The sequence below is a fragment of the Streptococcus dentapri genome (genome assembly GCF_042649885.1).
Lineage (GTDB): Bacteria > Bacillota > Bacilli > Lactobacillales > Streptococcaceae > Streptococcus > Streptococcus dentapri.
Genome location: NZ_JBHSAC010000056.1, coordinates 1 through 47,905, shown reverse-complemented (window position 1 = coordinate 47,905; position 47,905 = coordinate 1). Strand labels below are relative to the sequence as shown.

Below are 47,905 nucleotides of genomic sequence, written 5' to 3'. Positions count from 1 at the left end.
AAGGTCTTTTCTACTGTCTCCTCCAGAAGACAGCTTATTTATTCTATCAAACTCAGAAAGCCTTGTCAATAGATTTATCATTATTTTAATACTTTTATTCTCTAGTAATTACTTCCCAAAAATAAAAAGCACCTAAGTAAATTTAGGTACTAATTCTTATGCTTTTTTAATTATCTTTTATGATGGAATTTTTATAACCGTATAGATAGTAGATTAAAATTCCTAATAACAGAGCAATACCAAACGCTATCCAGGTAATCATCTTGAATTGACTCATCAAAAATAAACTAATAATAATTGATATGATAGGTAGAATTGGTACCAAAGGAGTTTTAAATTGATCTTCCTCAGAACTTGCTTTGTCTTTACGTAATTTTATAAGAGCAATAGCTAAAACAATTAAATAGGCTAAAGTACAGATATTTACAAATTCTGCTAGACTTGCAAGTGGTATAATCCCTGTAAAGACAATCGCAAATATACCTACTAGGAAGGTAGCACTATTGGGTGTTTTTGTCTTTTCAGAAATAGCACTCAGCTCTTTTGGTAACAGTCCATCTCGACTAATACTATAAACTGTCCGTGATAAGGCAAAGGTCATTGAAATACAGACAGTTATCAAAGTTAAAATAGCAACCGTTGACACATAGTTGGCTGCCCACGCTAAGCCAACATGACGTAAAGCGAATGCTACTGCATCATCCACACCAAGTTTTGTATAATGTACCATTCCGGTTAAAACAAGAGTCACCAATATATAGAGAATTGTAACTACAATCAAGGATAAAATTATGCCACGTGGAACTGTTTTCTGCGGTTCTTTCACTTCATCTACAGTCATAGAAAGCGATTCAAATCCTAAGAAAGCAAAAAACATAATAGAGGCACCAGCCAATATTCCTTTACCGCCATGAGGTTGAATAAATCCAAAAGGTGCAAAATTTGTCCAATTATCTGTATTGATAAAGAAGATACCAGCGATAATAAACAGTGCCAAAGCTGAGAATTTTAAGATTACTAAAAAACTATTAAATCGTAAAATAGATTTTGAATTCAGCAAAACCAAAGCGGTAACAGCTACCATAACTAAAACAGGCAGCAAGTCAATATAGTGACCTTGGTTAGGATCAAAAGTTCCACTGAGCGCCTTTGGTAGAGTGATTCCAAAACTTGCTAATAGCCCTTTTAAATAAGAACCCCAACCTGAAGCTACGCTTGATATTGCTGTTAAAAACTCCATGATGATCATCCAACCAACTAGCCAGGCTGGGAATTCTCCTAATGTAGCATAAACATAACTATAGGCACCACCATTGGCTGGTAGGCGGGAAGCAAACTCTGCATAAAAAAGTGCAGAAATACCAACTGCTATGGCAGCCAGAATAATGGAAATCATTAAGGATGGACCTGCATATTCAGCAGCGCCAATACCTGTAATTGTAAAAATACCTGTCCCTACCATTGATCCTAGGCCTAAGAAAACTAAATCAATAGTACGCAAATTACGTACCATCTCCGTTTTGGTCTGTCTTGGATCTTTTTTACGAAAAATATTCACTTTTTTCTCCCTGAATTTTCTACTGTAAGTTTATCATAGACCCAAATGAAAGTAAATTCTTTTAACTAGTAATTCTCATATCAGATAAAGTCTAAAAAAAGTCCTTTCGGACTTTTTAATTAATTGGTTTCAGAATTAAAATCGGACTCAGATAATTCAGTTTCAGACTCAGACATTTTTTCTTTCACTTCATCATAAGAAAGTGCATGGTTATCTTCTGAATCGTTTGAAATTTCATCAGGCATTTTACCTGTTTCATAAATTGATTTAATCTGCGCAGCATCAAGCGTTTCGTACTTAAGAAGAGCTTCAGCAATCAATTTATGGGTTTCACGATTAGCGTTGATAACATCAGCGGCTTTATTACGTGCTTCATTAAGAAGGTCTCTAACTTCTTCATCAATAATTAGAGCAGTCTGTCCTGAGTAAGATTTTTCTGGAGCCATTTGACCAGGACTCATAGCATGATTACCTTCATACTGCACAGGACCTAATTTGTCGCTCATACCATATTCAGTAACCATGGCACGCGCCATTGCTGTTGCTTGTTCAAAGTCGTTTGAAGCGCCTGAAGTCTGAGTGTTGAAGATAATTTCCTCAGCAACACGACCCCCCATCAGACCTGCTAGCTGCTCTTTCATTTCATCCTTAGATGATAGAGATTGATCTTCTTTTGGTAAGGATATCATATAGCCACCTGCACGCCCACGCGGTACAATTGTAACTTTATGAACATCACGAGCACTAGAGAGAACTAAACCAACAATGGTGTGTCCAGCTTCATGATAGGCAACAATTTGACGTTCTCTTTCAGAAATCTTTTTATCTTTTTTAGCCGGACCTGCAATGACACGATCTTCTGCTTCGTCAATATCACTTGCATCGATCTTCGTTTTATTACGACGAGCAGCAACCAAAGCAGCTTCATTTAGAACATTTTCAAGATCGGCACCAACAAAACCTGGAGTTTGTTGAGCTATAACTTTAAGATCAACATCATCCTTAAGCGGTTTGTTTTTAGAATGAACCTTGAGAATCGCTTCACGTCCTTTAACATCTGGACTTCCAACTAAGACCTTACGATCAAACCGTCCAGGACGTAAAAGTGCTGGGTCAAGGACATCACTACGGTTAGTAGCAGCGATAACAATGATACTTTCATTCCCTTCAAAACCGTCCATTTCAACCAATAGTTGGTTAAGGGTTTGTTCGCGTTCGTCGTTTCCACCACCCATACCGGCACCACGACGACGACCAACAGCATCAATTTCATCGATAAAAATCAAAGCTCTTTCAGCCTTTTTAGCATCTTCAAAAAGAGAGCGTACACGACTAGCCCCGACACCAACAAACATTTCAACAAAATCAGAACCTGAGATACTAAAGAAAGGAACTCCAGCTTCACCAGCGACAGCCTTAGCCAAAAGAGTCTTACCAGTCCCTGGAGGGCCCTCAAGTAAGACACCAGTCGGAATGCGGGCACCTAAAGCACGGTATTTTTTGGGATTTTTTAGAAAATCAACAACTTCAACCAGTTCTTGTTTTTCTTCTTCAGCACCAGCAACATCAGAAAAACGGACTTTAATATCTCCTTGGTTAGCCGATTTAGCCTTGTTACGGCCAAAACTCATAGCTCCACGAGCTCCGCCTCCACCACCTTGGCTCATCATGAAATAGAATAAGAGGCCCATAATAACTAAAGGAACAAAGAGGCTAAACACATAAGACATAATAGCTCCACTTGAACTTTCTGGAACAACTTTTATACTCGTATCTGATGATTTAGCCGCATTCTCTATTTCTTGAAGAGAAGAGTCACTTGGTAAGATGACTGAGGTGAATTTAGTAGCTTTTGTAGTGTTATCTGTTGAGAAGAAATTGAAATTAGAATTATTTGATTCAACCTTCTTCGCCTTAGCATAATTTCCCGTTACTTTAACAACACTCCCACTAGGTTGATAGGTAACGGATTTAACATCTCCACTTTTTATTTCCTTAACTAAAGTAGAATAACCAACTTCTCGGGTTTGATCAGTACTTCCTCCAAAATAGAAGTTAAGGGCTGTCACTCCTACAATAATCGCTAAAAGATAAATATAGGCATTTTTTACTAGGCCATTTTTATTTTTATTATTATTCATGTATTAACGAAATCTTTCTAATTACTAATCTGTATAGATTTCTTCCTTAAGTACACCAACATAAGGAAGGTTACGGTATTTTTCTGCATAATCCAAACCAAATCCCACAATAAACTCATTTGGAACATCATAGCAGACATAATCTGCATCAATATCTACGACTCGTCCCTCTAGCTTATCAAATAAGGTTGCAATTCTTACAGAATTAGCTTTACGGTACTTAAACATATCTCTTAAGTAGAGCAAGGTACGTCCTGTATCAATAATATCTTCAACAAAGATGACATCTCGTCCCTCAATATTGGTGTCAACATCTTTTAGAATTTTAACCTCACCACTGCTTTGAGTACCACCGTGATAACTTGAAACAACCATGAAGTCAATCTCAATATGAGTATCGATGTGCTTGATCAATTCCGCCATAAAAGGCACTGCTCCTTTTAAAACACCAACAAGAAGAGGGTTTTTACCTTCATAATCTTTCGTCAGTTGTTTTCCGAGTTCCTCGGTTTTAGCAGTAATCTCTTCAGCCGAATACAGTATTTTTTTAATATCGTTATTCAGGGTCATAAGTCACCAGTTTCTTTACTTCTTACACACAATTTGGCTCTTATTGTAACACATTGGGAAGCTTTTCTCAAATATAAGTTCCCACTAACTAATACAAAGATAACCACCCCATCTTGCTCACCAATGATAGCCTTTTGTCGCTCTTTAACAGGAATTTTTTCATCAATAAATAATCGACGAAGCTTCTTGTGAAAATTACCAAAATCTATTTGGTCCCCTGCTTGTCTAGGACGTAAGGTAATAGGAGATTGACTATCCAATTCGATATCCCCAGTTTGGCCAAACTCGAAACTATTATTATTGAGATTAACGATATCACCATATTTTAGTATTTTGGTTGAAAACTGGCTATCCGTCTCGGGACCGATTTTATCAATGCTAAATCTAGTTTTATTTTTATGAAGATAGTATCCTGCTTTAAGATACCAATCCTCTTCATCTGGATACCTTAATTTTACAAGTAACTGATCAAATTGAGGCTTAGATAAATGTAATTCTGGAAACTTATCTAGGTAAGTTTGTAAAAGAAAATATTGAACTGCTTCCGTTTGATTTATAAAATTTTTAAGCTGGGTGATATCTAACCCACTAGTCAAGTCTGATAAAGCTGACAACAATAATTCTGTTTCTTGACCTAGCTCACTTAGGTATTTAGAAAAATTTGGATTTTCCTTTGACAAGCTGGGGATATAATTATTACGAATACGATTACGAAGATATTGATTACTGTTATTACTTTCATCTTCAAAATGGAAAATATCTGGTAAATCAGCTTTATTTAATGTTAAAAACGGACGAATCAATTGTCCCTGACCAAAAGCCTGAATAGCTTTTATTCCCTTTAAATATTTTAGACGACTACCACGGACCAAGCGCATAAAGATTGTCTCCGCATGATCATCGGCATGATGAGCCGTCACTAAAGCTGTATAACCTTCTTTGGCCATGATATCTTTAAAGAAATCATATCTAAAATAACGCGCAGTTTTTTCTGAAAAATTTCCTGAAAATTGTTTCACAAAAATAGGAACATTATGTTTTTTTGCCCATTCTTTTAAATAAGTCTCTTCCTCATCAGATTGAGGACGTTGTCTGTGATTAACGTGAGCAATACCGATTTTTATTTTTAACTCTTCTTGATAGCAATGTAAAAAATAGAGTAAATTCATTGAGTCTACTCCACCTGATACAGCTATTAAAACATTTTGATGAGGTTTAAAATAAGAATTCTTTTGAACCTCTTTGAGAATTTTTTGATACATTATTTTAAAATTTTATAAACATCGTCAGCAATAACAGTTATATCATCATAGGAAGCATTTTCTGTAAAAACAGAAATAATAAAAGGTGAATCAGCATAAACAATGGCCACATCGTGGCGATAATCATAAGCATCACCAATTTTATGGGCTACCTTTACAGGAATATTCTTAGCAATCCGTTGGTTATCAAATTCAGTTGAAGAAAGGTAATTGGTTATATCTCCATTTTGCTGATAAATAGCTTCCATCATTAAACCAGCTGTTTTAGCAGAGACCTTACGTTCTTTCATATCCCAATTACTACCAATAGCATCTTTAATAGACTTTTGAAAGTTACTATCATACTGATTAGCTACATAATAGCCTAAAATATTAGTGGCTACATTATCTGAATGTTGAGCGACAGCCTGGACTAACTCCCCAACACTATACTTTTGATTATTGGAGGTTTTACTGATGTCACCACTACCTTCAGGTTTATAAGCTCTTTTAAAATTATTAACAGCCGATGCATAGGTAAAAGTTTTTGATGTCTCGATTTTTCCTTCATCTAATTGTTCTTGAACATAGTAGAGCAAAGGAAGTTTGCTGACACTAGCTGAATACATGACTTTATCACCGTTGATTTCAGCTGTCTTTTCTGTATCTAGTTGTTTAACATAGATACTATATTTATCGGCATCATTATACTTTTGGTTTAAGATATTTTGGACCTTATTAATTCGTTCATCCTTATCTGATAAAGTTTTAGCATCAATCCATCCCTGCCCTTTAACCAAAAAATAGGTTCCGTGATTTGTTGTAGCTTTTTCAGTTACCTGAATTTTGCTATAGGTTGTCACTGCTGATTTTTTAGGTTTAACCCCTACAACATAAGGGCGATCAAAAACGGTAACTTTCTCAGAAGTCCAATAATTTTTAGCCTTACTGAGTTTCTGTCTACTCAGTTGTTTATCATCATAGAATTGTTTATGACTAGCCTTAGCATAAAAACCATTAGTAAATTTAAAAACAGGAATACCTTTATCATTAGTTTCTATTTTTTGGATAGAAATTTTAGAATCAGGCTTAATCTCATCTGAGGCCTTTGTTAAATTACGATCTGAATAAGTAGTAACTTCATCATAAACATTGGGGTTAGATGGAATCTTCGCAAAATAAGAATTATTGGCAGCTGCTTGTGACATCTGCCCATTGGAATTAGAATTTCTATCTCCTTTAACAAGTATAAAAGGAGACATAAAAATTGGAAATAAAACCAAGAAGGCAAGGAAGATAGTATTTCCATTGCTTATTTTAATCTTCATGGTTTTCCTCCTTTTGTTTTAATGACTGATTTTTTTCACTGAGTTCTTCTAATTTTTCCTCAGAATGAGCTAAAAATTTTTCAATTGTGTCAATCAACTTTTTCATAATTATTGTGGAACAAGCTCCGGAATGATAAAGGTAACTTCGTCTGAATCAGAATAATGATACTTAGCGCGTGCATATTTTTCAACAAAACCATTATCTTTTAACTGATTAGCTAAAGTTTCCTCTTTGGTAGTTTCTTCTTTGGTGGTCTGATACTCTTTTTTTAATTTTACAATCTGGGCTTTTTTACTTTGCAAGTCTCGATAACTTGAAACCAAATTATAAGTTGGCAAAACAAAGAGTAAAATAACAAAAATTAAGGTCCAACCCATGAAACGATGACGTTTACGAGTTTCCTCTTCCTCATAACGTTTGTAGAGATTATTTTCCTTAATATAATCATTATTTAATTGAACGACCTTATCCTTGTTGCTCATCGGCTTCTATCCTTTTTTCACTGAGAATTTCATACATTTTTTCTGCATCTTCTTTTTTGGTGCTGTCTTTCATTTCCAGCACACGGACAGTCAATAATTTATTGCCAAAGCGAATTTCTATCTCATCATTGAATTTCAAATCGGTTGATGACTTAGCCAAAACACCATTAACTTTTATGCGTCCCTTATCTGCCACTTCTTTAGCTACTGGTCGACGCTTAATAAGTCGAGATACTTTTAAATATTTATCTAATCGCATAATTTACCCCACAATCCTCCATATTCTACCATTTTTTTAAAGAAATAACAGTCCTCAAACCTATTTATCAAATAGAATGTAACGAGTCTGAGAAAAAATCGCTAAATTGTGATAAAATCGCAATTTCGATTTTATCATCCTGACTTTTTTTCTGCACCAGTTGATCAGGGGCCGCTATCACTTACCCAGCAAGGAATAAGGACTGCCAATCAATCCTTTGTTAATCTGGTAAAGCTAGAGCAAAACAAAAAGGCAGGACTTTTGTCCCTGCCTCGTTCTAAAATCTGTAATAAAACTATCTCTTCACTGTTCTTTTTTTAATTTCAGTCAATGAGGTACTGAATTTTATCAATTCTTCCAAAATTTCATAGTCTTTTTTCTGACGAACATCAAAAATAATTTCGATTTTTCCTTGATGTTCACTAATACGAGCTTTTAAATTAGTTTTTGAAAGAGCTTTAAAATAGTCTTGTGTTAAGAACAAATTTTGAGCAATTTTTTCAAAACTGACTGTAAGCTGTTGATTTTTCTTTTCAACTATCTCAACGAAAGCATTATCAAGATAGGATTTTAAAAGACCAATTTCAATCAAATAAGCTACCTGATCGGGATAATCTCCAAATCGGTCAACAATATCGCTTTGCAGAGTTTCATAATCTTCACGTGATCCAATCTCTCGTATACGCTTATAAAATTCAATTTTCTGACGCTCATCCTTAATATAATCTTCAGGGAGGTAGGCATCAATTTGCAAATTAATTTCAGCACTACCCTTTTGACGTACTTTTGTTTGTCCTTGTTTATGCTGGAGAGCTTCTTCTAACATCTGAGAATACAATTCAAATCCCACTGAATCAATAAAACCACTTTGAGAGGCTCCCAAAATATTACCAGCTCCTCGAATAGACAAATCACGCATAGCAATTTTAAAACCTGATCCTAACTCGGTAAATCCTTTAATAGCTTCCAAACGTTTCTCTGATACTTCAGATAAGATCTTATTCGGTTGATGCATAAGATAAGCATAGGCAATGCGATTACTACGACCTACACGCCCACGAAGTTGATAGAGCGTTGACAGACCGATATGATCAGCGTTTTCAACAAATAGAGTATTAACATTTGCAATATCAACACCTGTTTCAATGATAGTGGTAGCTACCAAAACATCATAGGCTCCTTCTATAAAATCAAAGAGGGTATTTTCTAACTGAACTTCACTCATTTGACCATGAATAAAGCCAATACTAGCTTCGGGGACCAATTCTTGTAGCATAAAAACTTTTTGTTCAATCTCTTCTACCCGATTATAAACATAAAAAATTTGTCCACCTCGTTCAATTTCTCGCATGATAGCTTCACGGATGATGCTAGAATTATGTTCCAAAACATAAGTTTGAACCGGGTAACGATTGGTCGGAGGAGTTTCAATTACAGATAAATCTCTAATTCCCAACATGGATATGTGTAGAGTCCGGGGAATAGGGGTGGCTGTTAAAGTTAAAACGTCCGATTTTTTCTTTAATTCCTTGAGTTTTTCCTTATGTTTCACGCCAAAGCGTTGTTCTTCATCAATAACAATCAAACCCAGATCCATAAATTCAAGATCATTTGAAAGCAGGCGATGGGTTCCTATGATAATATCAATTTGGCCTTTACTTAATCTAGTAAGCGTCTGTTCCTGTTCTTTTTTAGTTTGAAAGCGACTAAGTACACCGATTTCCACAGCATAATTTTCAAAACGCTCTCTAAAATTATTATAATGCTGCTGAGCCAAAACAGTTGTCGGTACTAAAACAGCAACCTGCTTGCTATCATTAACCGCCTTAAAGGCAGCTCTCATAGCGACCTCAGTTTTACCAAAACCAACATCTCCAACTAACAAGCGATCCATGGGTTTATCAGATTCCATATCAGCCTTAACTTCTTTAATTGAACGCAGTTGATCATCTGTTTCAACATAAGCAAAGTCTTCTTCAAATTCTCTTTGATTATCATCATCAGGTGAAAAGGCAAAGCCTTTGAGTTGACTGCGTTCAGCATAAAGATTAAGCAATTCATCTGCAATATCCTCAACTTGTTTAGAAACTTTTTGTTTGGTCCTTTGGAAACGGCCATCATTTAATTTATTTATCTTAGGTTCTTTGCCATCACTAGCCATATATTTGGACAGGAGATCGATTTGTTCAACCGGAATGGAGATGGTATCAGAATTTTGATATTGAACCGTTAAATAATCCCTGTGGACACCTGAAATTTCAATCGTTTCAATTCCCAGAAAACGACCAATCCCATGCACATTGTGGACAACATAATCGCCTTTTTCCAATTCATTGTAGTCTTTCAGACGCTCAGCATTACTAGCATGTTGACGGCGAATTTTTCTTTTAGGGGTCTTATGAAAAATTTCCTTTTCAGTAATCAGGACTAATTTTTCATCAGCTAGGTAAAAGCCATTGCCGAGATTAGATTTCACTAGTTGTGCTTTTCCTACTTTTAAACTATTTTCATCTACAATGGCTAAATCTAAACCATACTCTCTCAGTAGCTCTTGGAGTTTTTCCAGTTTAGAAGAAGAATCTGCTTGTAGAATAATAGTAGCACCCGATTTAAGATAGCGACTAATTTCATCAGCTAAAAGTGGAATTTGATTAAAAAATTCCTGCATGGCATATTGGGTAAAGTTATAAATTTGATTAAACCTAATACTTCCTAAACCCTTATGAAAATTAGAAAAGAAAGATGCTGGCTGATACTGGCGCAAACTTTTATAAATATTAGCAAAATAAACCTGATTAGGAACCGCCTTCTGCTGTTGTAACCCTTCCGTCAGATAATTTGCAATTTCTAGATCTAACTTGGCATTGCGATCCATTAACTTTTGGAAATCTTCAAAGAAGATTGGAGTATTTTTAGGGAGATAGTCTAATAAAGTATAAGTTCTGTCGTAAAAGTAGGATAAAAATTTTTTATAATCTTGATGTTGATAACCATCTGAAATAGTCGCAAAAATATCTTCTAAGTAAGCTTTAAGGGTACTATCTTGGGTTCTTGCAATTTCTATTTCTAAATGGGCTAATGCTTTTTCTCGACTAGTATCAGTCACGATAAATTCTTCTACCGGACTAAGTGTTAAAGAAGAAATTGTTTCAATTGACTTTTGATTTTCAGGATTGAAAATGCGGATACCATCAATTTCATCTCCAAAGAATTCTAAACGATAAGCTTGATCCGTTTTGCCATCATAAATATCTAAAATATCACCACGTCGACTAAATTCTCCTGGTGATAAAACTTGACTTGTCTTTTTATAACCGATATTTGACAAACTTTTAACAAGCTCATCAAGTTGATAATCTTTCCCCAATTCAAAATACAAGACAAAATCAGCATAGTCTTGTGGTTTTGGTAAAAGAATTCGGCTTCCTAATAAGCTGGTAATCACAAGACCGCTGGCTGTATCGTCCAAAAGAAAGTTTAAAGTTTCAACTCGAGAAAGTGATTTTTCCTGAGAGGCAATGACAAACTCAGCTTCAATAATATCATCCGCAAAAAATTGATGAACCAAATCTTCCCCTAGCAGGCTTATCAAGTCACTAGTCAAATTTTCAGCTTCGTTTTGCGTTGCTGTTATAATTAAAAGTTTTCCTTTATTGGCTAAGAAATTCGAGGCGATAGCTAAACTCTTACTAGTTCCTGTCAATCCCATTATCAGTTGGCGCCCTAGCAAAGCAGTTTTATCTTGCCATTCTTGAATTTGTTTATTTCGTCCAAATAGACTCAGTAAATTATTATCCATTGTATTTCCGCATCGTCTGTTCAAAATCCCCAGACACTAAATAAAAATTAATAGCATCCTTAACTTTATCAATCGCCTTTAAAATGATTAGGTGGTTCTCCTCATCAAATTTACTGAGAACATGATTGACTACTGTCATACCTGATTTAGGTCGGCCGATACCAATTTTTATACGGTCAAATTCTTGAGTCCCAATATGTTTGATAATACTTTTAATCCCATTATGACCACCAGCAGATCCTTTTTGGCGAAAGCGAATCTTACCAACTTCCATATCTAAATCATCATAAATGATTATCATATCTTCAATCTTAATATTATAGTAAGTTAAAAGGGTGTGGACTGCCTGACCACTTTCGTTCATAAAGGTAATGGGCTTCACAAAATAGATTTTCTCACCATTCAAAAAAGTAGAGGCGATCAAAGCCTTAAAGTGCTTTTCCTCCGAAAAAGAGAGAGAAAGATCCTTTACAAGGCTATCAATAGCCATAAAACCAACATTATGCTTTGTTTCATGGTATTTAGATCCTGGATTCCCTAATCCAATAAGTAATTTCGTCATTATTTATCCTTTAATTGTTTCCTAACACAAGTTATTGAGGTGTGAACGATACAAAATGAGGCAGGACTTATCCAACCTCTCTTGTCATTTTAAGTTAATTATACGTTGAAACGGAATTCTATAATGTCACCATCTTGAACAACATAATCTTTTCCTTCTTCACGTAAGCGACCAGCTTCTTTGACAGATTTCTCAGAACCGTATTTAATTAAGTCATCATAAGACATAGTAACAGCACGAATAAAACCTTTTTCAAAGTCCGAATGGATGATACCAGCCGCCTGTGGAGCCTTGATTCCACGCTTGAAAGTCCAAGCACGAACTTCTTTTTCACCAGCTGTAAAGTAGGTACCTAGACCAAGTAAATGATAGGCTGCGCGTGTCAACTTATTCACACCAGATTCTGTCAACCCAAGATCTTCTAAAAAGAGGTTCTTATCTTCTTCATCTAAATCGGAAATCTCCTCTTCTACACGCGCTGAGATGACAACAACCTCAGCATTTTCGGTAGCTGCAAAATCACGGATTTGCTTAACGTAATCAATTTCATCTGGATTGACTACCCTATCTTCATCCACATTAGCAACATAAAGAACTGGTTTGGTTGTCAATAAAAATAGCTGTTTAACTACTTTTTCTTCTTCATCAGTAAAGGAAATTGTTCGAGCAGATTTTCCATCTTCAAGGACTGGTTTAATTTTTTCAAGCACCTTAAGTTCAGCTACCGAATCCTTGTCTTTTTGTGTACGGGCAATTTTTTCCACACGTACATAACGCTTATTAACAGATTCAAGATCAGCTACAATCAATTCTAAATTGATTGTATCAATATCTGCAACAGGATCTACAAAATCATCTTCTCGTCCTTGTTCACGCATAACATTTTCATCATCAAAAGCACGTACAACATGGACAATAGCATCAACCTCACGGATGTTAGCTAAAAATTTATTCCCCAGACCTTCACCTTTTGAAGCTCCTTTTACAATACCAGCAATATCGGTAAATTCAAAAGTTGTAGGTACTGTTTTTTTAGGAGTAATCAGTTCTGTTAATTTGGTCAAACGCTCATCAGGCACCTCTACCATACCAACATTTGGATCAATAGTAGCAAAGGGATAATTGGCAGATTCTGCCCCTGCTTTTGTAATTGCATTAAAAAGAGTTGATTTACCAACGTTGGGCAAACCAACAATACCTGCTGTTAAAGCCATATTTGTTTCTCCGTAAAATTTATTCAATCGTATTTATTATAACAAAAAAGCTTGTCATTAAACAAGCTTTTCTAATTCAACACTTTCTTAAATTTTCTCTCAAAATCATGACGGCTCATCATAACCACATGTTCACAATTCGTACAGCGAATTTTTATGTCCGCTCCGACACGCACTACTTCCCATTTATTAGCCTTTTTACCGGTTTCTTTAATTGTGCAGGCATGAGGCTTTTTCATTTCCACTAATGATCCAACTTGGTACATAGATTCCTCCTTGTTAATATCTGAGTTTATTATAAACAAATTTTTAATACTGACGCTGCAAAAGAAAGAGCCCAACTCAAGGTTGGACTCTTTCAGGAGATTATGAAAAAGAAAAGTTTATTTAGGATTAGCTACAGTATAATATCTACCACTTAAATTATCCTTAAAAATTATTTGTTTAATTTGTGCGAACTGGAGTAATCAGTTGGATAAAGTTTTCATTATCATCTCCTGGAGTTAGAGTAAATGGTCGTATCGCTGAAATAAATCTGATGCGTACAGTTTTACTCTTCAAGGCCTTCAGCGCTTCGATCAGATAAGTTGGATTAAAGCTAATCGTTAAATCACTACCACTGGCTTCAAGTGTATCAATTTCTTCATTCACCTTACCAACTTCTGGTGAATTGACATGAGCTGAAACGGCTTGATTAATAATTTCTAATTTTACTGTCCCATTCTGAGTAGCGTTAGATATCAAATGAGCGCGTTCCATAGCTGATCGGAGATTATTAGTATCAAATAAAATTTCTGTCTCAAAATCATTAACCAACAAACGATCAGTATCTGGGTAAGCACCTTCTAACATACGAGCGTAAAAACTTAGATTTTCACTTCTAAAAAGAACCTGACTGTTAGAAAGGAAAATTTCTACTGTCTCAATATCATCTGTAAAAACTGCTGAAAGTTCACGAAGAGAACGACTTGGTAGAACGACATCAAAGTTATCCCCAGAATTAGAATTATCTAATTTGACTTGACGCTGGCTCATACGATGAGAATCTGTAGCAACAGCTTTGAAGTTTTGGTAGTCAGTAAGAACAAGATGGACTCCTGTTAAAATAGGACGGCTTTCTTGTGTACTTGCTGCAAAAGCTGTTTCTGAAATCAATGTCTTTAATAATTTAGTATCAAAAATTAAAGGATTACTTGTTGAAACTTCTTGTAAACGAGGATATTGCTCAATATCTTTTCCCTTAAGAGTGATTTCTGATTTTCCACTAGTTAATAAAACCTGATGATGTTCAATTTCTTTGAAGTCAAGACTAATATCAGGAAGACTTGAAACAACATTGATGAAAAAGTTGGCTTCCAATAAGATACTGCCTGTTTCTGTTACTAAGAGACCTGCATTTTCATTATTGGTAGCAATGAAATTTTCAATAGAGATTTGCCCATTAGAACCAGTTAAAGTAATACCTGAGTTGCTAATTTCAATTTTTATGCTAGATAAAATTGGAATAGCATTTTTATTACTGATAGCGCGTTTAGTAGCATTTAAAGCATGTAGGAAAAAATTTTTATTGATAGAAAAATTAATCATAAGGACTCCTTTATATAATAAATATTAGTTTAGTAGTAGTAGTAGGCCTTGTGTATAACGTGGAAAAAGTAAGGAAAGCTAGGTTTAATAAGAAAAAGTCCTGTGAAATATCATGTGGATAATCGTGACAAAAATCAGCCAGTCTTCCACAGTTTATTTTATCTTATTTTTTATTGTTTCAATTTCAATTCGTAAGCTGTCGTCCTGAGCGATAATGTTTTTAATTTTATTGTAAGCATGGAGGACTGTAGAATGATCACGACCACCGAATTCTTTACCGATTTTAGGAAGACTATTGTCTGTCATTTCACGCGCTAGATACATAGCCACTTGTCTTGCTAAAACAATATCCTGATTACGCTTAGTTGACTTGATTTCTTTAGTTGTTACCCCGTAAAACTTGCCAACCTGTGTTTGAATTTCTTCAATAGAGATAATATTAATAACAGGAGCATCCTGCTTACGAGCCCGGATAGCTTCAGCTGCTAGATCAACAGTGATAACATTGGCCTGTTTAAAGGTTGCAACTAAATTGATGTCTTTAAGAGCTCCTTCAAGATCACGAACGTTAGAATCAAATTGACCAGCTAAATATTCGATTGTATCCTGAGAGAAGGTGTAAGGATAACCTTGCTCGAGAATCTTATTTGTTAAGATGGCGATTCGTGTTTCATAATCTGGTGGTGTGATATCAACAGTTAGGCCCCATTTAAATCTGGTAACCAGACGTTCTTCTAAATTGTTAAGATGATCAGGTGTTCGATCACTCGTTAAGACAATCTGCTTATTATTAGCATGTAAAGCATTGAAGGTGTTAAAGAATTCCTCTTGTGTTCCCTCCAAGGTTTTTTTAGCTAGTGATTGAATATCATCAATCAATAAGACGTCTAAATTACGAAAATTTTCTTTGAGTTCTTCCATGGATTCCAGTCGAATATGAGTAACAAACTCATTAATGAAATTTTCAGTCGTAATATAACGAACACGCGCATTTGGATTGTTTTCTAATACGGTATTGCCGATAGCATTTAATAAGTGGGTTTTTCCAAGACCAGGCCCTCCCCAAATAAAGAGAGGGTTATAGGTTGTACCTGGACTATTAGCAACAGCGATAGAAGCTGCTTTAGCCCATTTATTTTCATCTCCTTGAATAAAATTATCAAATTGATATTTTGGATTCAGATTGGATTGGACAGTAGGTAATGGCTCTTTTGAAGTTGGATTTTGTTGCGCAAAACTATTTATTTGTTGAGTGCTATTATTAGCAGTCACATTATTTATCTCAGCACTTTCAAAAACATATTGAGCGTTAATTTGGCTATTAAAAATTTCAAAGCCAGCAGTGATAATCACTTGCTGGAGGTTTTTCTCCCAAAAAAGCTCCTTCATCCTATCAATATAGATGAAGGCAATATTATTTTCAACTTTTATTAGCTGAGCATCAAGAACAAAAAACTCAAAAGTTGCTTGTGTAAGATGATCTTGTGCTAATTCTAGCACCCTATTCCAAAAAATCTGTTCATTTTCTGTCATAGTTTTCTCCTAAATCTATATTATACTGTATTCTAACATAAAAAAATAAAGTTTTCCACAGGTGTGAATAAAAAGATACACATTGTTGAATAAAGTTTTCCACAAGTTGTGGATTTGATATTTTCCCCAATAAATTAAGGATATTTGAGTATTTTTTATGTGGAAAGATAGGTTTTGAAGTAGATAAAATTCACATCCTATTTTAGCTTGTTGACAATTCTGTTTAAATCTTCCTGAGAAGAAAAATGAATAGATAGTTTTCCTGTTTGGTTTTTAGCCATTGAAATACTGACAGGAGTTCCTAAAAATTGTGTTAATTCCTGTTCAAGATTCTTTTTAAAAATGTCTTTTGTTTTTTTTGTTGTTTGAGGTTTATTTTTAGGAGATAATAGCTTTTCTAATTCTCTAACAGATAGTTTTTGGTCTTTAATGGTGGCTAGCCAATTTTCTTGCTCTGTCTCACTTAAACCTAATAGGAGTCTGGCATGCCCTGAGGATAGACTACCATCTTCTAAAGCAGCTTGAATGTTTTCGGATAAATTCAGTAATCGTAAAAAATTGGTGATATAAGGACGAGATTTTCCCATATATTGAGCAATTTCTTCGTGGGTCATCTGACTGGTTTCAATCAATTTTTGATAAGCCTGTGCTTCTTCAATAGGATTGAGGTCAGAACGTTGTAAGTTTTCAATAATGGCTTGAATGCGGCTATCTTTATCAGATAAATCTTTAACGATAGCTGGGATGGTTTTCAAATTCGCTAATTGACTAGCTCTAAAACGTCTTTCACCTGCAATGAGTTCATAACCAAATACTTGTGATTTTCGGACAATAATAGGTTGAATAAGTCCATTTTCTTTGATAGATTTTGCTAACTCTTCCAACTCTTCTTCTTTAAAAGTTAATCGAGGTTGAAAAGGGTTAGGTGAGATATCTTTTAGTCTTATTTGTTTTAATTCTTCTGCCATAATTTTCCTCTTAAAAAATGAGACTGGGACAAAAAGTCCAGTCTCGTTTTGATAGGTTTACAAATATTCGTAATAGCATACTTTTGATAACGAAATTATCAGCCATTAAGATTCAAGTTCACTAGTTTTTGATAATTTAATATTTTCAGTTTTCTTATTACCATCACGGTAGAAAGTGATTTTGACTGTGTCGCCAATTTCATGTTTGTAAAGTTCTTCTTGGAGTTCTGCAACTGAACCGACTTCTTTATCATCAATAGCTGTAATAACATCATATTCTTCTAATTTACCATCAGATGGCATATCTGACTGAACTGATCCAACTACTACCCCCTTAGTAATATTGTCAGGAACATCTACATTAGAGCGTACAGACTCGCTAGCACTACTTAAATCTCCCATAGTAATACCAAGAGCAGGACGAACAACCTTACCATCTTCGACTAGTTGGTTAATAATAGTGACGGCATCGTTGGTTGGAATAGCGAAGCCCATACCTTCAAACCCTTCCATAGAAATTTTACTTGAGCTAATTCCTATAACCTGTCCCTCAATGTTGATAAGAGCACCACCAGAGTTACCAGGGTTAATGGCTGCATCGGTTTGAATAGCCTTTGTTTGAATAGTAGAACCATCTTCTGCTGCTAGGGTAACAGTACGGTCCAGTCCAGAAACAATACCTTCTGTTACGGTATTAGCAAAACTAGTGTCAAAAGGACTACCAATGGCAATAGCAGCTTCTCCAACTTTAACGGAAGAGGAATCTGCAAATTCAGCTACCGTGGAGATATCTTTAGATTTAATCTTGATAACAGCTAAATCGGAATAGGTGTCTGAACCAACAACCTCTCCTTTGATCGCATCTTTTGCCTCTTTAACTTTATTTGTCATGATGCTTACTTTTTTGGCCCCTTCAACAACATGGGCATTAGTAACAATGTAAACTTCATCACTATCTTTATCTTTTTGGTAGATAACGCCTGAACCGCTTGCATACTGAACAAGGCCATCTTCATCCTTTTCAACATCAGCGCCTTCAGGAATTTGAGAATCAGAAATCTCTTGATAATTTAGAACAGTTACTACTGAGTCTTTTACCTTATCAACAGCTTTTGTGACATCAGAAGAGTTATTGTATTTTACATTACTGACAGTTGTTTTACCTTCAGTGGTAGTGATACCACTAGCTTTTAAGACGATAAAAGTCGCAACCAGACCACCTAAAAATCCAGCTAAAACAACTAAAATGGGCACAAATAATTTTTTCCAAGGTACAGATTTTTTCTTTTTCAATAGTCGATCCTCCTAAAAAATTTTTCTTATATTATAAAACACCACTTAACTATACCTTAAAGATAAGGAAAATGCAAGTAATCCACAGGTTGTGGATTACTTGCTGAAATTGTTAGCAAAACCTTATTAAATCAAGGAAATAAGGAAATGAATCTTTGTGAATAAAAATCAAATAGTAGGATGTGGTATAATCATTCTATGAAAATAAAACTTATTGTAGTAGGAAAACTCAAAGAAAAATATCTTAAAATAGGTATTGAGGAATATGTCAAAAGACTGGGTCGCTTTACTAAATTTGAATTGATTGAACTAGTTGATGAAAAAACACCAAACAATGCTAGTCAGGCAGAGAATCAGCAAATTCTGGAAAAAGAAGCCAATCGTATAATGGCTAAAATAGCCGATCGTGATTTTGTTATTGCGCTTGCCATTGAAGGACAAGAATGGTCCTCAGAAGAATTTTCTAAAAAAATAGAGGAAACTATCCTAAGAGGTTTTTCCGATATAACTTTCATCATTGGAGGCAGTCTTGGATTGGCTCCCCAAGTCAAACAACGTGCCCATTTTTTGATGAGTTTTGGTAAACTGACCCTTCCTCATCAGCTAATGCGCCTTGTTTTGGTAGAACAAGTTTATCGAGCTTTTATGATTCAGGAGGGGAGCCCTTATCACAAATAAAAAACTCGACTAGTTGAATAGTCGAGTGGTAATGATTCCAGCAGGATTCGAACCTGCGACCGTTCGCTTAGAAGGCGAATGCTCTATCCAGCTGAGCTATGGAACCACAATTTTCTCTATTCTATCAAAATAAGTTTATGACTGTCAATATATGGTAACTTATGAGGTTAGCTTAAAAAAATTAAAAATATTATAGACAAAATAAAATTATCTGCTATAATAGTAAAAGTACTGCAAAAAAGCATCTACTTGGTCCGTTGGTCAAGGGGTTAAGACACCGCCTTTTCACGGCGGTAACACGGGTTCGAATCCCGTACGGACTATGATAAGACAAAAGGTTGCGAAAGCAGCCTTTATTTTTGCACAGAAAGAAAGCTTCCAAAGTTAAACTTTAGAAGCTTTTATTTCTTTTTGAAAAGATGATGACAAGAATAGGTGTAAGAGACAAAGAGGAGTAAGCCACTAAGTGATATTAGGCTAGCAACTTTAAAACCTTTAGGAACAAAATCTAATTGGACAGTTCCTTTTCCTGCTGGAACATCAACAACTAAGAACCCTTTTTGTCCTTTACGAATTTTGACTTTTTCCCCGTTGACACTAGCCTTCCAACCCTTATCATAAGGGATGGTAAAGAAAAGGGAGCCATCTTTTTCAGCAGAATAATTAGCTGTGACCTTATTGTGTCTTGTTGTAACTGTTACTTTTTTATTGTTAATAACATCCATTGCTTTTTGATAGGCTTCAGTATTTAGACCATAAAAGGTTGGTCTATCAAAAGAAACTTGATTGTTTTCAGGAAAAGTTAGAGTTACAGAGGCAGTGGTGTCTTTGTCAAAGTATCCTAAATTAAAAAGACTGTAGGCATTGTCAGTAGTATAATTGTAGGTTTTGTGATCTGCGATTACCATAATATTGGATGAAGCACCATCATTTAGTGAAAGATCTGGCACACTCATATAAACCTGCTGATTGGCTGGGACTTTGACAGGATAAGAAACAGTATTGTTTGTATTGTTAGAGGTGTTGAGAGTCATTCTATTATTTATGGTATCAAGGTTATTGTTGCTATAACTTGACAATTTTGTAAAGTATTGTTGGTGAAGACCAGCTAAATTGTTTAGTAGGGCAGTTTGGTTGTCAAGAGTGTTGACAGTAAAGTTAACATCTTTGTAAACTTCATCAGTGAGAATAGCTAACTGACTCGCGTTTGAATTGTGATAGAGTGACAAAAGATTAGCTGTATCAACCTGCTCAAAGCCATACTTACCAATATCCTCGTTTGAAATATTATAGGCAAGGCCGAAAAGGCTGTCAGCAATAATCGTATTATTTTGATAACGTAGATTCAAATTTGTTCCTGTTGATTGGAAGCCCAGACGATCTAGCATACTACTTGATGCTGTATTACGAATAGATGAAAACTGGGAAATGCCGTTATAATTATATTTCATACTGTCATTTCCTGTTTGAGGGAGCATTTGCTCAGTACGGAAGAATGTTTTATTGTGGGCTTTAGCATAGTCAACTAATTTTGTGATATCAATCTGATCACGTTGATAACCTTCACGAGATGGAAAGACCCACTCATTATCTAAACTGGTCACTTGATAATAAGAGTTGAGACCTAATTCAAAGATTGAAAAAATGAGGGTAAAAATAATGAAGGCGGATTTACTGAGCTGGTTTTTTCTGAAAGATAGGAAAATTACGAAATAAGCTAGAAGGAAGGATAGTGTTAAAATAAGATTGATAGGTTTCAGGAAATCGTAGTGGTTGGTGTAAATAAAGGTAATGATAAAACCAGTGGCTAACAGACCAAAACAAAAAATTAGAAGTTCCACGTGAAACTTTTTCAAATGAGATAAGCTTTCCGCTGCCATAAAAACAATTAGTGTGGATAATAGCCAAGCGTAGCGATGTAGAAACATATTAGGAGAGTGCATACCCTGCCACAGTAAATCCAGTGGGTTGAGATAAAAGCTAGCGATAAAGATAATCAGTAGTAAAGCATAAGCTAATTTGACTTGATATTTTATTTCTTTAATAGTAAAGAAAATGAGTGCCAAAACTAGTGGCAATAATCCAACATATATCATTGGGATAGCACCGAATTTTGTTGTATCATAAGAACCAACAAAGTTTTTAGCAAGAATATCAAAAAACCAAGAGTTTTCGGTTAGAAGTGTATTAAATTTTGAAAATTCTTCCCCATGGGTTGATAAGTCTAAGTAAGAAGGCAACAGCATTATTGCTGCGGTTAAACCTGATGAAATTGACACAATTGTAAAGTCAAAAAATTTCTTTAAAGCCAGTTTCCATTTAAAATCACGAGTAAGTTGGGCTAGAAAATAGAGGACCAAAAAGATGGCTGTCATAAATCCAAAATAATAATTTTGGATAAAGAGTAGACTTAGGGTTAAATAATAGAGCCAAAACTTACGAAACTCTAATAAACGGTGTAAGCCGAGAATAATTAAAGGAACTAAAATAAAGACATCTAACCAGGTGTTGATTTCCAGTTGACTGACCGCAAAACTCATAAGTGCATAGGAGGTAGATAAACTGATAATTAAAGACTTCCGTACCTTTGGATGAATATGACCTAGAGAAAGAGCAGCAGATAAGCCCATTAAGCCAAATTTAATTAAAGTGAAAAGATAAACGGCATCGGCCATTGATTTTAGGGAAAAAAAGTAATAAAAAGGTGTTAATAAGGACCCTAAATAATAACTAATAAGAGCATAGAAATTGAGCCCTAAACCGCTTGTAAAAGTGTAAAAGAGACTATCATTGCCATGCAGAATATTGCGAAATTGAGTAGCGAAAATCACATATTGATGAAAACCATCGCTAGCAAGAATTGTTGTTTTACTTCCCCAATAGATATCTTTTGACCAAAGAACTACCAACATGATTAAGGCTGGTGTCAAAAAGGCAAAAGCATAAAAGCAAAAATGGGTTTGATGTTTTTTTAAAAAATTTTTCATAATAGTTTGTGAAAAAAAGTCTGAGACAAATGCAGCAGACTCTTTGGTTATTTTAATCTTATACAGTTAAGAATACATCGAGTAGCCTATTTCCAAAGTTCTTGTATCTTAGCCTGAACCTCTTCGTTTTCAAGGAAGTCATCGTAAGTTTCATCAATACGATCAATAACACCATTTTTTGAAATAACCACAATATGATTGGCTAATGTTTGGATAAATTCATGGTCATGGCTAGCAAAGATAATGGATTCTTTAAAATCTTTGAGACCGTCATTAAGACTAGAAATAGATTCCAAATCGAGGTGGTTTGTTGGATCATCAAGAATAAGGACATTAGATTTGAGGAGCATAAGTTTAGATAACATCACGCGTACTTTTTCTCCTCCCGACAAGACGTTGACAGATTTGTTAACGTCATCACCAGAGAAGAGCATACGACCCAGAAATCCACGCAAGAAAGTATTGTCATCTTCCTCTTTGGAAGCAAATTGACGCAACCATTCTAGAATAGATTCCTCAGAGGCAAAATCTTTTGAATTGTCCTTAGGAAGGTAAGATTGAGAAGTTGTCACCCCCCATTTTATCGTTCCTTCATACTCAATATCTCCCATGAGTGCACGGATAAGGGCAGTGGTTTGAATGTCATTTTCTCCAATAAGAGCAGTCTTATCACCTGGTCTTAGGATAAAACTGATATTATCAAGAATTTTTTCACCATCAATAGTAACAGATAAGTTTTCCACACTGAGCAAATCATTACCAATTTCACGCTCTGACTTAAAGTTGATAAAGGGATATTTACGACTTGATGGAACGATTTCTTCCAATTCAATTTTATCAAGCATCTTTTTACGAGAGGTAGCTTGTTTTGACTTTGAGGCATTGGCAGAAAAACGTGCAACAAAGTCTTGCAATTCTTTGATTTTTTCTTCAGCCTTGGCATTGCGATCAGCTTGTAAACGAGCTGCCAACTCTGAGGATTCTTTCCAAAAATCATAGTTACCAACATAGAGTTTGATTTTACCAAAGTCTAAGTCAGCCATATGGGTACAAACCTTATTTAAAAAGTGACGGTCATGGGATACAACGATGACCGTGTTTTCAAAATCAATGAGGAAATCCTCCAGCCAGGAGATTGATTGGATATCAAGACCGTTGGTTGGTTCATCAAGTAGAAGAACATCTGGTTTGCCAAAAAGAGCTTTAGCGAGGAGAACCTTGACTTTGTCACTGTTGGCTAATTCCGCCATGTTTTGGTAATGGAGATCTTCTGGAATATTAAGGTTTTGTAGGAGTTGCGAAGCTTCGCTTTCAGCTTCCCAGCCGCCCAATTCAGCGAATATGCCTTCAAGTTCAGCTGCACGCACACCATCTTCTTCAGAAAAATCAGATTTCATATAAATGGCATCTTTTTCCTTCATGACCTTATAAAGTTTTTCATTTCCCATGATGACAACGTCAATGACGCGATCTTCTTCATAGTCGAAATGATTCTGTCTAAGAACAGATAGACGTTCGTCAGGACCTAAAGATACATGGCCTGTTGTTGGTTCAATGTCACCGGCTAAAATTTTCAAAAATGTTGATTTTCCAGCACCATTAGCACCAATCAAGCCGTAGGTATTCCCAGCTGTAAAATTAATATTGACATCGTCAAAAAGTTTACGATCACTAAAGCGCAGTGATATGTCTGATACTGTGAGCAATGAAATTACCTCTTTATCTCTAATAATATGTCCTTTCATTCTACTAGAAATAGGGATTTTTTTCAATATAAAGCCATTTAGTCCCCCTTGAAAAAACGCTCCCTGTGGACACTGATTTATGATATAATTTAATAAATTATTTGAAAGTGAAAAAACATATAGAGGTAAACTTATGACAAAACCTATTATTTTGACAGGAGATCGTCCAACAGGGAAACTCCACATTGGTCATTATGTTGGAAGTCTACAAAATCGGGTGCGTTTACAAAATGAAGATAAATATAAAATGTTTGTCTTTCTGGCTGATCAGCAAGCTTTGACTGACCACGCTAAAGATCCAGCTACCATTGTGGAGTCCGTCGGTAATGTGGCATTGGACTATCTATCGGCAGGACTTGATCCTGAAAAATCAACAATTTTTATTCAGAGTCAGATTCCTGAATTGGCTGAGTTGTCAATGTATTACATGAACTTGGTTTCTCTAGCACGTTTGGAACGCAATCCTACTGTTAAGACAGAAATTGCACAAAAAGGTTTTGGTGAGTCCATTCCAGCTGGCTTTTTGGTTTATCCAATTGCTCAAGCAGCTGACATTACAGCTTTCAAGGCCAATCTGGTCCCTGTAGGAAATGATCAAAAACCCATGATTGAACAAACACGTGAAATTGTACGTAGTTTCAATCATGCTTATAATACGGATGTTTTAGTGGAACCTGAAGGTCTCTATCCGGATAGAGAGGAAGCAGGTCGTCTCCCAGGTCTAGATGGAAACGCGAAAATGTCCAAATCTTTGGGGAATGGGATCTATCTTGCTGATGATGCAGATACCCTACAAAAAAAAGTCATGAGCATGTATACTGACCCTAATCATATTAAACTTGAAGATCCAGGCCAAATTGAAGGAAACATGGTCTTCCATTATCTGGATGTTTTTGGTAAGGAAGAAGATAAGGCTGAAATCCAAGCGATGAAAGAACATTATCAGCGTGGTGGCTTGGGTGATGTTAAGACCAAACGTTATCTCTTAGAGATCCTTGAGCGTGAGTTGGGGCCTATTCGTGAACGTCGTTTAGAATTTGCTAAAGATATGGGACAGGTCTATCAAATGTTGGAAAAAGGTAGTCAAGCAGCGCAACAGGTTGCTGCTACAACCTTGGATGAAGTTAAATCAGCCATGGGAATTAACTATTTTTAATAATAAAACGGATTAGTGTATAATGACACCAATCCGTTTTATTATTGGTGAAATTTTAAGTAATATTTTATTGACAAAAATTTTTTGCGTGATATGATAATATACTAATAACATGAGCTTTATAAGCTAAATACTTTATAGAAAAGAGGATGGATTTAATGTCAAATTGGGACACTAAATTTTTAAAAAAAGGCTACACTTTCGATGATGTTTTGCTTATTCCAGCAGAAAGTCATGTACTTCCAAATGAAGTAAACATGCAAACCAAACTTGCTAAGAATTTGACATTAAACATCCCTATTATTACTGCAGCTATGGACACTGTCACCGAAAGTGGTATGGCTATTGCAATGGCACGTGCTGGTGGCCTAGGTGTTATCCATAAAAATATGTCGGTTGTAGCGCAGGCAGAAGAAGTACGTAAGGTAAAACGTTCAGAAAATGGTGTTATCATTGATCCTTTCTTTTTAACACCTGAACATACAGTCAAGGAAGCAGATGAATTGATGGGACGTTATCGCATTTCAGGTGTGCCGGTTGTAGAAACTCTCGAAAATCGTAAGTTGGTCGGGATTCTCACCAATCGAGATATGCGTTTCATTTCAGATTACAGTCAACCAATCAAGACCTATATGACTAGTGAAAATCTTGTCACAGCACCTGTTGGGACAGATTTAAAAACGGCTGAAAGTATCCTACAAGAGCACCGTATTGAAAAGCTACCGTTAGTTGATGGTGCTGGTTGTTTATCAGGTCTTATCACTATTAAGGATATTGAGAAAGTTATCGAATTTCCTAATGCTGCCAAAGATGAGTTTGGTCGTCTTTTAGTAGCAGCAGCGGTTGGGGTGACTTCCGATACGTTTGAGCGTGCAGCTGCCCTTTTTGAGGCTGGTGCTGATGCTATTGTTATTGATACAGCTCACGGACACTCAGCTGGTGTTCTTCGTAAGATTGCTGAAATTCGTTCAACTTTCCCTGATAAGACCTTAATTGCAGGTAATATTGCGACTGCAGAAGGTGCGCGTGCTCTCTATGATGCAGGTGTAGATGTCGTTAAAGTTGGTATCGGACCGGGATCAATCTGTACAACACGTGTTGTAGCCGGTGTTGGTGTTCCTCAAATTACAGCTGTCTATGATGCAGCTGGTGTTGCTCGTGAATATGGAAAAACTATTATTGCAGATGGTGGAATTAAATATTCGGGTGACATTGTAAAAGCTCTTGCTGCTGGTGGAGATGCGGTAATGCTTGGTTCTATGTTGGCAGGTACCGACGAAGCTCCTGGAGAAACCGAAATTTTCCAAGGTCGTAAATTCAAAACTTATCGTGGTATGGGATCTGTTGCAGCTATGAAGAAAGGGTCAAGCGACCGTTATTTCCAAGGATCTGTCAATGAGGCTAACAAATTGGTTCCAGAGGGGATTGAAGGTCGTGTAGCTTATAAAGGAACTGCCTCTGATATTGTTTTCCAATTGGTTGGAGGTATCAAGTCAGGTATGGGCTATACTGGAGCTGAAAACATTGATGCTCTTCACAATAAATCTCAGTTCATTGAAATGTCTGGAGCTGGTTTAATTGAAAGCCATCCTCATGATGTTCAAATTACTAATGAGGCTCCAAACTATTCTGTGCAATAATAAAGAAAAATTAGATTTTGTACTCCCCTTTAAAACGTTGGACAGACAATATTAATGAAAGGATTTAGTCCTGTATTGGACAGGGCTAAGTCTTTTTTGTTTTAATACATGTGTTATTGTAACAAAAAAATAATCTGTAATAGCTTGTTCCAGCTCATCAAGTGTTTTGTAAGCCTTGTCGCAGCCATAGAATATCTCGAATTTGAGTATATCATCCCATCCCATTATTGGCTATTCCCCTAGAACTTTTAGATTGTAAAAACTGATGATAAGAATGACACTGATATACTGTCAGTCTTGGTCGCAGTTAAGAATAGTGTTCTGATAGTCTTCCGATGGAAAATCCTTTTCAAGCATGTTCTTTACCTGCAAAAGATTAGGCGAGTGAGACAAGGCAAAGTCAATAATCTCACCGGTGTACCCTCAAAAATTGGCGACAGATAGAGTTTCTCCTGACAGTTGGTAGGGCAAATTCAGCGATGTCTGTATAGCACTTCTCATAAGATTTAGATCTTTCAAGCTGGTGTTTGTTCAGCTTATCAGCCCTTCAGGTTAACAGCATCTTTACAAAAAACACCCCAAAAGTTAGACTTTTTTCTATCTAACTTTTGGGGCTAATTCATTTGAAGTCTAGCTTTAAAAAAAGAAATTATCTTTACAACCTTGTCAATCCATCAAAACCTATAAAGTAAAAAAGTCAGTAAAATTTATTGGCTCTTTAACTTTCCCTGTTCTATTGTAAAAATTTTTAAGTTGTCAGGAAATTGATACAGGTGGTCTAAACTTGTTGTTGTAATAAAGGTTTGGATATTTTCCTTAATTCCTTCTAACAATCGAAGTTGACGATGATTGTCAAGTTCGCTCATAACATCGTCAAGGAGGAGGATGGGGTAATCTCCTGTTGCAGTTTTTATTAACTCGATTTCTGCTAATTTCAAGGACAGAATGAGACTGCGCTGCTGTCCTTGGCTCCCAAAAGTAGCATTCATATCATTGATAAAAAAAGCAAGGTCATCACGATGAGGACCAACACCAGTATTCTTTTTTAACCTATCACGATTAAAACTTTTAGCCAACTGTTCTAAAAAATTCTGCTTGATGGTATTTCTGTCCTGAAATTTGATGGATGATAGATAAGTAATTTTGAGGTTTTCTAGCTGATTAGAAATCGTATGATGGTGTTTGTCAGCATTTTTTTCAAGATCTTGAATAAATTGACTGCGATGTTCAATAACTCGACTACCATAGTCAGCTAATTGTTCATCAATGACAGCTAGATAATTTTTATCAATAGTTTCAGTCGATTTTAGATAAGCGTTTCGTTGCTTAAGAACATGATTGTAATTGGATAAATCTGATAGATAGACCGGTTTTATTTGTCCTAAATCAATATCTAAAAATTTACGCCGTAGACTTGGTGCACCTTTTACTAACTGCAAATCCTCTGGAGCGAACAAAACAACTGTCATATGTCCAATATAGTCAGATAGTTTAGTTTGTTTGAGATAATTAACTTTAGTGATGCGCCCTTTATCAGATAGAATAATTTCAAGAGGAATTTTTCCACTGCTACGTTTCAATTCCCCAGCGACTCTCAGCTCACTTGCCTGAAAATTAATCAGTTCCTTGTCAGAGCGGGTTCTGTGGCTTCGTGTCAGGGCTAAGAAATAAATAGCTTCAAGAAAATTAGTTTTTCCCTGAGCATTTTGACCAAGAAAAACATTAAGACCGTTAGAAAATTCAGCTGACAATTCAGAATAATTTCTAAAGTTTTTTAATGAAATTGATTCTAACCACATCTTAAGTACCTGGGAATTTAACGGGAGGACGTTTGCCTGTTCTACCTTTAGCTTGTTTCTCTTTTTTATTATTTTGACTGAGTTTTTTAACCATGGCAGTTACTCGTTTTTTTTCAACTTCTTCTTGAACATGAAGTTTGAGTTCATCTGAACTTGGTGCGACAAGAATAATACTTATATCTTGTTTAGGGAGTTCAATTTGATCTCCAAGGCGAAGTTTTTTTCCGCGACGCTTTTCATCCTGACCGTTAAAGAGTACAGTATTCTCGGATAAGAATGCTTTCACAGCACCTCCACTTTGGATAATACGTAAATCTTTTAGTAAAGCTTGCAGAGTAATAAAGTCTTCAAAGAGTTTGTATTCCATAGTTTCCTCAACTTTCTAATGAGAATATTATAGCATAAAATGATATAATTTAAGCCAATAACTAATTAGAGGACCTTCCATGAAAATTGTTGATGGTGTCAACCTACATGTCATAAAAACGGCCAAATTTAAAACCAATCATATCACCTTACGTTTTACTGGTAATCAAAGTAAGGAAACAGTTGCCAAGCGCGTTTTAACTGCACAGATGTTAGCTACTGCTAACGCAGACTATCCCACCCATAGACTATTTCAGCAAAAGTTAGCCAGCCTTTATGGAACAAGGTTGTCAACCAAGGTGTCAACCAAGGGTAAAGCTCATCTTGTTGATATCGACATTGACTTCCTTAGGGATGATTTTACACTAAAAGAAGAAAATCTTTTAGAAGAAGTTTTTGATATTCTTTACGGTATTCTTTACAGACCTTTGATTTCCTTAGAGCAGTTTCAGTCAAAAACTTTTGATATTGAAAAGGCTAATTTATTATCCTATCTAAAAGTAGATGAGGAAGACTCTTTTTATTATAGTGGATTGAAACTTCACAGTCTCTATCATCAAGATGAGGATTTACAGATTTCTGAGTATGCTGAAATAAAGTTGATTGAAAAAGAAAATTCTTATACAGCTTACCAAGAATTCCAAAAGATGCTTAAAGAAGATCAAATTGATATCTTTGTTTTAGGAGATATTGATGGCTATTCTGTGATAGAGCAACTTAATCACTTTCCTTTTGAAAAGAGGCAGGTTTACAAGTTTGTCAATCACCAACAAAATATTGTCAATATTGTTAAAGAAGAAATTGAGCATCGTCAAAATAGTCAATCAGTATTGCAAATTGCCTATCATCTACCAATAGCAAACTATCAACGAGATCTTTGTCTCGCTCAACTCTTAAATGGTATGTTGGGATGTTTTGGTCATTCCCGCCTTTTTACGGAAGTCAGAGAAAAGGCGGGCTTAGCTTATACAATTTCAAGCGAATTAGATAGATACACAGGTTTACTACAGATTTACGCAGGGATAGATAAATCTAATAGAGAAAAAACACTACACTTAATCAACAAACAGTGGCATGATTTCAAGTTGGGGCGTTTTTCGAGTCAGTTGATGAATCAAACAAAGCAACTTTTAATCAGCAATGCACAGTTAGTTCAGGATTGTCCTAAAGTTTTGATAGAGAGACTTTATAATAGTAAGGTCATTCAGAGAAAGTCGTTTAAGCTAGAAGACTGGATTAAAACGATAGATAGCCTCACTAAATCAGATATTATTTGCCTAGCTAAAGCCAGCCGTTTACAAGCTGTTTATTTTTTAGAAGGGGAGTAATTATGCTCAATGAAATAGAATATTGTCATCTAAATGAATGTTTGTATTCCACTACTCTTCAAAATGGATTAAAGATTTACCTACTACCTAAGCCGGATTTTAAAGAAATGTCAGCTTTACTTGAAGTTGAGTTTGGTTCTATTGACACTATCTTTACAGATAATCAGGAGGTAGTGAAAGATCCTCCTTCAGGAATTGCTCATTTTTTAGAGCATAAATTATTTGAGATGTCTGATGGACAGGATGCTGTTTTAAAATTTTCAAGCTACTCAGCAGATGTTAATGCTTTTACTGGCTTTGAAAAAACAGCTTTTTATTTTTCTAGTCTGGGTGGGAACAAAGAAGCATTAGATCTACTTCAATGTTTTGTTATGTCTGCTGACTTTAACCATGAGTCCATTATGCGTGAGAAAAAAATTATCGCTCAAGAACTTGACATGTATCTTGACGATCCTGACTACCGACTTTACAATGAGATTTTGAAAAATTTGTATCCAAATACTAAGTTATCTGATGATGTTGCTGGAGATCAGGATAGTCTATCACGAATCACTTCAAAACAGCTATATGACAACCACCAGTATTATTATAAAACCAATAATATGACTCTTTTTCTTGTTGGAGATTTCAATGTTGAGGAAGTCCTGATACAAATAGAAAAATCGCAAACTGGGTTTACAAAAAAATTGACAAAGGTTTACAAAAATGACCTGAAATTAACCAAAGTTGTCAAGCGAAAATCCCTCAATTTTGATGTTGTTCAACCAAAATTGGCATTGGGTTTTCGCCTACCAAGTTTTAAAGGACAGTCATTATTGAGGCAAAAGATTTGTCTTCGCCTCTTTTTATCACTGCTTTTCGGTTGGACAAGTCGGCGTTATCAGAAATGGTATGATCGGCAGTTGATCGATGATTCTTTTGGTATAGAAGTAGAAGTATCCAGACGCTTTCAATTTGTCATTCTAAGTATGGATTCTCAGCAGCCTATAAAGTTGGCTAACCAAGTTAGACAGGTTTTAAAAGATTTTACTAAGTCGACAGATTTTACATCAGAACATTTGGAGCTTTTGAAGCGCGAGCTTTATGGGGATTTCATAAGGAGTTTAGATTCTATTGAAGACCTCATTTTTCAATTAGCTTCTTATCAATCCGATAATGAATCCTACCTTGATTTCCCTAAAATATTAGAGGGGATTACTTTAGAGACCATTCAAAAAGTTGGTCAAACTTTTATCGAACAGATGGAAACTTCTGAATTTACGATATTTCCAAATTAGTTATAATTTAAATCTGAAATCTGTTATAATAGAGGTTGAATTATTGTCTTAGAGGTATTAAAAATGAAGAAAAAGAGCATTGGTGAGTACTTGCGTGATACTCGCCTTGCTAAGGGATTGACAGTCGAACATATTGCTGATGAATTAGACATTCCTTTACAGTATATAACGGTTATGGAACTTAACCAATTCCGCTTTGCCAGGGAAGGCAAAATTAATACCTACTTAGAAAGCTATGGCAATTTTCTTGGTTTGGATAGTGACCTCCTACTAGAAGGTTATAAAAACCCAAATTTTGAAATTGAAGTGGGAGAAGTTGAAGAAGATGAGAGTGCTGATGAATCATCTTCTGAAGAAAAAGAAAGAAAATCTGATAAAGCAAAAATTAAGCGTAAAAAGTGGTCTCGTTCAGATCGTTTCGATCATAATGAAGTTCCCAGTCGTCTTCCTTTGGCTATTCTATCTTTATTAAGTATAGGCATTATTGGTATTATCGGATTTATCATTTACATCCAAATAACTGATGAAAATAAGGTTGCTGCACTTCCTAGCTCATCATTAAGTCAAAGGCAAGTCAATCCTAATTCTTCAGGGTCTTCCTCATCAAATGAATCTAAACTAACGACCAAGGCTAATGGCTCTAATATGAGTGTTAAACTTTCTGATGACAATAATAGTGAGACCGTTGTTGAAATTTCACAAACATCAGAGCTAGAAAACATGATATCTGTGACAAACTCTAATTTAGATAAGAAAGGCTATACCTTGAATGGTTCAAGTCAATCTGTTACAGCAACTTTAAACTCTGAGGCAGATATTTCTGTTATTACCCTGAGCACTACTAATGACATGACAGTTAAGATTAACGGTGAAAATGTAGATCTCTCGGGTTTAAACAGGGATAAGCCGGCCTATATTACGCTATCTATTAAATAAAAGGAACAAAATTATGACTAAAAAAGAAAATATTCCTAATTTATTGACCCTTATTCGTATTGTGATGATTCCTGTTTTTCTACTTCTAACCTCTATTAGTAAGGAACCTATTTGGCATATTGCGGCTGCAGTCGTGTTCGCTATTGCTAGCTTTACAGATTATCTTGATGGCTATTTGGCACGTAAATGGCAGGTTGTCACTAATTTTGGAAAGTTTGCTGATCCTTTGGCTGATAAAATGTTAGTTATGTCAGCTTTTATCATGATTGTCGGAATGGAATTGGCACCGGCATGGGTATCGGCTATCATCATTTGTCGTGAATTGGCTGTCACTGGCTTACGGTTGCTTTTAGTGGAAAATGGTGGTCAGGTTTTGGCAGCGGCTATGCCCGGTAAGATTAAAACAGTAACACAGATGCTAACAATTATTCTTTTGTTGTGTCATTTAACTTTATTTGGTACAATCATGCTTTATATCGCTCTATTCTTTACTCTTTACTCCGGCTTTGATTATTTTAAAGGGGCTGGCTATCTCTTTAAAGATACATTTCAATAAGTTATGGAAGCAATTATTTTTGTTGATAAATTAAAATTTAGATACGATCAAGAAGACAATTATATTCTAAACGATGTAACGTTTCACGTGAAACATGGTGAATGGTTATCCATTGTTGGTCACAATGGATCGGGCAAATCAACTCTGGTTCGCTTGATAGATGGTCTATTGAAAGCTGAGTCTGGCCACATCTTGATAGACGGTCAGGAATTGACTGAAAATAATGTTTGGGATATGCGCCGCAAAGTTGGCATGGTTTTTCAAAATCCCGATAATCAATTCGTTGGAGCCACAGTTGAAGATGATGTTGCTTTCGGACTTGAAAATAATGGTCTTCCTTATGAAGAAATGAAGCAACGGGTTCAGGAAACTTTAGACTTGGTCAGTATGTCAGAATTTGCTAATCGGGAGCCAGCTCGTTTGTCTGGCGGTCAAAAGCAGCGAGTAGCTATTGCTGGTATTATTGCAATGAGACCGGAAGTTATCATCTTAGATGAGGCTACCAGTATGCTGGATCCCGAGGGTCGATTAGAATTGATGAAAACTATTAAGGAGGTTCGCAACCAGTATAACTTGACAGTTATTTCGATTACCCATGACCTTGATGAGGTTGCTATGAGTGATCGGGTTTTGGTTATGAAGTCGGGTAAGGTAGAGTCTAGTTCAAGTCCAGCTGAATTTTTAGGCAGAGGAGAAGATTTAAAGCATTTGGGTATGGACATTCCTTTTACCTCACAAGTTCTAAAGAGATTACAAAAAACAGATTTCGCAATTTCCAAAAGGTATGTCAGTGAAAACGAATTAGGAGATGAGTTATGGGCGTTACTCTCGAAAAAGTGAGCTTTACCTACCAAGCGGGAACGCCATTTGAAGGGCGTGCTCTTTTTGATATTAGTTTAACGATAGAGGATGGTTCTTATACAGCCTTTATAGGACATACCGGTAGCGGCAAATCGACTATTATGCAGCTGCTCAATGGCCTCATTCTACCTAGTGAAGGACGTGTCCTAGTAGATGATCTCGCTATCAGATCAGACTCCAAAAATAAGGATATTAAATCCGTCAGACAGAAGATAGGGTTAGTATTTCAATTTCCAGAAAGTCAATTATTTGATGAAACAGTTCTAAAAGATGTGGCTTTTGGCCCACAAAATTTTGGTGTTTCTAAGGAAGAGGCTGAAAAGATTGCTTGTGCCAGTTTAAAACAAGTTGGTATTTCTGAGGAATTGTTTGATAAGAACCCGTTTGATTTATCGGGAGGTCAGATGCGGCGCGTAGCTATTGCAGGTATTTTGGCTATGAAACCTCAAATCTTAGTTTTAGATGAACCGACAGCTGGTTTGGATCCTAAAGGACGCCGTGAACTGATGGAACTTTTTGCTTCCCTTCATCAACAAGGACAAACTATTGTACTTGTAACGCACATAATGGATGATGTGGCTAATTATGCTGATTTTGTTTATGTTCTTGAAAAGGGACATTTGGTAGAGTCAGGTCTTCCCAAAGATGTTTTTCAAAGGGTTGATTTTTTAGAAAATAAACAATTAGGCGTGCCCAAGATTACTAAGTTTGCCTATAATCTTGTTAAGCGTGGCTTAGAGTTGGAATCCCTCCCCATCACAATAGAAGAGTTTGTGGAGGAACTGCATGGATAAACTAATTTTGGGGCGCTATATTCCAGGGAGTTCAATCATTCATCGGCTGGATCCTCGTAGTAAGCTCATAGCGATGTTTTCTTTCATAGTCATCGTCTTTTGGGCCAATAATTTGCTGACCAATACCATCATGGCAGTTTTTACCTTGACAGTGATTCTTTTATCAAAAGTAAAACTATCCTTCTTTTTAAATGGTCTCAAATCCATGTTTGGGATTATCCTGTTCACAACGGCTTTTCAAATGTTCTTTAACCATAAAGGTGATATTTTGTGGTCCTTTAGTTTTTTTAAAATTACGGATTATGGTTTAGGACAGGCAGGACTCATTTTTATGCGCTTTGTCTTAATCATTTGTATTTCAACCTTGCTAACTTTAACGACTACACCTCTTAGTTTGGCGGATGCCGTAGAATCTTTATTGAAGCCCCTCAGGCCCCTCAAAGTTCCTGTCCATGAAATCGGATTGATGCTTTCTCTAAGTTTACGTTTTGTGCCAACTTTAATGGATGATACAACCCGTATTATGAAAGCCCAGCAAGCGCGTGGAGTTGATTTTGGAGAAGGTAGTCTCGTTCAAAAAGTGAAATCAATCATTCCCATTCTAATTCCACTTTTTGCTTCTAGTTTTAAACGAGCTGATGCTCTAGCAATCGCTATGGAAGCACGTGGTTATCAAGGTGGAGATGGACGAACCAAGTATCGTCGTTTGGCTTGGGGACTTCAAGACAATATAACCATATTAATTTTAATCCTGCTAGGATTAGTCTTGTTTTTCTTTAAAGCACCTTAAAGAGAGGGTTTTCTTTATTAATATTAAAAATGTCTGTAATATTTTTAATATAAGACCAAACTTAAAGTAACAAAAAGAGTGTAAAATATACAACATACTATTTCTAGAAGGGAAATATAACTATTTATGTCTACTAAATCAATTTTAAAAAATAAATTGAACTCAAAGAAATTAGCATTCGCAGGTCTGTCGGCTGTAGCTGCGTTTGGAGCAACAGCTGCTGCTCATGCTGAAACATATACGATCAAATCAGGGGATACCTTATCAGAAATCGCGGCTAGTTACAACACTACTGTTGAAAGTTTGGTTAAATTGAATAACATCACTAATCCTGATTTTATCTTGTCTGGTCAAACCTTGGAAATTGATGGTATTGCTACTCAAGAACAAGCTCAGCCAGCACCTCAAGCTGAAGCTCCATCAGCAAATTCCGAAACTACTGAAGTTCCAGTAGAGGAAGTTAGTGATGCATCAACTGTAAGTGAAGCACCAGTTCCAGAAGCAACGGAATATGCTGAAGCAACAAGCGAAATTCCGGCAGAAGTTACAGCTCCTATAACGAGTGAAGCCCCTCAAGAGGTGGTAGAAGCCCCAGTTGAAGTTGTAGAAGAACAGGCAGCTCCGGAAATAACAAATGAAGTAACTGAATCTCCAGTTGAAGAAACTGATCAAACTGTAACTTCTGAAACAGGAGAAGAACAATCTGTAGCTGATGCTAATACTGTTGTAGCTGAAGATACAGCAACAAGCGAAGCTACTTCAGAAACTCCGGCTCCAGAAGCGCAAACAACAAGTGAGGCTCCAGCACAAGATACAACTGCTGAAACAGTTCCAGCAGCATCAGGTTATTCTTCTAACTTGAGTGCAGATGATTCAGCTGCTAAAGAAGCTATAGCTCAAAAAGAGTCAGGTGGTAGCTATACTGCTGAAAACGGTCAATACTATGGTCGTTATCAGTTGACCAGAGATTATTTGAATAACGATTTATCTGAAGAAAACCAAGAGAGAGTGGCTGATGAGTATGTAAATGGGCGTTATGGTTCATGGTCGGCTGCACTAGCTTATTGGGAAGCTAATGGTTGGTACTAATTCTTAAGAATAATATTATAATATAAGATGGTAAAAAGCTCTAAATTAGAAATTTAGAGCTTTTTGCGTGAAATAACATTGTTTTGTAATAATTTTAATATGAAAATAATTTATTAGTAATGAAACTACGGTAGAATGAGATAAAACTTTAAGATATAAAGTATAAAGGAGTCTCGAATGTATAAGAGAAAAGTAGACAAAACATCTGATAGATTAGTAATCTTTACGATTTTGACTACCTTAACTGTTTTAGTTTTTGGTTTTATTTCTGAACACAGTAAAAATTCAAAATCTGACTCATCTTTTGCAGATGAATTATCTTCAACTACTGATAGTAATAAAGCAGCTGCTCCTGCTCAAGCTGCTGAAGCACCAGCTTCAACTGCGACTGCCCCAACAGAAACGGCTGAACCGCAAGAAGTTATTCAAGCAGAAATAACAGAAGCAGTGGTCGCTCCGACAACAGGGACTATCGAACCAACGACTTCAGCTACGACAACTGCAAACACTGTAACAGCGAATGGTGGCTATAATCACGCGCTTACTAATGGCAACTCGGCTGGAGCAGTTGGTTCTAGTGCAGCTGCTCAAATGGCAGCTGCGACTGGTGTAGATCAGGCGACATGGGAATACATTATTGCACGCGAATCAAATGGGAATCCAAATGTTGCCAATGGATCAGGAGCTTCAGGCTTGTTCCAAACTATGCCAGGCTGGGGTTCAACAGCTACTGTTCAAGATCAAGTGAATTCAGCTATCAATGCCTACAATGCACAAGGAATGTCGGCTTGGGGTATGTAAAAAAATGAGTGAGAAGGACCTTTATATGAGGTCTTTTTCTTGTTCTAACTCCCTTTAAAAAGAGGCTGTTTGTTGTTATTGGTTTTTTTAAATGCTATACTAAAGTATCTGTAAAAAAAAGGATATTTGATTTGCAAAAATGAAAAAAGAGACTTACCAGTTATTTAAGCCCTTATTATTTATTGTTCTATTTTCCTTTCTTTTGATTTTCCCTCAATGGGTTACTAAGGGAGTGATTTTTGGAGCAGATTCTATTTTCCATTACAATCGCTTTTATGAAGCGGCCATGCAGATTAAGAATTGGAATTATTCATATTTCATTTCGATTTATGGTTTTCAGCAATCTGGGCGGATTGTTAATGCGGTTTATGGTCCCTTTTTTGCTTATTTTCAAGGTCTTTTAGTACTCCTAGGACGATCATGGTTTGGCTATCAGTTGCTATCTAGGTTCGTTTTAGGTGTTATTGCTGGCTTGTCCATGTATAAACTTTTAAAGGCGGCTAAAATCAAAGATGAAATTTCTATTCCTATAGCCCTATTATATTTAACCACTTTTTCGATTCAATATTGGACCATGAGACAAGGCTTTACAAGTTGGGGTGCAGCCTTTCTGCCTTATTGCTTTATACCAGCTATTCGGTTTACCTTCTATAAAGAAGTGCATCCCATCCAACTAGCTGTTTCTGTAGCTCTCATTTTTCAAGTTCACTTGCTGAGTACCTTGTTCTTGATTATCATGTATATTCCCTTCTTTGTTTATGGATTTTTCCAAACCCAAAAGAAGCTAAAAGTCATCGGTCAGGGGCTATTATCGGTTGGTCTGGCCTTGCTTTTAACAGCTAATGTTTGGCTGGCTCTGCTTTTTTTACGAATGGAAAATCGACTTTTAGATCCTTTTATCAATGGTCTAATGGATAATAACGCCATCAATACAGGTTCTTCTTATTGGATTATAACCCCTTATCCACTGGTCTTATTTCTAATTGGTCAAATTATTTATCTAGTTGTTCGCTGGCGGAATATGGCTAAATGGAAGAGAATTTTACATTCTGTCTATTTGCTTTTTATCATGCTTTCAACGACACTTGTTCCGTGGAAATGGATGGTTGATCGTGGGATCAAGTTTGCTGAGCTCATCCAATTTCCTTTCCGTTTTTTTATTCCAGCAACCATTCTTTTACTCTTGATCGGGGCCATGACTCTCAATCGTTTTGTCAAGTGGCGTAAACTTAGTTGTTGGATATTGACAATTTTTGCCCTTATTGGAGCGATCCAAGCCTCTGTTGATACTTATCAGCAAGCTAAAATTGCAGAGAAGCACCATTATGTTCTAAGATCTAGTTTACACGTCCATACAGCAGGAACCTATCAAGAACAGCGCCAAGCGGTCTTTGATAGTAACTTAGACTTACTATTACAAAAGATTAGAAAATCTACCCCCGATTATGTACCAGTTTACAATAGTATCAAGGGATATAACACTTATAATTTGTATGCAGAGAAGGTTATTTTTAAAGAAGGGTTTACAAAGGTTGTCAACAATGATGGTAGCCTTAGTCTGACTTGGGATTCTGATGGAGGACAAACCGAGCTACCGGTTGTTGTCTATAAAAAGACTAAGCTGATCCTCAATCAACAAGTACTGAAAAATTATGAATTGAAGCTGTCTACCTTTGGCAATCCAACAGTTACCAGCAAACAAGGTGTCAATAAATTGACAATTAGCTTTACAGTCCCAGTTTACTTTACGTTTGCCCTTTGGGTTACTATTTTAACTTGGCTTGGTTTAGTCCTTTATTGGCTTTATTATAGGATAAAAGGCTACGATTTCCAAGTTTTGCATTCTGAATGAAACATGTTATAATCATTTACAGTGTCGGTTTTGCCGGCGCTGTTTTTCAATGTCGACCTTCAAATCGTTTATTGAAAACTGTAACTAGACCCTTCAAGTCTATGTTAAAGCTATTTAACTTGAACACAGGGCTCAAGAGTGGGAAAAATTCTCATTTTCTTTTCTATGCCCTTTGTATCTTAATTTGATGGGAGATTTATCTATGATTGATAATTCTAAAACCCGTGTTGTCGTTGGTATGAGTGGTGGCGTTGATTCATCGGTAACGGCTTTACTGTTAAAACAGCAAGGTTATGATGTTATTGGCGTTTTCATGAAAAACTGGGATGATACGGATGAATTTGGTGTCTGTACAGCAACTGAAGATTATAAAGATGTCGCAGCTGTTGCTGATCAGATTGGTATTGCCTATTATTCTGTCAACTTTGAAAAAGAGTATTGGGACCGTGTCTTTGAATATTTCTTAGCAGAATACAGAGCCGGTCGAACTCCTAATCCGGATGTTATGTGTAACAAGGAAATTAAATTTAAAGCTTTCCTCGATTATGCAATGAGCTTAGGTGCGGATTATGTGGCAACTGGTCACTATGCTCAGGTGCGAAGAGATAAATATGGAACAGTTCACATGCTGCGTGGTCAGGATAATAATAAGGATCAAACCTACTTTTTAAGTCAGCTGTCTCAGGAACAGTTGCAAAAGACTCTCTTTCCTCTGGGTCACTTAGAGAAGTCAGAAGTTCGTAAATTGGCCGAAGATGCAGGATTGGCAACAGCTAAGAAAAAAGATTCTACAGGTATTTGCTTCATTGGTGAAAAGAATTTTAAAGAATTTCTCGGTAATTATCTACCAGCCCAGCCAGGTCGTATGGTGACTGTAGATGGCCATGATATGGGAGAGCATGCAGGTTTGATGTATTACACTATCGGACAGCGAGGTGGCCTAGGTATCGGTGGTCAAAAAGGTGGAGACAATGCTCCTTGGTTTGTTGTTGGTAAGGATTTATCTAAGAATATTCTTTATGTGGGGCAGGGTTTCCACCACGACTCTTTGATGTCAACGTCTTTACAGGCTTCAATGGTCCATTTTACATATGAAATGCCGCCAGAATTCACTCTTGAGTGTACTGCCAAGTTTCGTTATCGTCAACCTGATAGTAAAGTAATTGTCAAGGTGACTGGTGATAAAGCGGAAGTTGTTTTTGATCACCCTCAGCGTGCAATCACTCCAGGGCAGGCTGTTGTCTTTTATAAAGGCGATGAGTGCTTGGGTGGTGGCATCATTGATAATGCTTATAAAAATGGGGAAGTCTGTCAATATATTTAGATTGACAACGGTGTCAAGATAGTTTACAAACGTATTTTTGACTTTAAATGTAAAAGTGATACAATATTTTTAGCAATAATCATGATGGTCAAAGCTCATGAGAATTGTGCGCTTTTGGCGTATAATTTTCGAGAGTTTTGGCTATTTTTGTTTTTATTAAAATGGAAGGAATAAATAAGGGATAAAAAATAGTTGTTATAATTCTATTTAAAAGCCCTTATGCTCTATTTATGACACAAACATTTATTGAAAATTATGATGTTATCATTATTGGAGCTGGGCATGCTGGTGTTGAAGCGGCCCTAGCTGCCAGTCGTATGGGATGTAAGACTTTGCTTGCTACTATCAATCTTGAAATGCTAGCTTTCATGCCCTGCAATCCGTCTATTGGAGGCTCTGCTAAGGGAATTGTTGTTCGTGAAATTGATGCTCTTGGTGGTGAAATGGGGAAAAATATCGACAAAACCTATATTCAGATGAAGATGCTAAATACAGGGAAAGGTCCAGCGGTACGTGCTCTAAGAGCTCAAGCTGATAAAGCTCTTTATGCTCAAACCATGAAACGCACTGTTGAGGAGCAGGAAAATTTGACGCTACGCCAAACCATGATTGATGATATTTTAGTAGAGAAAGGTCGTGTTGTCGGTGTGCAGACGGCAACAGGACTGAAATATGGAGCTCATGCTGTTGTTGTGACAACGGGTACAGCTCTACGCGGTGAAATTATTCTTGGAGATCTTAAATATTCATCAGGTCCCAATAACAGCTTAGCTTCGATTACTTTGGCAGATAATCTGAAAAAATTAGGATTGGAAATTGGGCGCTTTAAAACAGGAACCCCACCGCGTGTTAAAGCTTCCACAATTAATTATGATGAAACTGAGATTCAACCTGGTGATTCAACACCCAATCATTTTTCATTTTTATCTAAAGATGAGAACTACCTTCGAGATCAGATTCCTTGTTGGTTGACCTATACTAACCAGTCTAGCCATGACATCATCAATAAAAATCTTCATCGTGCTCCTATGTTCTCTGGTGTTGTCAAGGGTGTAGGACCGCGTTATTGTCCTTCTATTGAAGATAAGATTGTCCGCTTTGAGGATAAAAATCGTCATCAGCTTTTCTTAGAACCGGAGGGACTCCATACAGAAGAGGTCTATATACAAGGTTTATCTACCAGTCTGCCTGAGGATGTGCAAAGAGATCTTGTTCATTCAATCAAAGGTCTAGAAAAGGCTGAAATGATGCGAACAGGTTACGCTATTGAATATGATATTGTTCTTCCCCATCAATTGCGTGCAACCTTGGAAACCAAAGTCATTTCAGGTCTATTTACCGCTGGTCAGACCAACGGGACATCGGGTTATGAAGAAGCTGCTGGCCAGGGGATTGTTGCTGGTATCAATGCCGCATTGAAACTTCAAGGGAAACCAGAGCTTATTTTGAAGCGTAGCGATGCTTATATTGGAGTTATGATTGATGACTTGGTTACTAAAGGAACCTTGGAACCTTATCGCTTGTTGACTTCACGTGCTGAATATCGCTTGATTTTAAGACATGATAATGCCGATATGCGTTTGACAGAAATTGGTCGTCGAGTGGGCTTGGTTGATGATAATCGTTATCGAGTTTTTAATATAAAAAAAGCACAATTTGACAATGAAATAAAGCGTCTGTCAACTGTTAAACTCAAGCCAGTTAAAGAGACTAATGAACAAGTTGTAGCCATGGGCTTTAAGCCCTTGAGTGATGCCGTAACCGCTAAGGACTTCCTACGTCGTCCAGAGGTTAAATATGCAGATCTTGTGTCCTTCATTGGTCCTGCTGCAGAGAATTTAGATGATAAACTCATTGAACTTTTAGAGACAGAGATTAAGTACGAAGGCTATATTAACAAAGCTCTGGATCAGGTATCTAAAATGAAACGCATGGAAGAAAAACGCATCCCTGCCCATATTGACTGGGATGACATTGACTCGATTGCAACCGAAGCTCGTCAGAAGTTCAAAAAAATTAATCCTGAAACAATTGGTCAAGCTAGCCGAATTTCGGGAGTAAACCCTGCTGATATTTCTATTTTGATGGTCTATTTGGAAGGGAATCAAAAAGCCAGTCGAAAGTCTTAAAAGACCTTAGCATCACCTCAAAAGAAGCCTAGGATTTTAGGTTTCTTTGTGATATAATAGGGAAATTAAGAGGTTTAATAATGAGAAAAATTCGTTTAGAGACAATCCATCTCGTGATGATTGGCTTGATTTTCTTTGGGATCCTAGCTATTTGTGTAAGGACTATGAGCTCGCAAACACTCTTGCTTTTAGCAATTTTTATTGTATTAGTTGCCATGGTAGCTCTGCTCTATTATCAAAAGCAGGCCTATGAATTATCAGAGTTGGAACAGATTGAGCGCCTCAATGACCAAACAGAGCTAAGTCTAAAGTCTCTTTTAGACAAGATGCCGGTTGGTGTTGTTCAATTTGATCCTGAGACCGATGATATTGGTTGGTTCAATCCTTATGCTGAACTGATTTTTACCAAAGATGAAGGTGAGTTTAACAATGAACTCCTACGCAATATCATTCGTGAACAAAAAGCAGGTTCGGCCAACCATCGTATTCAAATCAATGGACATACTTATGTCATCAATCTTGATTTGTCGGCGGGAATCTTTTACTTTTTTGATTCTTCTAGTAATGAAATTGGATTTGATGAGTCGCTTAATCGTCCAGTAATTGGTATCATTGCTGTTGATAACTACGATGATACGACGACAAATCTATCTGATGCTGATGTTGCTCAAATTAACAGTTTTATTGCTAACTTTATCTCAGAGTTTGCACAGGAACATCAGATTTATTATCGTCGCGTAAGTATGGATCGCTTCTACTTTTTCAGTGACTATAAAATTTTAGCAGCTCTAATTGACGATAAGTTTACAGTCTTAGAAAATTTCCGAAATGCTGCTAAAGAGCAAGAACTCCCTTTAACTTTGAGTATGGGGATTTCTTCTGGCGAGGATAATCATCAACAAATCGGTCAGACAGCCCAACAAAATCTAAACATTGCCTTGATGCGTGGCGGGGACCAAGCGGTTATTAAAGAGACAGATGAACATAAAAAAGCTCTTTACTTTGGTGGTGGTACAGTTTCTTCTGTTAAACGGACCCGCACTCGTACGCGTGCTATGATGACAGCAATTTCCGATCGTATCAAGAGTGCCAATCAAGTTTTTGTTGTGGGACATTGTCATTTAGATATGGATGCCCTTGGTGCAGCTGTTGGGATGCAACATTTTGCTGCTAATATTTTAGAAGCTAGCTATGCGGTCTATGATGACCAAGATATGAATACCGATATTGCGCGTGCTGTTCATCGGTTGCAGGAGGAAGATAAGACTCGCTTAATAACAGTTGATGAAGCCCTTGCTATGTCTGGTGAAAACGATCTTCTAATTATGGTTGATCACTCTAAGACATCTCTGACCCTTTCTAAAAAACTTTACAATAAGTTTACAGAGGTTATCGTGGTTGATCACCATAGACGTGATGACGATTTCCCTGACAAGGCTATTTTGACCTTTATTGAAAGTGGAGCTAGCAGTGCTAGTGAGCTTGTCACCGAGCTTCTTCAATTCCAAAATGGGAAACAGAACCTATCGAAAATTCAAGCTAGTCTGTTGATGGCGGGAATTATGCTTGATACTAAAAACTTCTCAACACGTGTGACGAACCGAACATTTGACGTGGCAAGTTATCTGCGTACTATGGGAAGTGATAGTCTTGAAATTCAAAATATTTCAGCTACGGATTTTAATGAGTATCGTCAGGTTAATGAACTCATCTTAACCGGTTGTCCTTATGCTGGCCAAATGATCATTGCCCAAGGTCCAGAAGACTATTCCTATACTAATATTATTGCTAGTAAGGCTGCTGACACTTTGCTGTCCATGGCCAATACTGAGGCTAGCTTTGTTATCACCAAGAATCCAGATGGCCAAACTGCCATCTCGGCACGCAGTCGCAACAAGATAAACGTTCAGCGCATCATGGAAGAAATGGGCGGTGGAGGTCATTTCAATCTAGCTGCTTGTCAATTAGAGGACAAGACGATTGCAGAAGCTCGTCAAGAGTTAACGTCAATTATTGACCAAATACTTGAGGAAGATAAGGAGAACTAAAATGAAAGTTATTTTTCTAGCAGATGTTAAAGGAAAAGGGAAAAAGGGTGAAATTAAAAAAGTTCCAACAGGATATGCCCAAAATTTCTTGATTAAAAAGAATTTAGCCAAGGAAGCGACTAGTCAAGCTATCAATGCTTTGAAAGGTCAACAAAAATCTGAAAAAAAAGCTGCTGCAGAACTCTTAGCTGCTGCTAAAGCAATTAAAGCACAGCTTGATCAAGAGGGAACACGTGTTGTCTTCACTGAAAAAGTGGGTCCAGATGGCCGTACCTTTGGCTCCATAACAGCAAAGAAAATAGCTGAAGAGCTTCAAAATCAATTTGGAATCAAGGTTGAAAAACGTGCGATCGAATTGGAACATCCTATTCGTGCTATTGGTTTAGTTGAGGTTACAGTCAAACTTCATAAAGAAGTTGAAGGAGAAATTAAGCTCAAAATTGAGGAAGCGTAAGAAAGTTGACAAAATTGTAAAGTAAGGAGGTAACCTTTATGCCAGAAGCTCAGGAATTGCGGGTACAGCCACAGGATCTGGTCGCTGAGCAAGCTACTCTAGGCTCGATATTTATCAGTCCGGACAAGCTGATTTCTGTTCGGGAGTATTTAGAGCCTGAAGATTTTTATAAATATTCGCACAGGGTTATCTTCCAAGCTATGATAACGCTAAATGATCGCAACGATGCTATTGATGCGACTACAGTGCGTGCTGTTTTGGATAGTCAAGATGATCTCCAAAATATTGGTGGTATCGCCTATCTAGTGGAGTTGGTCAACAGCGTACCAACGAGTGCTAATGCTGAATATTATGCAAAAATTGTGGCTGAAAAGGCTATGCTACGTAATATCATTAGCCGTTTGACAGAAACGGTTAATGAAGCTTATGAAGGTTCAGTTGAGTCTGATGATATCATTGCCAATGCTGAAAAAGCTTTAGTCGATATCAATGAACGCGCCAATAGCAGTGGTTTTCGTAAAATTTCAGAGGTTTTGAAAGAAAACTATGAGAACTTGGAAATTCGTTCACAACAGACTTCTGAAATTACTGGTTTACCCACAGGTTTTCGTGATTTAGACAAGATTACAACAGGTCTACATCCCGACCAGCTCGTTATTTTAGCAGCTCGTCCTGCTGTGGGTAAAACGGCTTTTGTCCTCAATATTGCCCAAAATGTCGGAACTAAGCAGAATGCACCGGTAGCTATATTTTCTCTGGAAATGGGAGCAGAAAGCTTGGTGAACCGGATGCTCGCTGCCGAAGGAATGGTTGATTCCCACAATTTACGGACGGGTCAACTGACTGATCAAGACTGGCAAAATCTGACTCTGGCCCAAGGGACCTTGGCCGATGCCCCAATTTATATTGATGATACTCCGGGAATTAAGGTTACTGAAATTCGGGCGCGTTCTCGCAAATTAGCTCAGGAAGTTGGTGATTTAGGCTTGATTGTTATAGACTATTTGCAGTTGATTACAGGTAGTCGTTCAGAGAATCGTCAACAAGAGGTTTCTGAAATTTCCCGTCAACTTAAGATTTTAGCTAAAGAGTTAAAGGTACCTGTTATCGCTCTGAGTCAGCTCTCACGTGGTGTGGAGCAAAGACAAGACAAACGACCTGTCCTCTCAGATATTCGTGAGTCGGGCTCAATCGAACAGGATGCCGATATTGTTGCCTTTCTTTACCGTGATGACTATTATGAACGCGGTGAAAGTGAGGAAAGCCAAGAAGGTTTTGAAAATAACACGATTGAAGTTATTCTTGAAAAAAACCGAGCTGGTGCGCGTGGAACTGTGAAGCTAATTTTTCAAAAAGAATACAATAAGTTCTCATCAATAGCGCAATTTGAAGAAAGGTAGAAAAATATGAGTGATGCATTTGCAGATGTAGCTAAAATGAAAAAAATCAAAGAAGATATTAAAAATCATGAAGGTCAAGAAGTTGAAATGACCTTGGATCATGGCCGTAAACGCGAAAAAATTAAAGTTGGTCGCTTAATTGAGGTTTATCCTTCGCTCTTCATTGTAGAATACAATGAAAACGCCAGTCAACCTGGAGAGATCAACAACACTTATGTTGAGTCTTATACCTATTCAGATATTCTGACTGAAAAGAGTTTGATTCGCTATTTTGATTAACCTGAAGTTTTCTTTCTAGATGATAAAAACGCTCTACATTCCAGTGTTCCCACTAAGTAAAGCGTTTTATTATTTAGAAATTAATTTTGTCATCATTCTTTACATTAACTTGACGGTTTTGTAAAGGTGACTAACAAAAAGATTAGCAGTAGAACTCAACCAGATAGAAAAGGCTTGTCATGCCGATGTTTTTATGATAGAATAGCCCTTGTGTGAAATAGCAGCGGAGCAAAATAAAGCTCGTCAACAGGTGTCTTCGATACAAGTAACCTTGGCTGTTTAGGCGAAGGGCATCTGCACGAATTAGGTTTGTTCAAGAAGTTATTTCCTACAAAATATTTATTTTATAGGAGGACATGATATGTCACGTTATACAGGACCATCATGGAAACAATCACGTCGCCTTGGCTTGTCTCTTACAGGCACAGGTAAAGAATTAGCACGTCGTAACTACGTACCAGGGCAACACGGACCAAACAACCGCAGTAAACTTTCTGAATATGGTTTGCAATTAGCTGAAAAGCAAAAATTGCGTTTCACTTACGGTCTTGGTGAAAAACAATTTCGTAACTTGTTCGTTCAGGCTACTAAAGTTAAAGAAGGAACACTTGGTTACAATTTCATGCTCTTGCTTGAGCGTCGTTTAGACAATGTTGTTTACCGACTCGGTTTGGCTACTACTCGTCGTCAAGCACGTCAGTTTGTTAACCATGGTCACATCCTTGTTGATGGTAAACGTGTAGATATTCCAAGCTACCGTGTAACACCAGGCCAAGTGATCTCTGTTCGTGAAAAATCAGCTAAGGTTCCAGCAATCTTGGAAGCAGTTGAAGCAACTCTTGGACGTCCATCATTTGTATCATTTGATGAAGAAAAACTTGAAGGTTCATTGACTCGCCTTCCAGAACGCGATGAAATTAACCCAGAAATCAATGAAGCGCTTATCGTTGAATTCTACAACAAGATGCTTTAATTTCAATGCTAAATAAAAATCCTCGCCCAGTGGCGAGGATTTCAGACCGAAGACAAACTTCTTTTTGGAGGTTTGTCTTTTTTGGTGTCTCTTATCTTTAAGATGAA

The 47,905-nt window shown here is 36.7% G+C and carries 40 protein-coding genes, 2 tRNA genes and 1 pseudogene; 21 read left to right on the top strand and 22 right to left on the bottom strand.

What is annotated here, in order from left to right; genetic code table 11:
* Positions 1-166: 166 nt before the first annotated feature.
* From ACFOSE_RS07010 to ACFOSE_RS06935, 16 genes are all read right to left on the bottom strand, one after another.
* Positions 167-1,558: an APC family permease gene (locus tag ACFOSE_RS07010; protein ID WP_380431976.1), complete on the bottom strand. Its 1,392-nt coding sequence runs from the start codon at positions 1,556-1,558 to the stop codon at positions 167-169.
* Positions 1,559-1,677: 119 nt separating this feature from the next.
* The gene (ftsH, locus tag ACFOSE_RS07005; RefSeq protein ID WP_380431974.1) at positions 1,678-3,699 is read right to left on the bottom strand and encodes an ATP-dependent zinc metalloprotease FtsH; all 2,022 of its coding nucleotides are present in this window, start codon (positions 3,697-3,699) and stop codon (positions 1,678-1,680) included.
* 24 nt (positions 3,700-3,723) lie between these two features.
* Positions 3,724-4,269, bottom strand: coding sequence for a hypoxanthine phosphoribosyltransferase (gene hpt / locus ACFOSE_RS07000; RefSeq protein WP_380431973.1), 546 nt, complete (start codon positions 4,267-4,269; stop codon positions 3,724-3,726).
* Positions 4,266-5,534 carry a tRNA lysidine(34) synthetase TilS gene (tilS, locus tag ACFOSE_RS06995; protein WP_380431978.1) on the bottom strand — a complete coding sequence of 423 codons (1,269 nt, stop codon included), beginning with the start codon at positions 5,532-5,534 and terminating at the stop codon, positions 4,266-4,268. Before tilS ends, hpt begins: the two co-directional genes overlap by 4 nt.
* The gene (locus tag ACFOSE_RS06990; RefSeq protein WP_380431972.1) at positions 5,531-6,838 is read right to left on the bottom strand and encodes a serine hydrolase; all 1,308 of its coding nucleotides are present in this window, start codon (positions 6,836-6,838) and stop codon (positions 5,531-5,533) included. The genes tilS and ACFOSE_RS06990 overlap by 4 nt, the downstream gene beginning before the upstream one ends.
* Positions 6,828-6,944, bottom strand: a complete 117-nt coding sequence (locus tag ACFOSE_RS06985; protein WP_380431970.1) for an SP_0009 family protein — start codon at positions 6,942-6,944, stop codon at positions 6,828-6,830. Before ACFOSE_RS06985 ends, ACFOSE_RS06990 begins: the two co-directional genes overlap by 11 nt.
* A gap of 2 nt (positions 6,945-6,946) precedes the next feature.
* The gene (locus ACFOSE_RS06980) at positions 6,947-7,321 is read right to left on the bottom strand and encodes an FtsB family cell division protein (RefSeq protein ID WP_380431968.1); all 375 of its coding nucleotides are present in this window, start codon (positions 7,319-7,321) and stop codon (positions 6,947-6,949) included.
* The gene (locus ACFOSE_RS06975; protein WP_380431966.1) at positions 7,305-7,580 is read right to left on the bottom strand and encodes an RNA-binding S4 domain-containing protein; all 276 of its coding nucleotides are present in this window, start codon (positions 7,578-7,580) and stop codon (positions 7,305-7,307) included. Before ACFOSE_RS06975 ends, ACFOSE_RS06980 begins: the two co-directional genes overlap by 17 nt.
* 295 nt (positions 7,581-7,875) lie before the next feature.
* Positions 7,876-11,379: a transcription-repair coupling factor gene (gene mfd, locus ACFOSE_RS06970; protein ID WP_380431964.1), complete on the bottom strand. Its 3,504-nt coding sequence runs from the start codon at positions 11,377-11,379 to the stop codon at positions 7,876-7,878.
* The gene (gene pth, locus ACFOSE_RS06965; protein ID WP_380431963.1) at positions 11,372-11,941 is read right to left on the bottom strand and encodes an aminoacyl-tRNA hydrolase; all 570 of its coding nucleotides are present in this window, start codon (positions 11,939-11,941) and stop codon (positions 11,372-11,374) included. Before pth ends, mfd begins: the two co-directional genes overlap by 8 nt.
* A 98-nt stretch (positions 11,942-12,039) precedes the next feature.
* A complete protein-coding gene (ychF, locus tag ACFOSE_RS06960) occupies positions 12,040-13,155 on the bottom strand; it encodes a redox-regulated ATPase YchF (protein ID WP_380431961.1) in 1,116 nt (371 codons plus the stop codon).
* Between the two features lie 71 nt (positions 13,156-13,226).
* The gene (locus ACFOSE_RS06955) at positions 13,227-13,421 is read right to left on the bottom strand and encodes a DUF951 domain-containing protein (protein ID WP_380431959.1); all 195 of its coding nucleotides are present in this window, start codon (positions 13,419-13,421) and stop codon (positions 13,227-13,229) included.
* Between the two features lie 178 nt (positions 13,422-13,599).
* Positions 13,600-14,742 carry a DNA polymerase III subunit beta gene (gene dnaN, locus ACFOSE_RS06950; protein WP_380431958.1) on the bottom strand — a complete coding sequence of 381 codons (1,143 nt, stop codon included), beginning with the start codon at positions 14,740-14,742 and terminating at the stop codon, positions 13,600-13,602.
* Between the two features lie 153 nt (positions 14,743-14,895).
* Positions 14,896-16,275 carry a chromosomal replication initiator protein DnaA gene (gene dnaA / locus ACFOSE_RS06945; protein ID WP_380431956.1) on the bottom strand — a complete coding sequence of 460 codons (1,380 nt, stop codon included), beginning with the start codon at positions 16,273-16,275 and terminating at the stop codon, positions 14,896-14,898.
* 197 nt (positions 16,276-16,472) lie between these two features.
* Entirely contained in the window at positions 16,473-17,243 is a 771-nt protein-coding gene (locus tag ACFOSE_RS06940; protein WP_380431955.1) for a ParB/RepB/Spo0J family partition protein, read from the bottom strand.
* Between the two features lie 105 nt (positions 17,244-17,348).
* Positions 17,349-18,536 carry a S1C family serine protease gene (locus ACFOSE_RS06935; protein ID WP_380431954.1) on the bottom strand — a complete coding sequence of 396 codons (1,188 nt, stop codon included), beginning with the start codon at positions 18,534-18,536 and terminating at the stop codon, positions 17,349-17,351.
* A 198-nt stretch (positions 18,537-18,734) separates the two neighbouring features.
* On the opposite strand from ACFOSE_RS06935, the gene rlmH reads away from it, so the two are divergent.
* Positions 18,735-19,214, top strand: coding sequence for a 23S rRNA (pseudouridine(1915)-N(3))-methyltransferase RlmH (rlmH, locus tag ACFOSE_RS06930; protein ID WP_380431953.1), 480 nt, complete (start codon positions 18,735-18,737; stop codon positions 19,212-19,214).
* A 32-nt stretch (positions 19,215-19,246) separates the two neighbouring features.
* Here rlmH and ACFOSE_RS06925 read toward each other — a convergent pair.
* A tRNA-Arg gene (locus ACFOSE_RS06925) sits at positions 19,247-19,320 on the bottom strand.
* A gap of 145 nt (positions 19,321-19,465) precedes the next feature.
* Here ACFOSE_RS06925 and ACFOSE_RS06920 point away from each other — a divergent pair.
* Positions 19,466-19,537, top strand: a tRNA-Glu gene (locus ACFOSE_RS06920).
* Positions 19,538-19,615: 78 nt separating this feature from the next.
* On the opposite strand, the gene ACFOSE_RS06915 is transcribed toward ACFOSE_RS06920, so the two are convergent.
* Together ACFOSE_RS06915 and ACFOSE_RS06910 are read right to left on the bottom strand one after the other, a co-directional pair.
* Positions 19,616-22,201, bottom strand: coding sequence for a YfhO family protein (locus ACFOSE_RS06915; protein WP_380431952.1), 2,586 nt, complete (start codon positions 22,199-22,201; stop codon positions 19,616-19,618).
* Between the two features lie 86 nt (positions 22,202-22,287).
* A complete protein-coding gene (locus tag ACFOSE_RS06910; RefSeq protein ID WP_380431951.1) occupies positions 22,288-23,907 on the bottom strand; it encodes an ATP-binding cassette domain-containing protein in 1,620 nt (539 codons plus the stop codon).
* A 172-nt stretch (positions 23,908-24,079) separates the two neighbouring features.
* Here ACFOSE_RS06910 and trpS point away from each other — a divergent pair, with 172 nt between their 5' ends.
* Positions 24,080-25,102 carry a tryptophan--tRNA ligase gene (gene trpS, locus ACFOSE_RS06905; protein WP_380431949.1) on the top strand — a complete coding sequence of 341 codons (1,023 nt, stop codon included), beginning with the start codon at positions 24,080-24,082 and terminating at the stop codon, positions 25,100-25,102.
* A 158-nt stretch (positions 25,103-25,260) separates the two neighbouring features.
* Positions 25,261-26,742 (top strand): IMP dehydrogenase, encoded by a 1,482-nt coding sequence (gene guaB / locus ACFOSE_RS06900; RefSeq protein ID WP_380431947.1) that lies wholly within the window; start codon positions 25,261-25,263, stop codon positions 26,740-26,742.
* Positions 26,743-26,793: 51 nt separating this feature from the next.
* On the opposite strand, the gene ACFOSE_RS06895 is transcribed toward guaB, so the two are convergent.
* The 3 genes from ACFOSE_RS06895 to yaaA all read right to left on the bottom strand — a co-directional run bounded on the left by ACFOSE_RS06895 (position 26,794) and on the right by yaaA (position 28,908).
* On the bottom strand, positions 26,794-26,967 hold the full coding sequence (locus tag ACFOSE_RS06895; RefSeq protein ID WP_380431946.1) for an IS3 family transposase: 174 nt from the start codon (positions 26,965-26,967) through the stop codon (positions 26,794-26,796).
* Positions 26,968-27,449: 482 nt separating this feature from the next.
* Complete coding sequence (recF, locus tag ACFOSE_RS06890; RefSeq protein ID WP_380431944.1) at positions 27,450-28,541, bottom strand: DNA replication/repair protein RecF; 1,092 nt, start codon at positions 28,539-28,541, stop codon at positions 27,450-27,452.
* Between the two features lies 1 nt (position 28,542).
* A complete protein-coding gene (gene yaaA / locus ACFOSE_RS06885) occupies positions 28,543-28,908 on the bottom strand; it encodes a S4 domain-containing protein YaaA (protein WP_380431942.1) in 366 nt (121 codons plus the stop codon).
* A 79-nt stretch (positions 28,909-28,987) separates the two neighbouring features.
* Here yaaA and yfmF point away from each other — a divergent pair, with 79 nt between their 5' ends.
* The 17 genes and pseudogenes from yfmF to rpsD all read left to right on the top strand — a co-directional run bounded on the left by yfmF (position 28,988) and on the right by rpsD (position 47,798).
* A complete protein-coding gene (yfmF, locus tag ACFOSE_RS06880; RefSeq protein WP_380431941.1) occupies positions 28,988-30,235 on the top strand; it encodes an EF-P 5-aminopentanol modification-associated protein YfmF in 1,248 nt (415 codons plus the stop codon).
* Positions 30,236-30,237: 2 nt separating this feature from the next.
* Positions 30,238-31,512, top strand: a complete 1,275-nt coding sequence (gene yfmH / locus ACFOSE_RS06875; RefSeq protein WP_380431940.1) for an EF-P 5-aminopentanol modification-associated protein YfmH — start codon at positions 30,238-30,240, stop codon at positions 31,510-31,512.
* 63 nt (positions 31,513-31,575) lie between these two features.
* Complete coding sequence (locus tag ACFOSE_RS06870; protein WP_380431939.1) at positions 31,576-32,448, top strand: helix-turn-helix domain-containing protein; 873 nt, start codon at positions 31,576-31,578, stop codon at positions 32,446-32,448.
* A 13-nt stretch (positions 32,449-32,461) separates the two neighbouring features.
* Positions 32,462-33,004, top strand: a complete 543-nt coding sequence (pgsA, locus tag ACFOSE_RS06865; protein WP_380431937.1) for a CDP-diacylglycerol--glycerol-3-phosphate 3-phosphatidyltransferase — start codon at positions 32,462-32,464, stop codon at positions 33,002-33,004.
* A gap of 3 nt (positions 33,005-33,007) precedes the next feature.
* On the top strand, positions 33,008-33,844 hold the full coding sequence (locus ACFOSE_RS06860; RefSeq protein WP_380431935.1) for an energy-coupling factor ABC transporter ATP-binding protein: 837 nt from the start codon (positions 33,008-33,010) through the stop codon (positions 33,842-33,844).
* On the top strand, positions 33,820-34,659 hold the full coding sequence (locus tag ACFOSE_RS06855; RefSeq protein ID WP_380431934.1) for an energy-coupling factor transporter ATPase: 840 nt from the start codon (positions 33,820-33,822) through the stop codon (positions 34,657-34,659). The genes ACFOSE_RS06860 and ACFOSE_RS06855 overlap by 25 nt, the downstream gene beginning before the upstream one ends.
* Positions 34,652-35,449: an energy-coupling factor transporter transmembrane component T family protein gene (locus tag ACFOSE_RS06850; protein ID WP_380431933.1), complete on the top strand. Its 798-nt coding sequence runs from the start codon at positions 34,652-34,654 to the stop codon at positions 35,447-35,449. Before ACFOSE_RS06855 ends, ACFOSE_RS06850 begins: the two co-directional genes overlap by 8 nt.
* Positions 35,450-35,575: 126 nt before the next feature.
* Positions 35,576-36,538, top strand: a complete 963-nt coding sequence (gene apf / locus ACFOSE_RS06845) for an aggregation-promoting factor (RefSeq protein ID WP_380431931.1) — start codon at positions 35,576-35,578, stop codon at positions 36,536-36,538.
* A gap of 540 nt (positions 36,539-37,078) precedes the next feature.
* Positions 37,079-37,339 (top strand): annotated as a pseudogene (locus tag ACFOSE_RS06840) (transglycosylase SLT domain-containing protein); the annotation flags it as partial.
* Between the two features lie 139 nt (positions 37,340-37,478).
* Positions 37,479-39,191, top strand: coding sequence for a hypothetical protein (locus tag ACFOSE_RS06835; protein ID WP_380431929.1), 1,713 nt, complete (start codon positions 37,479-37,481; stop codon positions 39,189-39,191).
* A gap of 202 nt (positions 39,192-39,393) precedes the next feature.
* Positions 39,394-40,515 carry a tRNA 2-thiouridine(34) synthase MnmA gene (gene mnmA / locus ACFOSE_RS06830; protein WP_380431927.1) on the top strand — a complete coding sequence of 374 codons (1,122 nt, stop codon included), beginning with the start codon at positions 39,394-39,396 and terminating at the stop codon, positions 40,513-40,515.
* Between the two features lie 230 nt (positions 40,516-40,745).
* The gene (mnmG, locus tag ACFOSE_RS06825) at positions 40,746-42,644 is read left to right on the top strand and encodes a tRNA uridine-5-carboxymethylaminomethyl(34) synthesis enzyme MnmG (protein WP_380431925.1); all 1,899 of its coding nucleotides are present in this window, start codon (positions 40,746-40,748) and stop codon (positions 42,642-42,644) included.
* Between the two features lie 80 nt (positions 42,645-42,724).
* On the top strand, positions 42,725-44,692 hold the full coding sequence (locus ACFOSE_RS06820) for a DHH family phosphoesterase (RefSeq protein ID WP_380431924.1): 1,968 nt from the start codon (positions 42,725-42,727) through the stop codon (positions 44,690-44,692).
* Position 44,693: 1 nt separating this feature from the next.
* Entirely contained in the window at positions 44,694-45,146 is a 453-nt protein-coding gene (gene rplI, locus ACFOSE_RS06815) for a 50S ribosomal protein L9 (protein WP_380431922.1), read from the top strand.
* A 38-nt stretch (positions 45,147-45,184) separates the two neighbouring features.
* Positions 45,185-46,546 (top strand): replicative DNA helicase, encoded by a 1,362-nt coding sequence (dnaB, locus tag ACFOSE_RS06810; protein WP_380431920.1) that lies wholly within the window; start codon positions 45,185-45,187, stop codon positions 46,544-46,546.
* A 6-nt stretch (positions 46,547-46,552) separates the two neighbouring features.
* On the top strand, positions 46,553-46,825 hold the full coding sequence (locus ACFOSE_RS06805; RefSeq protein ID WP_380431919.1) for a Veg family protein: 273 nt from the start codon (positions 46,553-46,555) through the stop codon (positions 46,823-46,825).
* A gap of 361 nt (positions 46,826-47,186) precedes the next feature.
* Positions 47,187-47,798, top strand: coding sequence for a 30S ribosomal protein S4 (gene rpsD / locus ACFOSE_RS06800; protein ID WP_380431917.1), 612 nt, complete (start codon positions 47,187-47,189; stop codon positions 47,796-47,798).
* The last annotated feature ends 107 nt before the right edge of the window (positions 47,799-47,905 follow it).

Excerpts from the sequence above, each read along its gene's own strand:
- ftsH (WP_380431974.1), bottom strand. The coding sequence starts at position 3,699 with ATGAATAATAATAAAAATAAAAATGGCCTAGTAAAAAATGCCTATATT.
- hpt (WP_380431973.1), bottom strand. The coding sequence starts at position 4,269 with ATGACCCTGAATAACGATATTAAAAAAATACTGTATTCGGCTGAAGAG.
- ACFOSE_RS06990 (WP_380431972.1), bottom strand. The coding sequence starts at position 6,838 with ATGAAGATTAAAATAAGCAATGGAAATACTATCTTCCTTGCCTTCTTG.
- ACFOSE_RS06985 (WP_380431970.1), bottom strand. The coding sequence starts at position 6,944 with ATGAAAAAGTTGATTGACACAATTGAAAAATTTTTAGCTCATTCTGAG.
- ACFOSE_RS06980 (WP_380431968.1), bottom strand. The coding sequence starts at position 7,321 with ATGAGCAACAAGGATAAGGTCGTTCAATTAAATAATGATTATATTAAG.
- ACFOSE_RS06975 (WP_380431966.1), bottom strand. The coding sequence starts at position 7,580 with ATGCGATTAGATAAATATTTAAAAGTATCTCGACTTATTAAGCGTCGA.
- mfd (WP_380431964.1), bottom strand. The coding sequence starts at position 11,379 with ATGGATAATAATTTACTGAGTCTATTTGGACGAAATAAACAAATTCAA.
- pth (WP_380431963.1), bottom strand. The coding sequence starts at position 11,941 with ATGACGAAATTACTTATTGGATTAGGGAATCCAGGATCTAAATACCAT.
- ychF (WP_380431961.1), bottom strand. The coding sequence starts at position 13,155 with ATGGCTTTAACAGCAGGTATTGTTGGTTTGCCCAACGTTGGTAAATCA.
- ACFOSE_RS06955 (WP_380431959.1), bottom strand. The coding sequence starts at position 13,421 with ATGTACCAAGTTGGATCATTAGTGGAAATGAAAAAGCCTCATGCCTGC.
- dnaN (WP_380431958.1), bottom strand. The coding sequence starts at position 14,742 with ATGATTAATTTTTCTATCAATAAAAATTTTTTCCTACATGCTTTAAAT.
- dnaA (WP_380431956.1), bottom strand. The coding sequence starts at position 16,275 with ATGACAGAAAATGAACAGATTTTTTGGAATAGGGTGCTAGAATTAGCA.
- ACFOSE_RS06940 (WP_380431955.1), bottom strand. The coding sequence starts at position 17,243 with ATGGCAGAAGAATTAAAACAAATAAGACTAAAAGATATCTCACCTAAC.
- rlmH (WP_380431953.1), top strand. The coding sequence starts at position 18,735 with ATGAAAATAAAACTTATTGTAGTAGGAAAACTCAAAGAAAAATATCTT.
- ACFOSE_RS06915 (WP_380431952.1), bottom strand. The coding sequence starts at position 22,201 with ATGAAAAATTTTTTAAAAAAACATCAAACCCATTTTTGCTTTTATGCT.
- trpS (WP_380431949.1), top strand. The coding sequence starts at position 24,080 with ATGACAAAACCTATTATTTTGACAGGAGATCGTCCAACAGGGAAACTC.
- guaB (WP_380431947.1), top strand. The coding sequence starts at position 25,261 with ATGTCAAATTGGGACACTAAATTTTTAAAAAAAGGCTACACTTTCGAT.
- ACFOSE_RS06895 (WP_380431946.1), bottom strand. The coding sequence starts at position 26,967 with ATGGGATGGGATGATATACTCAAATTCGAGATATTCTATGGCTGCGAC.
- recF (WP_380431944.1), bottom strand. The coding sequence starts at position 28,541 with ATGTGGTTAGAATCAATTTCATTAAAAAACTTTAGAAATTATTCTGAA.
- yaaA (WP_380431942.1), bottom strand. The coding sequence starts at position 28,908 with ATGGAATACAAACTCTTTGAAGACTTTATTACTCTGCAAGCTTTACTA.
- yfmF (WP_380431941.1), top strand. The coding sequence starts at position 28,988 with ATGAAAATTGTTGATGGTGTCAACCTACATGTCATAAAAACGGCCAAA.
- yfmH (WP_380431940.1), top strand. The coding sequence starts at position 30,238 with ATGCTCAATGAAATAGAATATTGTCATCTAAATGAATGTTTGTATTCC.
- ACFOSE_RS06870 (WP_380431939.1), top strand. The coding sequence starts at position 31,576 with ATGAAGAAAAAGAGCATTGGTGAGTACTTGCGTGATACTCGCCTTGCT.
- pgsA (WP_380431937.1), top strand. The coding sequence starts at position 32,462 with ATGACTAAAAAAGAAAATATTCCTAATTTATTGACCCTTATTCGTATT.
- ACFOSE_RS06860 (WP_380431935.1), top strand. The coding sequence starts at position 33,008 with ATGGAAGCAATTATTTTTGTTGATAAATTAAAATTTAGATACGATCAA.
- ACFOSE_RS06855 (WP_380431934.1), top strand. The coding sequence starts at position 33,820 with ATGGGCGTTACTCTCGAAAAAGTGAGCTTTACCTACCAAGCGGGAACG.
- ACFOSE_RS06850 (WP_380431933.1), top strand. The coding sequence starts at position 34,652 with ATGGATAAACTAATTTTGGGGCGCTATATTCCAGGGAGTTCAATCATT.
- apf (WP_380431931.1), top strand. The coding sequence starts at position 35,576 with ATGTCTACTAAATCAATTTTAAAAAATAAATTGAACTCAAAGAAATTA.
- ACFOSE_RS06835 (WP_380431929.1), top strand. The coding sequence starts at position 37,479 with ATGAAAAAAGAGACTTACCAGTTATTTAAGCCCTTATTATTTATTGTT.
- mnmA (WP_380431927.1), top strand. The coding sequence starts at position 39,394 with ATGATTGATAATTCTAAAACCCGTGTTGTCGTTGGTATGAGTGGTGGC.
- mnmG (WP_380431925.1), top strand. The coding sequence starts at position 40,746 with ATGACACAAACATTTATTGAAAATTATGATGTTATCATTATTGGAGCT.
- ACFOSE_RS06820 (WP_380431924.1), top strand. The coding sequence starts at position 42,725 with ATGAGAAAAATTCGTTTAGAGACAATCCATCTCGTGATGATTGGCTTG.
- rplI (WP_380431922.1), top strand. The coding sequence starts at position 44,694 with ATGAAAGTTATTTTTCTAGCAGATGTTAAAGGAAAAGGGAAAAAGGGT.
- dnaB (WP_380431920.1), top strand. The coding sequence starts at position 45,185 with ATGCCAGAAGCTCAGGAATTGCGGGTACAGCCACAGGATCTGGTCGCT.
- ACFOSE_RS06805 (WP_380431919.1), top strand. The coding sequence starts at position 46,553 with ATGAGTGATGCATTTGCAGATGTAGCTAAAATGAAAAAAATCAAAGAA.
- rpsD (WP_380431917.1), top strand. The coding sequence starts at position 47,187 with ATGTCACGTTATACAGGACCATCATGGAAACAATCACGTCGCCTTGGC.